At 60.0% G+C, this 55,700-nt stretch carries 59 protein-coding genes (2 of these 59 cut by a window edge); 38 read left to right on the top strand and 21 right to left on the bottom strand.

What is annotated here, in order from left to right; all coding sequences use genetic code 11:
• The 3 genes in view from ABMC88_RS04935 to mdoH are tightly spaced (each overlapping or abutting the next) and all read left to right on the top strand, a layout consistent with a single transcriptional unit that may run on beyond the window.
• Positions 1-46, top strand: partial view of an OpgC family protein gene (locus ABMC88_RS04935; protein WP_349575734.1) — the 3' end only. Its footprint begins 1,160 nt before the window's first position; 46 of the gene's 1,206 nt are visible here — the last part of the coding sequence; its start codon lies beyond the left edge, outside the window; the stop codon is at positions 44-46.
• Entirely contained in the window at positions 46-1,572 is a 1,527-nt protein-coding gene (locus tag ABMC88_RS04930; RefSeq protein ID WP_349575733.1) for an OpgD/OpgG family glucan biosynthesis protein, read from the top strand. The genes ABMC88_RS04935 and ABMC88_RS04930 overlap by 1 nt, the downstream gene beginning before the upstream one ends.
• Positions 1,569-3,446: a glucans biosynthesis glucosyltransferase MdoH gene (gene mdoH, locus ABMC88_RS04925; protein WP_349575732.1), complete on the top strand. Its 1,878-nt coding sequence runs from the start codon at positions 1,569-1,571 to the stop codon at positions 3,444-3,446. Before ABMC88_RS04930 ends, mdoH begins: the two co-directional genes overlap by 4 nt.
• An 81-nt stretch (positions 3,447-3,527) precedes the next feature.
• Here mdoH and ABMC88_RS04920 read toward each other — a convergent pair whose 3' ends face one another.
• Entirely contained in the window at positions 3,528-5,225 is a 1,698-nt protein-coding gene (locus tag ABMC88_RS04920) for a capsule biosynthesis protein (RefSeq protein WP_349575731.1), read from the bottom strand.
• Positions 5,203-5,862, bottom strand: a complete 660-nt coding sequence (locus ABMC88_RS04915) for an ABC transporter ATP-binding protein (protein ID WP_349575730.1) — start codon at positions 5,860-5,862, stop codon at positions 5,203-5,205. Before ABMC88_RS04915 ends, ABMC88_RS04920 begins: the two co-directional genes overlap by 23 nt.
• Before the next feature lie 210 nt (positions 5,863-6,072).
• On the opposite strand from ABMC88_RS04915, the gene ABMC88_RS04910 reads away from it, so the two are divergent.
• The 7 genes from ABMC88_RS04910 (at position 6,073) to ABMC88_RS04880 (ending at position 10,891) form a co-directional block, all read left to right on the top strand.
• Complete coding sequence (locus ABMC88_RS04910; protein WP_349575729.1) at positions 6,073-6,654, top strand: uracil-DNA glycosylase family protein; 582 nt, start codon at positions 6,073-6,075, stop codon at positions 6,652-6,654.
• Between the two features lie 2 nt (positions 6,655-6,656).
• Positions 6,657-7,442, top strand: a complete 786-nt coding sequence (locus ABMC88_RS04905) for an SseB family protein (RefSeq protein WP_349575728.1) — start codon at positions 6,657-6,659, stop codon at positions 7,440-7,442.
• A gap of 129 nt (positions 7,443-7,571) precedes the next feature.
• The gene (locus tag ABMC88_RS04900; RefSeq protein WP_349575727.1) at positions 7,572-8,096 is read left to right on the top strand and encodes a YHS domain-containing (seleno)protein; all 525 of its coding nucleotides are present in this window, start codon (positions 7,572-7,574) and stop codon (positions 8,094-8,096) included.
• Positions 8,097-8,099: 3 nt separating this feature from the next.
• Entirely contained in the window at positions 8,100-8,561 is a 462-nt protein-coding gene (locus ABMC88_RS04895) for a rhodanese-like domain-containing protein (protein WP_349575726.1), read from the top strand.
• 39 nt (positions 8,562-8,600) lie between these two features.
• Complete coding sequence (rimO, locus tag ABMC88_RS04890; RefSeq protein ID WP_349575725.1) at positions 8,601-9,986, top strand: 30S ribosomal protein S12 methylthiotransferase RimO; 1,386 nt, start codon at positions 8,601-8,603, stop codon at positions 9,984-9,986.
• Between the two features lie 131 nt (positions 9,987-10,117).
• The gene (locus ABMC88_RS04885; protein ID WP_349575724.1) at positions 10,118-10,474 is read left to right on the top strand and encodes a hypothetical protein; all 357 of its coding nucleotides are present in this window, start codon (positions 10,118-10,120) and stop codon (positions 10,472-10,474) included.
• Positions 10,475-10,513: 39 nt separating this feature from the next.
• Positions 10,514-10,891: a thiol-disulfide oxidoreductase DCC family protein gene (locus tag ABMC88_RS04880; protein WP_349575723.1), complete on the top strand. Its 378-nt coding sequence runs from the start codon at positions 10,514-10,516 to the stop codon at positions 10,889-10,891.
• A gap of 53 nt (positions 10,892-10,944) precedes the next feature.
• Here the strand turns inward: ABMC88_RS04880 and ABMC88_RS04875 are convergent, their stop codons facing one another.
• Entirely contained in the window at positions 10,945-11,295 is a 351-nt protein-coding gene (locus ABMC88_RS04875) for a YigZ family protein (RefSeq protein ID WP_349575722.1), read from the bottom strand.
• A gap of 139 nt (positions 11,296-11,434) precedes the next feature.
• On the opposite strand from ABMC88_RS04875, the gene ABMC88_RS04870 reads away from it, so the two are divergent.
• On the top strand, positions 11,435-11,701 hold the full coding sequence (locus tag ABMC88_RS04870; RefSeq protein ID WP_349575721.1) for a CBU_0592 family membrane protein: 267 nt from the start codon (positions 11,435-11,437) through the stop codon (positions 11,699-11,701).
• Positions 11,702-11,705: 4 nt separating this feature from the next.
• On the opposite strand, the gene ABMC88_RS04865 is transcribed toward ABMC88_RS04870, so the two are convergent.
• Complete coding sequence (locus tag ABMC88_RS04865; RefSeq protein WP_349576130.1) at positions 11,706-12,413, bottom strand: M48 family metallopeptidase; 708 nt, start codon at positions 12,411-12,413, stop codon at positions 11,706-11,708.
• 151 nt (positions 12,414-12,564) lie between these two features.
• Here ABMC88_RS04865 and ABMC88_RS04860 point away from each other — a divergent pair, with 151 nt between their 5' ends.
• The 12 genes from ABMC88_RS04860 to ABMC88_RS04805 all read left to right on the top strand — a co-directional run bounded on the left by ABMC88_RS04860 (position 12,565) and on the right by ABMC88_RS04805 (position 22,799).
• A complete protein-coding gene (locus tag ABMC88_RS04860) occupies positions 12,565-12,795 on the top strand; it encodes a DUF8831 family protein (protein ID WP_349575720.1) in 231 nt (76 codons plus the stop codon).
• A gap of 33 nt (positions 12,796-12,828) precedes the next feature.
• Positions 12,829-13,707 (top strand): branched-chain amino acid aminotransferase, encoded by an 879-nt coding sequence (locus tag ABMC88_RS04855; protein WP_349575719.1) that lies wholly within the window; start codon positions 12,829-12,831, stop codon positions 13,705-13,707.
• A gap of 153 nt (positions 13,708-13,860) precedes the next feature.
• Positions 13,861-14,316: a universal stress protein gene (locus ABMC88_RS04850; RefSeq protein ID WP_349575718.1), complete on the top strand. Its 456-nt coding sequence runs from the start codon at positions 13,861-13,863 to the stop codon at positions 14,314-14,316.
• 97 nt (positions 14,317-14,413) lie between these two features.
• Positions 14,414-14,974, top strand: coding sequence for a NifU family protein (locus tag ABMC88_RS04845; RefSeq protein ID WP_349575717.1), 561 nt, complete (start codon positions 14,414-14,416; stop codon positions 14,972-14,974).
• Between the two features lie 43 nt (positions 14,975-15,017).
• Positions 15,018-15,671, top strand: coding sequence for a tRNA (adenosine(37)-N6)-threonylcarbamoyltransferase complex dimerization subunit type 1 TsaB (tsaB, locus tag ABMC88_RS04840; RefSeq protein ID WP_349575716.1), 654 nt, complete (start codon positions 15,018-15,020; stop codon positions 15,669-15,671).
• Complete coding sequence (locus ABMC88_RS04835; protein ID WP_349575715.1) at positions 15,668-16,084, top strand: GNAT family N-acetyltransferase; 417 nt, start codon at positions 15,668-15,670, stop codon at positions 16,082-16,084. Before tsaB ends, ABMC88_RS04835 begins: the two co-directional genes overlap by 4 nt.
• A gap of 173 nt (positions 16,085-16,257) precedes the next feature.
• Positions 16,258-17,256, top strand: coding sequence for a BMP family lipoprotein (locus ABMC88_RS04830; RefSeq protein ID WP_349575714.1), 999 nt, complete (start codon positions 16,258-16,260; stop codon positions 17,254-17,256).
• 94 nt (positions 17,257-17,350) lie between these two features.
• Positions 17,351-18,874, top strand: a complete 1,524-nt coding sequence (locus ABMC88_RS04825) for an ABC transporter ATP-binding protein (RefSeq protein ID WP_349575713.1) — start codon at positions 17,351-17,353, stop codon at positions 18,872-18,874.
• Between the two features lie 100 nt (positions 18,875-18,974).
• Complete coding sequence (locus tag ABMC88_RS04820) at positions 18,975-20,069, top strand: ABC transporter permease (protein WP_349575712.1); 1,095 nt, start codon at positions 18,975-18,977, stop codon at positions 20,067-20,069.
• A gap of 3 nt (positions 20,070-20,072) precedes the next feature.
• Positions 20,073-21,044 carry an ABC transporter permease gene (locus ABMC88_RS04815; RefSeq protein WP_349575711.1) on the top strand — a complete coding sequence of 324 codons (972 nt, stop codon included), beginning with the start codon at positions 20,073-20,075 and terminating at the stop codon, positions 21,042-21,044.
• 76 nt (positions 21,045-21,120) lie between these two features.
• Positions 21,121-22,035: a sulfite exporter TauE/SafE family protein gene (locus ABMC88_RS04810; protein ID WP_349575710.1), complete on the top strand. Its 915-nt coding sequence runs from the start codon at positions 21,121-21,123 to the stop codon at positions 22,033-22,035.
• Entirely contained in the window at positions 22,035-22,799 is a 765-nt protein-coding gene (locus ABMC88_RS04805) for a TIGR02186 family protein (protein ID WP_349575709.1), read from the top strand. Before ABMC88_RS04810 ends, ABMC88_RS04805 begins: the two co-directional genes overlap by 1 nt.
• Positions 22,800-22,802: 3 nt before the next feature.
• Here ABMC88_RS04805 and ABMC88_RS04800 read toward each other — a convergent pair whose 3' ends face one another.
• From ABMC88_RS04800 to ABMC88_RS04780, 5 genes are all read right to left on the bottom strand, one after another.
• Positions 22,803-24,335 (bottom strand): ATP-dependent DNA helicase, encoded by a 1,533-nt coding sequence (locus ABMC88_RS04800; RefSeq protein ID WP_349575708.1) that lies wholly within the window; start codon positions 24,333-24,335, stop codon positions 22,803-22,805.
• A 42-nt stretch (positions 24,336-24,377) separates the two neighbouring features.
• Entirely contained in the window at positions 24,378-25,013 is a 636-nt protein-coding gene (locus ABMC88_RS04795) for an acyl-homoserine-lactone synthase (protein ID WP_349575707.1), read from the bottom strand.
• 129 nt (positions 25,014-25,142) lie between these two features.
• Positions 25,143-25,856, bottom strand: coding sequence for a helix-turn-helix transcriptional regulator (locus ABMC88_RS04790; protein WP_349575706.1), 714 nt, complete (start codon positions 25,854-25,856; stop codon positions 25,143-25,145).
• 379 nt (positions 25,857-26,235) lie between these two features.
• A complete protein-coding gene (gene ccrA, locus ABMC88_RS04785) occupies positions 26,236-27,516 on the bottom strand; it encodes a crotonyl-CoA carboxylase/reductase (RefSeq protein ID WP_349575705.1) in 1,281 nt (426 codons plus the stop codon).
• 111 nt (positions 27,517-27,627) lie between these two features.
• Positions 27,628-29,037, bottom strand: a complete 1,410-nt coding sequence (locus ABMC88_RS04780; protein ID WP_349575704.1) for a 1-acyl-sn-glycerol-3-phosphate acyltransferase — start codon at positions 29,035-29,037, stop codon at positions 27,628-27,630.
• A 202-nt stretch (positions 29,038-29,239) separates the two neighbouring features.
• Between ABMC88_RS04780 and ABMC88_RS04775 the strand changes: the two genes are divergently transcribed.
• The 3 genes from ABMC88_RS04775 to deoD all read left to right on the top strand — a co-directional run bounded on the left by ABMC88_RS04775 (position 29,240) and on the right by deoD (position 32,895).
• Positions 29,240-31,210, top strand: a complete 1,971-nt coding sequence (locus ABMC88_RS04775) for a methylmalonyl-CoA mutase family protein (protein ID WP_349575703.1) — start codon at positions 29,240-29,242, stop codon at positions 31,208-31,210.
• An 84-nt stretch (positions 31,211-31,294) separates the two neighbouring features.
• Positions 31,295-31,633, top strand: a complete 339-nt coding sequence (locus ABMC88_RS04770; protein ID WP_349575702.1) for an H-NS histone family protein — start codon at positions 31,295-31,297, stop codon at positions 31,631-31,633.
• A 551-nt stretch (positions 31,634-32,184) separates the two neighbouring features.
• Positions 32,185-32,895, top strand: coding sequence for a purine-nucleoside phosphorylase (gene deoD, locus ABMC88_RS04765; RefSeq protein ID WP_349575701.1), 711 nt, complete (start codon positions 32,185-32,187; stop codon positions 32,893-32,895).
• A 48-nt stretch (positions 32,896-32,943) separates the two neighbouring features.
• Here deoD and ABMC88_RS04760 read toward each other — a convergent pair whose 3' ends face one another.
• The 11 genes from ABMC88_RS04760 to mdh all read right to left on the bottom strand — a co-directional run bounded on the left by ABMC88_RS04760 (position 32,944) and on the right by mdh (position 42,615).
• Positions 32,944-33,786, bottom strand: a complete 843-nt coding sequence (locus ABMC88_RS04760; RefSeq protein ID WP_349575700.1) for an urea carboxylase-associated family protein — start codon at positions 33,784-33,786, stop codon at positions 32,944-32,946.
• Entirely contained in the window at positions 33,783-35,426 is a 1,644-nt protein-coding gene (locus tag ABMC88_RS04755) for an FAD-binding dehydrogenase (protein WP_349575699.1), read from the bottom strand. Before ABMC88_RS04755 ends, ABMC88_RS04760 begins: the two co-directional genes overlap by 4 nt.
• A gap of 73 nt (positions 35,427-35,499) precedes the next feature.
• Complete coding sequence (locus ABMC88_RS04750; RefSeq protein WP_349575698.1) at positions 35,500-35,715, bottom strand: hypothetical protein; 216 nt, start codon at positions 35,713-35,715, stop codon at positions 35,500-35,502.
• Complete coding sequence (locus tag ABMC88_RS04745; RefSeq protein ID WP_349575697.1) at positions 35,715-36,503, bottom strand: DUF1963 domain-containing protein; 789 nt, start codon at positions 36,501-36,503, stop codon at positions 35,715-35,717. The genes ABMC88_RS04750 and ABMC88_RS04745 overlap by 1 nt, the downstream gene beginning before the upstream one ends.
• Positions 36,504-36,512: 9 nt before the next feature.
• Complete coding sequence (locus tag ABMC88_RS04740; RefSeq protein ID WP_349575696.1) at positions 36,513-37,292, bottom strand: succinate dehydrogenase iron-sulfur subunit; 780 nt, start codon at positions 37,290-37,292, stop codon at positions 36,513-36,515.
• A 54-nt stretch (positions 37,293-37,346) separates the two neighbouring features.
• Positions 37,347-37,676 carry a hypothetical protein gene (locus ABMC88_RS04735; RefSeq protein ID WP_349575695.1) on the bottom strand — a complete coding sequence of 110 codons (330 nt, stop codon included), beginning with the start codon at positions 37,674-37,676 and terminating at the stop codon, positions 37,347-37,349.
• Positions 37,673-38,569, bottom strand: coding sequence for a hypothetical protein (locus ABMC88_RS04730; protein ID WP_349575694.1), 897 nt, complete (start codon positions 38,567-38,569; stop codon positions 37,673-37,675). The genes ABMC88_RS04735 and ABMC88_RS04730 overlap by 4 nt, the downstream gene beginning before the upstream one ends.
• A 2-nt stretch (positions 38,570-38,571) precedes the next feature.
• Positions 38,572-40,377, bottom strand: a complete 1,806-nt coding sequence (sdhA, locus tag ABMC88_RS04725; RefSeq protein WP_349575693.1) for a succinate dehydrogenase flavoprotein subunit — start codon at positions 40,375-40,377, stop codon at positions 38,572-38,574.
• Between the two features lie 197 nt (positions 40,378-40,574).
• Positions 40,575-40,946, bottom strand: coding sequence for a succinate dehydrogenase, hydrophobic membrane anchor protein (sdhD, locus tag ABMC88_RS04720; protein ID WP_349575692.1), 372 nt, complete (start codon positions 40,944-40,946; stop codon positions 40,575-40,577).
• An 11-nt stretch (positions 40,947-40,957) separates the two neighbouring features.
• Positions 40,958-41,341, bottom strand: coding sequence for a succinate dehydrogenase, cytochrome b556 subunit (gene sdhC / locus ABMC88_RS04715; protein ID WP_349575691.1), 384 nt, complete (start codon positions 41,339-41,341; stop codon positions 40,958-40,960).
• Between the two features lie 311 nt (positions 41,342-41,652).
• Positions 41,653-42,615: a malate dehydrogenase gene (gene mdh, locus ABMC88_RS04710; RefSeq protein WP_349575690.1), complete on the bottom strand. Its 963-nt coding sequence runs from the start codon at positions 42,613-42,615 to the stop codon at positions 41,653-41,655.
• A gap of 392 nt (positions 42,616-43,007) precedes the next feature.
• Between mdh and ABMC88_RS04705 the strand changes: the two genes are divergently transcribed.
• Positions 43,008-43,763, top strand: a complete 756-nt coding sequence (locus ABMC88_RS04705) for a sulfite exporter TauE/SafE family protein (RefSeq protein ID WP_349575689.1) — start codon at positions 43,008-43,010, stop codon at positions 43,761-43,763.
• Here ABMC88_RS04705 and ABMC88_RS04700 read toward each other — a convergent pair.
• Positions 43,760-44,092: a hypothetical protein gene (locus ABMC88_RS04700; RefSeq protein WP_349575688.1), complete on the bottom strand. Its 333-nt coding sequence runs from the start codon at positions 44,090-44,092 to the stop codon at positions 43,760-43,762. The two genes, ABMC88_RS04705 and ABMC88_RS04700, sit on opposite strands and share 4 nt — an antisense overlap.
• 298 nt (positions 44,093-44,390) lie before the next feature.
• On the opposite strand from ABMC88_RS04700, the gene ABMC88_RS04695 reads away from it, so the two are divergent.
• From ABMC88_RS04695 to ABMC88_RS04645, 11 genes are all read left to right on the top strand, one after another.
• The gene (locus tag ABMC88_RS04695) at positions 44,391-45,248 is read left to right on the top strand and encodes an HpcH/HpaI aldolase/citrate lyase family protein (RefSeq protein WP_349575687.1); all 858 of its coding nucleotides are present in this window, start codon (positions 44,391-44,393) and stop codon (positions 45,246-45,248) included.
• Between the two features lie 5 nt (positions 45,249-45,253).
• Positions 45,254-45,808, top strand: a complete 555-nt coding sequence (locus ABMC88_RS04690; protein ID WP_349575686.1) for an NnrU family protein — start codon at positions 45,254-45,256, stop codon at positions 45,806-45,808.
• A gap of 15 nt (positions 45,809-45,823) precedes the next feature.
• A complete protein-coding gene (locus tag ABMC88_RS04685; protein WP_267167720.1) occupies positions 45,824-46,027 on the top strand; it encodes a DUF1737 domain-containing protein in 204 nt (67 codons plus the stop codon).
• Position 46,028: 1 nt separating this feature from the next.
• Entirely contained in the window at positions 46,029-47,081 is a 1,053-nt protein-coding gene (locus ABMC88_RS04680) for a MaoC family dehydratase (protein ID WP_349575685.1), read from the top strand.
• Positions 47,082-47,444: 363 nt separating this feature from the next.
• Positions 47,445-48,638, top strand: coding sequence for an ADP-forming succinate--CoA ligase subunit beta (sucC, locus tag ABMC88_RS04675; protein WP_349575684.1), 1,194 nt, complete (start codon positions 47,445-47,447; stop codon positions 48,636-48,638).
• Between the two features lie 5 nt (positions 48,639-48,643).
• A complete protein-coding gene (locus tag ABMC88_RS04670; RefSeq protein ID WP_349575683.1) occupies positions 48,644-49,162 on the top strand; it encodes a succinyl-CoA synthetase subunit beta in 519 nt (172 codons plus the stop codon).
• Positions 49,159-49,629, top strand: a complete 471-nt coding sequence (locus ABMC88_RS04665) for a hypothetical protein (protein ID WP_349575682.1) — start codon at positions 49,159-49,161, stop codon at positions 49,627-49,629. The genes ABMC88_RS04670 and ABMC88_RS04665 overlap by 4 nt, the downstream gene beginning before the upstream one ends.
• Positions 49,630-49,688: 59 nt before the next feature.
• Positions 49,689-50,576: a succinate--CoA ligase subunit alpha gene (gene sucD, locus ABMC88_RS04660; RefSeq protein WP_349575681.1), complete on the top strand. Its 888-nt coding sequence runs from the start codon at positions 49,689-49,691 to the stop codon at positions 50,574-50,576.
• Between the two features lie 464 nt (positions 50,577-51,040).
• The gene (locus tag ABMC88_RS04655) at positions 51,041-53,995 is read left to right on the top strand and encodes a 2-oxoglutarate dehydrogenase E1 component (protein WP_349575680.1); all 2,955 of its coding nucleotides are present in this window, start codon (positions 51,041-51,043) and stop codon (positions 53,993-53,995) included.
• A 3-nt stretch (positions 53,996-53,998) separates the two neighbouring features.
• Positions 53,999-55,495 carry a 2-oxoglutarate dehydrogenase complex dihydrolipoyllysine-residue succinyltransferase gene (gene odhB / locus ABMC88_RS04650; RefSeq protein ID WP_349575679.1) on the top strand — a complete coding sequence of 499 codons (1,497 nt, stop codon included), beginning with the start codon at positions 53,999-54,001 and terminating at the stop codon, positions 55,493-55,495.
• 11 nt (positions 55,496-55,506) lie between these two features.
• Positions 55,507-55,700: the beginning of a hypothetical protein gene (locus tag ABMC88_RS04645; protein ID WP_349575678.1), read on the top strand. Its footprint extends 253 nt past the window's final position; the window shows 194 of its 447 coding nt (coding positions 1-194); its start codon is at positions 55,507-55,509; its stop codon lies beyond the right edge, outside the window.

The following is a 55,700-nucleotide window of genomic DNA, read 5'->3' as shown; positions in this document are numbered from 1 at the left end:
CGGCGCGGGCTGGTTTAAATCACAACCGTGGAGGAAGACACCCTGATGCTGCGACGCGATGTTCTCAAGGCGCTTGCCGCCCTTGCCCTGATGCCCCGTGCGGCGCAAGCAGCGGATGCTCCGTTGCAAACGGGCGCTGCCACGCCGTTCAATGCCCAAACCGTCATCGCACGCGCCAAAGCGCTGGCACAGTCCGCTTATACGCCGCGCAAGGAAATTCCGCCGCAGTGGCAGGACATCAGCTATGACGATTATCGCAAGATATGGTTCGATACCCGCAATGCCCTGTGGGAGGGCACCGAGGTGCCGCAACGGCTCGATGTGTTTCCGCCCGGACTGTATTACGGCCAAGGGGTCGAGATTAACATCGTGGCCGAGGGCGCGGCACAGCCATTGCTGTTTGATCTGGATGTGTTTGACCGCACCGACAGCTTCCCCGATCTGCCCGAAAGTGACACGCTGGGCTACAGCGGATTGCGCCTGCGGGCCGATCTGCGCGACGATGATCTGTTCACCGAATACGCGGTCTTTCAGGGTGCCAGCTATTTCCGCGGCATCGGCACGGGTGAAACCTACGGCCTGTCGGCGCGGGGGCTCGCGCTCAAAACCGCCGACCCGATGGGCGAGGAATTTCCCGATTTCACCGCCTTCTGGATCGAAACACCGCGGGCGGGTGCCAAATCCGTAACGCTTCATGCGCTGATGGACAGCCCCAGCTGCACAGGTGCCTTCCGTTTTGAAATCACCCACGGTGCAGTGATGAACATGGAGGTCGAGGCCACGATCTTTGCCCGCACCGAGCTGGACCATGTGGGCATCGCGCCGCTCACGTCGATGTTTCTGTTCGACGCCACCGACCGCACGCGGTTCTCGGACTTCCGGCCCAACGTGCATGACAGTGACGGGCTGTTGATCCACAATGGCGCGGGCGAGGTGATCTGGCGGGCCATGGCCAACCCCGCCACGCTGCAAATCAGCGCCTTCAGCGATACAAACCCCAAGGGCTTTGGCCTGATGCAACGCAAGCGGGCGTTTGACGACTTTAACGATCTTGAGGCCCTGTACCACAACCGCCCTAGTGTCTGGATCACTCCGCGTGGCGACTGGGGTAAGGGTGCGGTCACATTGGTCGAAATCCCCGCAGACCTCGAGATTTACGACAACATCGTGGCCTACTGGCGCCCCGCGACACCTGTTGCAGCGGGGGGCAGCCACTCGATGCGCTATAACTTGCAATGGGGCGCGGACCCTGCGCCCGCCACGCCTGCGCTGGTGCGGGTGCATCACACGGCCATGGGCGGACGGCCCGAAGGCGGATTGGTGATGGTGATTGATTTTGAGGATGGCGCGGCGCTGCCCGATGATCTGGACGGGATCGACGTGTATCTTCGCGCAAGCTTTGGCACGACAACCCCGCCGATCCTGCAACGCAATCCAGCGACAGGTGGGCCACGCGTTGCCTTTACCTTTGACCCGCAAGACGCCACCGTTGCGGAATTCCGCGTGCAGTTGCGCCGCGCCGATGATCCGCTCAGCGAAGTCTGGCTGTACCGTTGGACACCCTCAGCATGACCAATCCCCCCCTTCATCACGCCATGCCACCGCGCAGTCCGCTGGACGCGCCCGAGCAGATCCTGGACCAGCGCCCCGCCCCCCGCGCACAGGCAGGCACATCCGGGCGGGGGTGGCGCATTGCCACTTTTGCTCCGGCGGTAATCGGGACGGCTTTGCTGATGTACGGGCTATATGGCTGGCTTGCCCAAAGCGGGATGAGCGGGATGGAATGGGCCTTGCTGAGCATGATCGGCGCGACCTTTGTCTGGGTCACCCTGTCCGTCAGTACCGTAGGTGTGGCCATTGCGGGTCTTCTGGCCCGTGACCGTGCGGATGCGCAGCAGAACATGGATATAGAGGACATCGACGTGGCGCTGCTGGTCCCGATCTATAACGAAGTACCGCATAACGTCTTTGGAAATGCCGCCGCGATGCTGCACGATCTGGCCGCCCGCGAAGGGCCGCACCGTTACAGCCTGTTTGTCCTGTCCGATACCCGCGATGAGGCGATTGCCGCGCTGGAATGGCAGGCGTATCTGGACCTGTCGGCCCACGCCCCCGAAGGGTTCGACGTCTTTTACCGCCGCCGTGCCGCCAATACGGACAAAAAGCTGGGCAATATCGCCGACTGGACCCGTGGATGGGGCGCCGCATATGAAGGGATGGTGGTGCTGGATGCCGACAGCCTGATGACAGGCCGCGCGATTGAGCGGATGACTTCGGAGTTGTCCCGCGACCCGCAGGCGGGGTTGATCCAGACCTTCCCGATGTTGATCGGCGCACATACCGTGTTTGCGCGATTGCAGCAATTCTCGAACATTGCGTATGGCTGGTTGCTGGCCGAAGGGTTGGCAACGTGGGCACGCTCGGAAGGGAATTACTGGGGGCATAATGCGATCATCCGCACGCGGGCCTTTGCCAGTGCGGCGATGCTGCCGCATCTACGCGGGCGTGGCGGGCGCAAGGACCTGATCCTGAGCCATGATTTCGTTGAGGCGGGGCTGCTGCGCCGTGCCGGTTGGGGCGTGCGGTTCCTACCGCGTGTGACAGGCAGTTTTGAAGAAACCCCTGCCACGCTGATCGACTATGTGATTCGTGACAGGCGGTGGTGCCGTGGCAATCTGCAACATCTTTCCCTGCTGGGGACAAAGGGATTGCACCCTGTGTCGCGGTTTCATCTGTTTCACGGGGCGGTGTCCTATCTGCTCAGCCCTGCGTGGTTTTTCCTGCTGGTGATCTGGGCGTTGCTGGGCAAGGATTCAGAGACGAACGTCATCCGCTATTTCAACGAGACAAACCCCCTGTTCCCCGACTGGCCCCCCGCGATGAGCCATATCGACAGCGCGGTGTTTCTGGTCATCATGTACGCCATGCTGCTGACGCCCAAAATTGCAGGGGCCGCGATTATTGCCGCCACGCCGCGGGCAGCGCGGGTATTTGGCGGCGCGGGGCCGTTTCTGGGCAGTTTTCTGGTCGAGGTGGCTCTGTCCGTGGCCTATGCGCCGATCATGATGATCCAGCAAAGCAAGGCCGTGCTGCGTGCGCTCACCACACGGTCGGACGCGTGGGCGCCGCAACAGCGCGATGCAACGCGGCACAGTTTGCGCACGCTGGTTGCCTTTCATTGGGTAGAGATGTTGGTGGGGGCGCTGCTGCTGAGCGGTCTTGTGTCGGGGCTTGTCTCTGTCTGGTTGCTGCCGATTATGGCGAGCCTTGTGTTGGCGGTGCCGCTGTCGGCGCTGTCGGGCGTGGCCATTTCGAAAAACGCACCTGCAACGCTGCGGCTGGACAACCCCAACACCCTGCGCAATCCTGCGATTGTGCGACGCGCCATGGCGGAACGCGCCCGCCTAGAGGCGGCATTGAATGTGAGCAAACTTCCAGCGGAATAGAGCGCGCTCTTCGCTACGCGGTCGCGCGCTCATCGCTGGGAAGAACATGGCCCGCTGAACAGTCCAGCGGGCCGTGTTGGTTTATGAGGTGACCTGTTCGCGCAGAATTGACGCGGTGAGCGAGAGCATCAGGTAGATGCCGCCAAAAATCAGGAACGCGAGGATCGTATTCTCGAACTTGCGCGGATAGCTGGGCTCTTCGCTGGGCACGGGGCGCACGGCGATGGTCAGATAGCGGACCTGACGGCTGGCCTCGGTGCGGGCCTGTTCCAGACCGGTTTGCGCCAGTTGCAGGTTGGTGTCCGCGTTCACCAGATCGGCCTGGGCCAATTGCAGGCTGACGGCCTGTTGCGCAAGCGAGTTGGTGCCTTCGGTTGCGTTGTTCATGCGGTCGTTCAACTGCGCCAACGCGCCCTCCAAACGGCGCACATCGCCTTGCGCACCTTCAACCTTGGCGCGGTTGGGGCGAGCGTTGTCCAAAAGGGCGGCCAGCTCCAGCTGCTTTTCAATCAACAACGTCTCATAGTTGGTGATCTGGGTGCGGATCGCGGCAATCACCGCTTCGGGATCCACACCGTTTTCGACCTGAAGCTCGATCAGGCGCTGCTGGGCATCGCGGCGCGCAGCCACGGCCTTGTCATAGCCGATTTCAGCATCGACCATACCGCTGTCGCGCTTGTCCTGTGACAAGCTGTTCACCCGCTCTTCGGCGTATTTCAGCAGACGTTCCGAGAAGGTCGTGGCGACCTGCGGATCGGCGGCGATCACCTCCATGCGGATCACACCTTCGGTCGGGTCATAGCCGATTTTGATGTTCTTCTTATAGAGCTTATAGGCCTCTTCATTCGTCGGATCCTCGCTGAGGCGCTGGATCGGATCGACGTTTTCATCGGAAAAGTGGTCCTTGAACCCGGCATCTTCATCAAGGCGCAACATCGCGTCCTTGGATTGCAGATAGGCTTGGGTCGCGATGCTGTCGGCAGAGTTCGCAAACTGCGTGGGCAGCAGACCGCCAAAGGGGCTGGGACCGCCGCCGCCCTCATTCTGGATAATCAGGAACTGGCTGTCGGTGGCATACATCGGTGTGGCTACTTTGTAGAAATAATAGCCCGCAAAGAACGTGGGGATCAGCACGAAAAACGCCAGCCGCACGATGAGCAAGCCCATCTTTTTGCGGCGGCGGCGTGTGATGTCTTTCTGGATGTCCGAGATTTCACGCGTACGGCGCTCCATCGGGCTGACCTCGGTCGAGGGCAGATTCTGCCCGCCGGCAGGGATGGTTTGCGGCAGTTGCACACGGCCCGCACCTGCCCCGCCTGCTTGCGCGGGCAATTCGGCCAATGCATTGCCGGGTCCGCCCTCGTGCTGGGCGCCGCCCGCTTGCGGGACCACAAGTTCCAGCATGTTAGAGCGCTGGAACGGATCGATCCCCTTGGCCCGCAGCAAACGCACCGCGTCAAAGTCGGATGTCGCAGGCAGCCCGTGCTTTTGTGCCACACGCCGCGCCATGCGCAACTGACGCCCTGTCAGCCCCTCTTGGCGGATCGCGTCCATGTCCTGTTCACCGCTGACCTCGGCGGCGGATTCGACCGCGCCACTGCGGGGCTGCGCCTGTGGCTGGCGCTGGGGCTCTGGCGCTTTGGCACGGCGGGGTTCGGGATGTGGCACAGCGGCACCATCCGCTTCGCTTGGTGCTTGCGGTTTGGGTGTCTCGACCTCGGTTGTCGCACTTGGACTGCGCTTGATGCGGAATTTTCTAGCTTTGGGTTTCGTAGTCATACATCCGTTTCGCTTCTTCCAAGCTGTCAAAAACGTTAAGCTGCCCGTTCACGAGAACTGCGGCAGAGCGTGCGAATTTTTCGAGCGTTTCCGCCTGGTGGGACACGATCACAATGGTCGTCGTCTTCAGGCGTTCTTGCAGGATTTGGCCTGCTTTCTTGTTAAATTCAACATCCGTCGTCGAGGGCATACCTTCGTCGATCAGATATATATCAAAATCCAGCGCCAGCATCAGCGCAAAGGAGAACCGCGCCCGCATCCCCGCGGAATAGGTGCCGATGGGTTGGTCGAAATATTCGCCCAAGCCACACAACCAGCGGCAAAAACTCTCGACATAGTCGGGGTCCAACCCGTAGAGCCGCGCGATATAGCGGGCGTTCTCCATCGCGGAGACTTTGCTGACCACCCCGCCCATAAACCCCAGCGGAAAGGAAATATTGCAGCCGCGGACGATCTCGCCTTCGTCGGGCTTTTCCAGCCCCGCCATCATGTTGATCAACGTCGTTTTACCCGTGCCGTTGGGCGCAAGAATGCCCAAAGACTTGCCCAATTCGACACGGAAAGACGCACGGTCAAGAATGACCTTATGCTGCTTGCCTGTCCAAAAGGACTTGGAAACGTTACGAAATTCCAGCATTACGCGCCTGCTCCGGTTCGGCTTGCGGGGTTGATTTATGCCCTCTCTTACGGAGGGTATAGCCTCATCTATCTGAGAAATTAGGCTATATTATGTCGCAATCGGAAACAAATGTACAACTGGCAAACATGGCCTTGCGGGCCATGCAGACAAGGGCCGCCTGCGCATTCCCCCCTTGGCAGGGCGCACAATACATCTAACTTGGCTTAAATGACTGATGTTCGAGATGAAATACGCGCCTGTACCACCTGCGCCGAACGGTTTGCACAAACGGCCAGCGCCCACCGTCCCAACCCGATTGTGTGGTTCCAACCCGGTGCGCGGCTTTTGATCGCTTCCCAAGCGCCGGGTATGAAAGTGCACAAGGCGAATACCCCGTTCTGGGACGCGTCCGGGGTGCGCCTGCGGGCGTGGCTGGGGCTGGATGAGGACGCATTCTATGATCGCTCTTGCGTGGCGATTATTCCCATGGCCTTCTGTTTTCCGGGATATGACGCCAAAGGCAGTGACCTGCCCCCGCCCCCGATTTGTGCGCGTATGTGGCGCAAACCCGCGCTTGCCTCGGTGCCTGATGTGGCGCTGACCGTGCTGATCGGCGGGCACGCAATGCGCTATCATCTGCCGGATTTCACCACCGTCACCGACACAGTGCGCGCATGGGACACATTGCCCGATGGCGTCTTTGCCTTGCCACATCCCTCGTGGCGCAATACGGGATGGCTGAAGAAAAACCCGTGGTTCGAGGCCGAGGTTATCCCCCGCCTGCAAGCCGCCGTGCAACAGGTGATGTAGATATGGACGCAACCCCGCTTGATACCGCCCACGCCGCCATGATGGCCGCCCCCGAAGATGACACCGCCCGCCTGCGGTTTTACGAACGGATGGCCGACATCGAGCTGCACCTGCTGCTGGAAGCCGAACCCGACGGTGACCAGATCAGCCCGCAGGTATTGGAGCGCGACGGCGAACAGTACCTTCTGGCCTTTGACCGCGCCCAGCGCCTTGCCCAATACGCAGGTGACACGGCCGCTTATGTCGCGCTGTCGGGGCGCAACGTGGCCGCGATGCTTGAGGGGCAGCCGCTCGGCATCGCGCTCAACCTTGATGTGGCGCCCTCTGCCATTCTGCTGCCTGACACTGCGATCGCATGGTTGCGCGACACGCTGACCAACGAGGCCGCGCAGGTCGAGGCCAAGATCGAGGCCGTGCGCCCCCCCAAGGGCCTTCCCGAAGCCTTGATCGAAGCGATTGACGCAAAGCTGGCCACTGCCACTGGCATGGCCGCAAACGCGTGGTTGGTGGGTGTAGAATATGCGGGGGGCGGCCGCGGGCATCTGCTGGTGTTCATTGACGCTATTCCGCGCGCACGCGACGCGCTCGTGCGGGCCGCCTCCGAGGCGCTGACCTTTTCAGGGATCGAAGCGGGCGCGATGGATGTCGGCTTTTTCAACCACACCGATCCGATTGTTACAAAACTGATGCGCGTGGGCCTGCGGTTCGACCTGCCGCAGATGGAGACGTTACAGAAAACCCCGCGTATGCCCGGTGGCGACCCGTCAGAGCCGCCGAATCTGAAATAATTCCTACCGCGATGCGCACGCATCCTCACACCCCCGCGAGGTAACGCAGTTGCGAGATGCAATCCGGCCAGCCGCTGCCTAACTTGGATGCACAGGCCAACAGCGCCGCCACATTCAGGAGGATCCATCATGAACCGTTTCACCCTTACCATCGCCGCCGCAGCCACCGCGCTCAGCTTTGCCAGTGCCGCCTTTGCGGGCGAGCAATTCGTGGACGAGACAGGCTTTGCCGTCTCGGGCTATGACGTCGTGTCCTATTTCTCACTTGAGCAGAGCCCTGTCGGTACGCCACAGCCCGCCCCGCTGGAAGGCGACAAATCCATCACTGCCGAATACAATGGCGCGACCTTTGCCTTTGCGTCGCAGGCCAACCGCGATGCATTCGTCGCAGAGCCCGCGAAATATGTGCCGCAATATGATGGCCATTGCGCCTACGGCGTTGCCAAGGGCGGCAAGGTTCCCGGCAACCCGACATTGTGGCGCATTGTTGATGACAAACTTTACCTGAACATCACACAAAACGTTGTGGGCTTTTGGGAAGAAGACATTCCGGGCAACCTGAACCTCTCGACCGATAACTGGCCCAGCCTTGATCCCCAACCCGCCTCTGACCGCACGATCCCGCAGTGGTCATCGGCCGCGCCCAAGGGATAGCCTTTGCAGAACACAAAAATATCCCGCCGCAGTTTTCTGTGGCGGGGCACTGCCCTCGGCACCTTCGCGGTGGGCGGCGTGACAGCGGCGCGCTGGTTCAACGTAGCGGGCAGCATTGAGGGCAGCGCGCTGAGCGTGGCACAGGCCCATTCCACCGCGATTGCGGGCGACATCACCCTGATCGACATCCGCCGCCCCGATGAATGGGCGCGGACAGGTGTGGGCCAAGGCGCTGTACCCATTGACATGCGCGACCCTGCCTTTGTCCGCAAATTACTGGCCACAGCGCCGGGCCGCGATGCGCCGATCGCGCTGATCTGTGCGCGGGGGGTGCGGTCGCGTGCGTTGGCGGCACGGCTGAAGGGCGCAGGATTTACCCGTGTTATTGATGTGCCCGAAGGGATGCTCGGCTCTGGTGCGGGGCCGGGGTGGCTGGCCGCTGGTTTGCCCGTTGTCAAATCCTGAGAGATTGCCCAGCACCGCGCCCTCCGCTATAGCGGCGTTATGAGCACAAATCCCCCCAACCTCCGTCCCGATCTGGCCCCCAAGGTCAAAATTGCACAGCCCACGCGCAGCGGCCAGCCGACCATCGGCATGGTCAGCCTTGGCTGTCCCAAAGCCTTGGTCGATAGCGAACGCATCCTGACCCGCCTGCGCGCCGAAGGCTATGCGATTTCGCCCGACTATTCAGGTGCGGATGCGGTGATTGTGAACACCTGCGGATTTCTGGACAGTGCCAAGGCCGAAAGCCTTGATGCCATCGGCGAGGCGCTGACCGAAAATGGCCGCGTGATCGTTACAGGCTGCTTGGGCGCCGAGCCTGACTACATCCGCGAACACCACCCCAAAATCCTCGCTGTGACGGGGCCACACCAATACGAGCAGGTCCTGGACGCCGTGCATACCGCCGTGCCGCCCTCGCCCGATCCGTTCATTGATCTGTTGCCCGCGTCTGGCGTATCGCTGACACCGCGGCACTACAGCTATCTCAAAATTTCGGAGGGGTGTAACCACAAGTGCAAATTCTGCATCATCCCCGACATGCGCGGCCGCCTGCAATCGCGCCCTGCCCATGCGGTGATGCGCGAGGCGGAAAAACTGGTCGAGAACGGCGTGAAAGAGCTGCTGGTGATCAGTCAGGATACCTCGGCCTACGGCGTGGACATCAAACACGCCGAGGAACGCGGGCACCGTGCGCATATCACCGATCTGGCGCGTGATCTCGGCTCGCTCGGGGCTTGGGTGCGGCTGCATTATGTCTATCCCTACCCGCATGTGCGACAGCTGATCCCGCTGATGGACGTCGTTTCAGAGTCGGGGGGCCTGATCCTGCCCTACCTTGATATTCCGTTCCAACACGCGCACCCTGATGTGCTGAAACGCATGGCCCGCCCTGCGGCGGCGTCAAAGACATTGGACGAGATCGCCGCGTGGCGTGCCACCTGCCCCGACATTACCCTGCGCTCGACCTTCATCGTCGGCTACCCCGGTGAGACAGAGGAAGAGTTCCAGACCCTTCTGGACTGGATGGACGAGGCGCAATTGGACCGCGTTGGCTGCTTTCAATACGAAAACGTCGAAGGGGCGCGGTCAAACGCGCTGCCGGATCATGTAGACGCGGATGTAAAGCAAGACCGCTGGAACCGCTTTATGGAAAAGGCGCAGGCCATTTCAGAGGCCAAGCTGGAAGCCAAAGTCGGCACCCGCATCGACGTGATCATCGACGAGATCGACGCCGACGCCGCCACCTGCCGCACCAAAGCCGACGCGCCAGAGATCGACGGCAACCTGTTCATCGACGAAGGTTTTGCAGACCTGACAGTGGGCGACATCGTCACGGTCGAGGTCGAGGAAGCGGGCGAATACGATCTGTGGGGGCGGGTTGTCTGAGCGGGTAAATGGCCTGACATTTTCCGCCAACATCACCTGACCGCCGCGCCTGATATGAAGGATTAATAGCGAATCCTTGCAATGTTCTCTTTGCGTTCTATATTGACAGTATAGAACAGAGAGGGAACGCCATGTCTTATCAGCCCAGCTTGCCCGACCTCTTCGAGGCGGCGATGCCACACGTCCAGACCGAAATGCCACTGGCAGAGCCAGTGCCAGCCACGCAAAAGCAGGTCGATTATGCCAAATCACTGGCCGAAAAGACCAAGTCAAAACTGCCCGTAGGTTTTGCCGCGGATCGTGCGCGCTTGTCGCGCTGGATTGACGCGCATAAACCCGCGCCCAGCGCCTTTAACGAGTATCCTTCGTCCAAGCAGGTAGGCTTTGCCGAACGGATCGCCCGCAAACGGCGCACCGAAGTGCCGCCTGAATGCTTTCGGGACCGTACCCTGATGTCGCGGTGGATCGACAGCAACATGCCGCGCTAGGGACTGGCGAATGCGGATTGTGCAGCTAGGTAACACGCCATGAGCAATGAAACCGAAGTCCTGTACAATGCCGCCTGCCCCGTGTGTAAGCGCGAGATCGACCACTACGCCAAGCTGAGCGAAAAGCACGGCCTGCCCATCGGCTATCACGATTTGGGCAATGCGGCGCAGTTGGCGCAATGGGGCATGACCGAAAAAGACGCCGCAAAGCGTCTGCACGTGCGCAAGGACGGGCAGACTTACCGCGGTATTCCCGCGTTTATTGTGCTGTGGCAGGACATACCGCAGATGCGCTGGCTGGCGCGGGTCGTCAGCCTGCCGGGTGTTCACTGGGTCGCATGCAAACTCTATGACTTTGTACTGGCGCCAATTTTGTATCGTTGGCATTTGTGGCGGATGGCACGGGCGCAGGAGTAGCGGCCCGTCTATCTCCTGCGTGGTTGGCGCAGCGGCAAAGCCGCGCCTTTGATCTACAGAGACTCCAGATAGCTGCGCACGCAGGTTTGTACATGGCGAAAGCGGTCTCCGCCCAGATGTTTGCCGCCGTACCAGCGGGTGACGACGATCAGGTGGTCGTGCAGGTCCTCACGCTCAAGCATACGGATGATCACCATGCCCGCCCCGCTTTCTCCATCGTCGGCTTTGATCGCGCCGCCCTCTGACAGGATGACGGCCCACGTATTATGGGTGGCCTTGGCGTATGATTTATCGCGCTTGAGCTGTTTGACGGCTGCGTCCACCTCGGCGCGGCTGCGCACCGCACATCCCGACACCGCATATTTGCTGCCGCGATCGTTCAGGATCTGTCCGAGTTTTTGCATGGTCAGGATACCCTTACTTTGCGCCACGCCAACAGCGGTATAGATTCACGGCCATGCAGGCAATTTCAGCCTGCCCACGACCCGCAATTAACAAAGACCCTATTCACGAACGACCCTATTTCACGCCGGAGACGACACAATGAGCTTTTACACGGACCCAACGGCCTTGGCCGAAATGATCGGTATTGTCGGATTTTGCCTTTATGTCTGCAACTACGCGATGCTGACGCTACGCGCCATATCGGGCCATTCCTTCGCCTATCTTGCGCTAAACCTTGTGGCGGCCAGTTGCGTCTTGATTGGCCTCACCGCCAGCTTCAATCTGGCGTCTGCGATGATCCAGATTTTCTGGATCACCATGTCGCTGATCGGGCTGGCGCTGCATTCAAAGCGCGGCAGCGACTAGTTCGTCACAGGCCCGCCACGGTGCGCCGCACAATCTCGAGCCGTGCCGCATTGGGGGGATGCGTGCCCAAAAATTTATCACCCGGATCGGGAATACGGGCAAAGAACTGTGCCCCGCGCAGCGGATCAAAGCCCGCCCGTTTGGTGATAACAGTGCCAAGGGCATCTGCCTCAAGCTCGAATTCTTTGGAATAGGTGCGTGCCCCGACCTGCGCGCCCAACCGCTGCGCCGAGCGGACCGCCGTCGCGTCCCCCCCGCTGAGCGTGGCAAGCCCCGCAAAAATCACTGCACCCGCCACGGCATTTTGCTGCTGGCGGGCGATATGGCCTTCGATGTGGTGGGCGGCTTCATGCCCCATGACAAAGGCCAGCTCATCTATGTTGCGGGCATCCGAAATCAGCGCCAGCGTAAAGGCGATGATGGGCCGACCCTGACGGTCAACCGTTTGGTAGGCGTTGGCAGGCTGGCCCGGCCGGTCATCAACGACGATATTGAAATCACAGTTCATGTTCTGCGTGCGTGCGCGGCATTCCCTCTCGGCCACAGGCTCTACCGTTTCGACCACGCGCACAAAGTTGCGGGCGTTGGTGCGGGCAGAGGGGATCGAGGTTTGCTGCGGCTTGGACTGTGTTACGGGGCCGGTGGCCGTTGTCGGCACGGCTTCGCAGGCGCTCAGCCCCGCGACCAGTCCCAAAACACCAAGAATACGCATTATCATAGGGGTGCTTTCCTTAAACCAGTCACCTTGTCACCGGGTAGAGTTTAGCACGCATTGCGGGCGGCGCCAGTCCGTTTGCCATCCAAGGGCGCAGAAGCGCTTTATCTGCGCTTGCGTGCGGGGGATGTTCGGGTACTCTGCGGGTATGTTTACGATTGAGCACGAATTTGACGCCACGGTAATCACCCTTGTCGATGAGGGCGAGAGCCCCCTGCGCGAAGATGTGACCCTACAAGCCTTTGCCAGTGAGATCACGCTGGAGCAGTGGGATGCCCGCACGGATCGTGTGTGTAAAATCACGCTCTCTCCGAACCAACTGCGCGATCTTGCCGCCGCGTTGAACCTGCCCGAGGGCATCTACCACAGCGCGCCCTAAGCGCCGCGCAACCACCTACAGGACAACAGCATTATGGCCACCGGCACCAATATCCATACCTATTTCGAAGGCACTTGGCACAAGGGTGACCTGAGCGTGATGAAAGCCGCCGATCACGGGGCGTGGTTGGGCACAACGGTGTTCGACGGCGCACGCCTGTTTGACGGGCTTGCCCCCGATGTGGAGGCGCATTGCGCACGGATCAACCGCTCGGCTGCGGCGCTGATGATTACGCCCACGGTAGATGCCGATCGCATGGTCGAGATCGTGCGCGAGGGGTTGGCGTTTTATCCCAAGGGGGCCGCTGTCTACATTCGTCCGATGTATTGGGCACTGGCCGGGGACGATCTGGGCATTATTCCGCTGAAGGACGCGACAGGGTTTGCGATTTCACTGGAGGAAATCCCGATGGCCCCGCCCGAGGCTGCCTCGACCCTGACGCGCACGCGGTTCCGCCGCCCGGTTTTGGAGGATAACGTGGTGAACGCCAAAGCGGGGTGCCTGTACCCCAACAACGCCCGCATGATGGCCGAGGCCCGCAGCAAGGGTTTTGGCAACGCGCTGGTGGCGGATGCGATCGGCAACGTGGCCGAGACGGCCTCGGCCAATGTGTTTATGGTGAAGGATGGCGAGGTGTTTACACCGGTGCCAAACGGCACATTCCTTGCGGGGATCACGCGGGCGCGGCACATGGACAACATGCGCAATGAGGGCATGAAAGTGAATGAAGCGGTGCTGAGCTTTGACGATTTTCACGCCGCGGATGAGGTGTTCTTGTCGGGCAATATGATGAAAGTCACGCCGATTAGCGCCTTTGACGATACAACCTACCGCGTCGGTGGAAACGGCAACCCCGTCACCCAGCGCGTGCGCGAAATGTATTGGGACTGGGCCGCCTCACAAAAAGCGTGACGCCAGCCGCAGGCGCCAAATTTTTAAGTAAAAATTTGCCCCAGAATTTCCATGAAATTCTGCCCACCGCCCAAATCGGGCGTATCGTTGCATAAAAGCCAATTGCAAGCAGCCCGCGCAATCGCCATGATCCCCCGATGTAGGGAGAAAATCATGCGCAAGTTTCTTGTGATCCTCGATGACAGCCGCGAGTGCCTGAACGCCATGCGCTTTGCCGCGATGCGTGCCTCGAATACGGGCGGCGGCGTTGCCGTTCTGGCCGTCATCCCCCCCGAGGAATTCAACCACTGGATTGGCGTCAGTGACATCATGCGCGAAGAAGCCCGCGAGCGGATCGAGGTCCACTATGAGGTGTTCGCCAAATGGATGCGCGACCGCCAGAATGTCGAGCCTGAGCTGATTATTCGCGAAGGCCAACCCGTGGACGAAATCATGTCCCACATCAAGGAAGACGGCGAAATCGGCGTTCTGGTGCTGGGTGCGGGGACCGACGGCAAAGGGCCCGGCCCCTTGGTGACGCAGCTGAGCCGGAATTCGGGTAACTTGCCTGTGCCCATCACCATCGTGCCCGGCGATATGACAAAAGAGCGGCTCGAAGCGATTACCTGACGCGCTGAGTTTAGATTAGAATGATTCCAAGTACCTTGACATGCGGCCCCCTCGTCCGCATATCTAGAACAACCCCGATCACAAAGGCTGCTGTGCGATGTTTATCCAAACCGAATCTACCCCGAACCCTGCAACGCTGAAATTCCTGCCCGGTCAAACCGTGCTGGAAATGGGGACAGCCGATTTCCCAAGCGCCGACACCGCCTCGACATCGCCGCTGGCGACCCGCCTGTTTGGCATTGATGGCGTGACTGGCGTATTCTTTGGCACCGATTTCGTGACCGTTACCAAAGCCGACGCGGTCGAGTGGGATCACCTCAAACCCGGCCTTCTGGGCGCGATTATGGAACATTTCCAATCCGGCCAACCCGTCATGGGCGACGACCACACCGCCTCTTCGGGCCATGCCGAGCATGACGGCGAAGACGGCGCTGTTGTGGGCCAGATCAAAGAGCTGCTCGACAGCCGCGTGCGCCCTGCTGTGGCCCAGGATGGCGGCGACATCACCTTCCACGGCTTTGACCGCGGCGTTGTCTATCTGCACATGCAAGGCGCTTGTGCGGGCTGCCCTTCGTCTACGTTGACGCTGAAGATGGGCATCGAAAACCTGTTGCGCCACTACATTCCCGAAGTGACCGAAGTCCGCCCCGTCGCCTGATATGGCCGACTGGAAGGATCGCACACAAAACCCAAAGGTCCTGGTGTTTGACACATCAGGGCCTTTTGTCTGTGCGGGCAGCGCGTTTGATGGCTATTCTGGCGGGTCAGTGCGCGACATGCCAAAGGGGCAAGCCGAAAACCTGTTTCCGATAATCGAGCAGGTGCTGGAGGCACGCAATTGGACCCTCGCGGAGATCGACGCGGTCGGCGTTGCCACGGGTCCGGGGAATTTCACCGGCATCCGTATTTCTGTCTCGGCGGCGCGGGGGCTGGGCCTTGCTTTGGGTGTGCCTGTCTTCGGGATCACCCAGTTCGAGCTGGCGTACGGCCAAACGCCCGTCCCTGCGGGCACATTGGTAAGCGTACCAGCGCCCCGCGACCTTGCATATATCGAAGGCTTCGGAACCAACGGGTGCGCCGGCCAACCGCAAATCATTGACCCCGCTCATCCGCCCAAGGCGTTGCAATTGTCCTTCGGCATGTCCGTTCATGGCCACCGCGCAGCGGAAATTGCCACGCATTCTGAGGCCTCGGCCCACCCGTCGAACTACACACCCGATCCCGCCCGCATGGCTGATATTGCAGTGGCGAAGTATCTAGCGGCCACGCAGTTCCCGCCGCCCCCCGCGCCCAACTACGTCAAACCGCCCGACGCGGCCCCCGCACGCGACATGCCACCGCTGATCGTGCCATGACACCCGCCCGCATGGCACAAATCCATGCCGCCGCTTTTGTGCATGAACGCGGCTGGACCGAGGCCGAATTCGCGGACCTGATCCAAACCCGCTTTGTCCGCGTTTATACCCATGACACAGGCTTTGCCCTGACCCGCACGCTGGCAGGCGAATCCGAGCTGCTGACCCTTGCCGTTGATCCGACGGCCCAGCGCAGGGGCACCGCAAGGGCGCTGATGCGCGACTGGCTGGAAGATATCGCGTCCGAGTCGCAAACCGCGTTCTTGGAGGTTGCGGCGGATAACGATGCGGCCCTTGGCCTATACGACCAGTTCGGATTTGAACGCAGCGGCCTGCGGCGCGGATATTACGCCCGCGCAGAGGCACCTGCGGTTGATGCGCTGCTCATGGCGCGGGCGCTGACGCAGGGTTAACGCAGTTTGATCGCCGTTTGGCCTGCAGAATCGGGTTGACCCCGCCCGCGTAGACTCCGACAATTTACACCAGCGTCGCGCAAGCGCGCGATACTGGGCGATACGGGCACCGTAACTGCTGCAACCATGCAACTGCTGCGACCCCGCCCCAAAACAAACTCTGGGAGAGACCTATGACCCTCATGACAAAATTCCTCGGCGCTGCCGCTGCGACCGCATTGAGTGCTGGCGCCGCATTGGCCGAACCTGCGCTGATCTTCGATCTGGGCGGCAAGTTCGATAAATCCTTCAACGAAGCGGCCTTTAACGGCGCGCAGCGCTGGACGGAAGAAACAGGCGGCACATTCCGCGAGATCGAATTGCAATCCGAAGCCCAGCGCGAGCAGGCCCTGCGCCGCTTTGCCGATGCGGGTGCCAACCCGATCATCACCATGGGTTTCGCCATGGCCGACCCGCTGTCCACTGTTGCCCCTGACTATCCAGACACAAAATTCGTCGCCATCGACGTCACGTGGCTGGATGCGCCGAACATCCGCCAGATCGGCTTTGCCGAGCATGAAGGCTCGTATCTTGTGGGTATGTTGGCCGGTCTGGCCACAAAATCCGACACCGTCAGCTTTATCGGCGGCATGGATATTCCGCTGATCCGCCACTTTGGCTGCGGTTATGCGCAGGGCGTGGCAGCCGCCAACCCCGATGCAAAAGTGATCGCCAACATGACAGGCACCACCCCTGCCGCATGGAACGACCCGGTAAAGGGCTCCGAGCTGACAACCGCACAGATCAGCCAAGGCTCTGACGTGGTGTTTGCTGCTGCTGGCGGCACAGGCGTCGGCGTTCTGCAAACTGCCGCCGACAGCGACATCCTGTCGATCGGCGTGGACAGCAACCAGAACTACCTGCACCCGGGCAAAGTCCTGACATCCATGCTCAAACGCGTTGACGTAGCCGTCTATGACGCGCTCAAAGCAGGCGAAGCCGTTGAGACCGGCGTCTTCACGCTGGGTCTGGCCGAAGAAGGCGTTGGCTATGCGCTGGATGACAACAACAGCGCGCTGATCACCGACGAGATGAAAGCATCCGTAAATGAAGCCCGCGAAAAGATCATCGCAGGTGACATCGAGGTCGTCTCGTACTACGCAAACGACAGCTGCCCCGCGCTGGACTTCTAAGCACGACGGCTAAACATCTTCGGGGCCGCGTTGACATCTCAGCGCGGCCCCGTTTCATTAAGATATTGCTTTTGCCAACGGCAGGACCCAGCCCATGACCACCGCCCCCGCCATCGAACTCAAAGGCATCTCAAAGGCCTTTGGCCCCGTGCAGGCCAACAAAGACATCTCGATCCGCGTGATGCCGGGAACCATCCACGGCATCATCGGCGAAAACGGCGCGGGCAAATCCACGTTGATGAGCATCCTTTACGGCTTTTACAAAGCCGATAAGGGCGAGATTTTCATCAAAGGCAAAAAGACACAGATCCCCGACAGCCAAGCCGCGATTGCGGCAGGTATCGGCATGGTGTTCCAGCACTTCAAACTGGTCGAGAATTTCACCGTCCTCGAAAATATCATTCTGGGCGCAGAAGACGGCCGCTGGCTCAAACCCTCCATCGCCAAGGCGCGGCGCACCCTGCTGGAACTGGCCGAGGATTACGGCCTCAACGTAGAGCCAGACGCGCTGATTCAGGACATCGGCGTCGGCATGCAGCAGCGGGTGGAAATCCTCAAGGCGCTCTACCGACAGGCCGATATTCTTATTCTGGACGAACCTACAGGCGTGCTCACCCCAGCCGAAGCAGACCAGCTGTTCCGCATCCTTGACCGCCTGCGCGCCGAGGGCAAGACGATCATCCTGATCACTCACAAACTGCGCGAGATCATGGACACCACCGACACCGTCAGCGTGATGCGGCGCGGCGAGATGACAGCGACCGTGAAAACCTCAGAGACATCTCCCGCCGAACTGGCCGAGCTGATGGTGGGCCGCAAGGTCTTGCTGCGCGTCGATAAAATGCCCGCCCAACCCAAGGAAGTCATCCTTGACATCCAGGACCTGCGCGTGCGCGACGACAAGAACGTCGAGCGTCTCAAAGGCATCAACCTTCAGGTCCGCGCAGGCGAGGTCTTGGGGATTGCGGGTGTCGCAGGCAACGGCCAGTCCGAACTGCTGGAGGTCTTGGGCGGCTATGCCGACGGCACGGGGCAGGTCACCGTGAACGGCGAACCGCTTGATCTGACGGGCAAGCTCTCTGACGGGCAAACGCGGCGTGCACGCGGCATCGCCCACGTCCCCGAGGACCGCCAGCGCGAAGGGCTCATTATGGAGTTCGCCGCATGGGAAAACGTGGCCTTCGGCTACCACCACGACCCCGACTACCAAAAGGGCGCGCTGATGGATAACACAGCCATTCGCGCCGATACGGAAGGCAAGATGGCCCGCTTTGACGTGCGCCCGCCCGACCCGAAACTGGCCGCCAAGAACTTCTCGGGTGGTAACCAGCAAAAGATCGTGCTCGCGCGTGAGATCGAGCGTAACCCGGACCTGCTGCTGATCGGCCAACCCACCCGCGGCGTGGACATCGGCGCGATTGAATTTATCCATGAACAAATCATCGCCCTGCGTGACAAGGGCAAAGCCGTACTGCTGGTCAGCGTTGAGCTGGACGAGATCATGGCCCTCAGCGACCGCATCGCCGTGATGTTCGACGGCCACATTATGGGCGAACGGCTCCCTTCCGAGACAGACGAAAAAGAACTCGGCCTGCTTATGGCGGGGATCACAGAATGACCCTGCCGCCTATTTTTTCTGGCCGTAAATCCTCAGGGGGAGTCCCGCAGGGACGGGGGCAGCGCCCCCACTGCCCGCTAATAAACACAGGAGCCCCGATATGGATGTGATGCCAAAATGGGCCGAGATCACCCTTGTGCCGCTCATCTCGCTATTGCTCGCAGGCATCCTGTCCGCGCTGGTCATCCTCGCGATTGGCGAAGACCCCGTTGCGGCGGCCAAGCTGATGGTGACGGGCGCGTTGGGGTCCAGCTATGGCTGGGGCTATACGCTGTATTACGCCACGAATTTCATGTTCACAGGGCTGGCCGTTGCCATCGCCTTTCATGCGCGTCTGTTCAACATCGGCGGTGAGGGGCAAGCAGCCCTTGGCGGTCTGGGCGTCGCCCTTGCTTGTCTTTATATCCCGTGGCCGCATTGGTCGCTGGCACTGGTTGGCGCGGCCGTGGCGGCCGCATTGTTTGGGGCGGCATGGGCCGCGATCCCTGCGTGGTTGCAAGCAAAGCGCGGCAGCCACGTCGTCATCACCACGATCATGTTCAACTTTATCGCGGCCTCCTTGCTTAACTACGTGCTGGTCAATGTGCTGCGCCCCAAGGGATCGATGGACCCTGCCTCGGCCCGTTTCGTTGAGACCGTGCATCTGCCCACCCTCCACGAAATGCTGGCCCCTTTCGGCATCGCGTTCTCCAAATCCTCGCCCGCAAACGTCTCTCTTTTGGTGGCTGTCGCGGCCTGTGTGCTCCTTTGGGTGCTGATCTGGCGCACGCGGCTGGGCTATGAAATCCGCTCTTTCGGGAATTCGGAATCGGCGGCGAAATATGCAGGCATGCCACCTGTGAAAATCATCATGGTGACGATGATGATCTCGGGCGCGTTGGCGGGGATGATGGCGATCAACAACGTCATGGGCGAGGCCGAGCGGCTGGTCCTTAATTCGGTTGAAGGAGCGGGGTTCATCGGGATTGCCGTCGCCTTGATGGGGCGGTCGCATCCCTTGGGCGTGTTTATCGCCGCGATCCTGTTCGGGTTCCTCTATCAGGGGGGGGCCGAGCTGGCGCTTTGGACGTCGATCCCGCGCGAACTCATCGTCGTAATTCAAGCACTGGTGATCCTGTTCACCGGCGCACTTGATAACATGGTGCGGATGCCGCTTGAGCGGATCTTCCTTGCCCTGCGCAAAAAGGGAGCCTGAGCCATGGATATGTATATCACCCTGATCCAGCTGCTGGATTCCACCGTGCGCCTTGCTACGCCGCTGCTTCTGGCGTGCCTTGCGGGGCTGTACTCGGAACGGGCGGGTATTTTCGACATCGGGCTAGAGGGTAAGATGCTGGCCGCGGCCTTCTTCTCTGCCGCGATCGCTGCCATGACGGGCAGCGTTTGGGTCGGGCTGTTGGCGGGCATCGCCGCGTCCTTGGTGCTCAGCGCCATTCACGGCATCGCGTCAATCACCTTTCGCGGAAACCAGCTGATTTCGGGCGTGGCGATCAACTTTCTGGCGGCCGGCCTCACCGTACTGGTCGCGCAGGCGTGGTTCAAACAGGGGGGGCGCACGCCATCTCTGTTCGGCAATGGTCGGTTTGAGCCGATCACCCTGCCCTTTGCCGAGACGCTGCGCGATGTGCCGTTCATCGGCCCGCTCTATCACGAGCTGATTTCGGGTCATTCGATCCTAGTCTATGTGGCCTTTGCCGCCGTGCCGTTTACATGGTGGCTGCTGTTCCGCACGCGGTTCGGTTTGCGGCTGCGGGCGGTGGGTGAAAACCCTGCGGCGGTGGACACGGCGGGTGTCTCGGTTGTGGGGCTGCGCTTTGCCGCCGTTGGCATCTGCGGCATCTTGTGCGGCATTGCGGGCGCGTATCTAAGCACGGCGTTGCAGGCGGGATTTGTCAAAGACATGGCGGCGGGGCGCGGGTTCATCGCGCTCGCGGCGCTGATCTTTGCCAAATGGCGCCCGTGGCATGCGTTGTATGCGACACTGCTGTTCGGCCTCTTCGGCGCGTTAGAAACGCGGCCCGATGTGATTACCTCGATCACGGGGATGAAGGTTCAGGGGCAATTGCTGGCCGCGCTGCCTTACGTCATGACAGTGATCATCCTTGCGGGGTTTGTCGGCAAAGCCATTCCGCCGCGTGCAGGTGGTGAGCCGTATGTGAAGGAAAGATAAGTCCAGATGCAGGCTTTGCTTAAGCCCTTTGGGATAGACGATTGATTTTGATGCAAGCGGGGCCTAAGGACGATACATGCAAATCTACCTACCCATAGCCGAAGTATCGGTTAACGCGTTCCTCCTGCTGGGCCTCGGTGGGATTGTGGGTATTTTGTCGGGCATGTTCGGGGTCGGCGGCGGCTTTTTGATGACGCCGCTGTTGTTTTTTATCGGCATCCCGCCCGCTGTTGCGGTTGCAACCGAAGCGAACCAGATTGTTGCCTCTTCCTTCTCGGGCGTGCTTGCGCATTTTAAGCGAAAGACGGTGGACCTCAGGATGGGGACCGTGCTTCTGATTGGCGGGCTTGTTGGCGCGGGCCTTGGGGTGATGGTTTTCAACTATCTCAAGGCGCAGGGTCAGGTCGATCTGCTGGTCAAACTGTGCTATGTTGTTTTCCTCGGCGTTATTGGCGGCCTGATGTTTTTCGAGAGTTTGCGCGCCATCCGCAACGTAAAGAGGGGCAAAGCGCCCGCGCGCAAGAAACACAACTGGATCCACGGGCTGCCGTTCAAGATGCGGTTCCGCGTCTCGGGGCTTTATATCTCGGTCATTCCGCCGCTGGTGGTTGGGGTTGCTGTGGGTATTCTGGCGGCGATCATGGGCGTTGGCGGTGGTTTTATCATGGTGCCTGCGATGATCTATCTGCTGGGCATGCCGACCAAAGTGGTTGTGGGCACCTCGCTGTTCCAGATCATTTTTGTGACGGCATTTACGACCATGCTGCACGCGACCACGAACTACACGGTTGATATTGTGCTGGCGGTTTTGCTGCTGGTGGGCGGTGTTGTCGGCGCCCAGATCGGTACCCGCATCGGCGTCAAAATGAAGGCCGAGCAATTGCGCATTCTACTGGCGATGATGGTGCTGGCGGTCTGCGGCAAACTGGCGCTTGAGCTGCTCTTGCAACCGTCCGAGCTTTACTCACTCGGCGCGGCAGGCGGTCACTGATGCGGGCCTTGCTGTTTGCCTTTGCCTTGGTTACTGGTACCTTGCCCCTGCAGGCCAGAGAGGAAATCGTGCTGGGCCTCAGCAGCGATACGGTTTCGATCAACACCAACTTCGACGGCTCTGAAATTCTGGTGTTCGGGGCGGTCAAACGCGATGCCCCCTACCCGTCCGACCCGCGCTTGCAGGTCATTGTCACCGTCGCTGGCCCGTCCGAGCCTGTGACCGTGCGGCGCAAGGAAAAGCGGTTCGGCATTTGGGTCAACACAGACGCGGTCGAGATCGACAGCGCGCCCAGCTTTTATGCCGTCTCGACCAGCACGCTTTTGGGCCTGTCGCTGAGCGAGACCGAAGACGTGCGCCACGGCATATCTATCCCCCGTGCGATCCGGTCAGTCGATGCCCCCCATGAGATCACCAACAGCGAGACGTTCACCCAAGCGCTGATCCGGATCAAATCACGCGACGACCAATACCAGCTGAACGAAGGCACGGTCAGCGTGGATGAACAAACGCTGTTCCGTACGTCTATTGCCCTGCCCGCGGCCCTGACCGAAGGCGACTACCAGACGCGGATTTTCCTCACGCGCGGGGGCGAGGTAATCTCGAAATACGAGACGAGCATTTATGTGCGCAAAGTCGGTCTTGAACGTTGGTTGTTCGCGCTCAGCCGCGAACGGGCGTTCCTTTATGGGCTGATGTCGCTGGCCATTGCCATCGCTGCGGGCTGGGGCGCGTCTGCTGTGTTCAGCATGTTCCGCCGCTGATCCTCAGACGTCGTCTTCGGGCGCATCAAGGGTAAGCGGTGCAGGTGCGGCGGCACGCAAATCATCCACCATCAACCCGTGCGAAGGCTTCGCCAGACGGTTGCGCACCACCCAGATCAGGCGGTCTTGTGCGCGGGTGATCGCCACATAGGCCAGACGCTTCCACAAGGGCTGCCCCGCCTCCATCCGACCCATACGGGCGGCGGCATATAGGTCGGGCGCAAAAACCTGCACCGTGTCCCACTGGCTGCCCTGCGCCTTGTGGATCGTCACGGCAGCCCCGTGCAGGAAGGTGGCCCCCATGCGGGCGGCGAAGGGGATGAAGGGTTCTTCCTCGTCTGGTTTCTCGATTTTGACGATGCTCGCCGCACTCACTTGAGGGTCCTCGGCGCCCATGACGTGCAAGCGCGAAAACCCCGGCTTGCGCCCTGCCCCAAGATAGACGACTTGCGCGCCTTTGATCAGGCCACGCGCCTCTAGGTCAAGCCGCTTTTTGCGGTGTTTGAGCGGCAGTTCGATTCCGTCACAAATCAGCGGCTCCCCCTCGACTAGCGCGTCTTCGGGTGCGCCATGCACGCGGCGGAAGGCATTGATCAGGCGGATGCGCGTGGCGTTGCGCCAGACCAACACGGGGCTGCGCGCCATCAAATCCACCTCGACCCGCTGGCCCCAGACGACACGTTCATCGCGCTTGCTTGCGTCTTCGACCATCCGCTCGAACTGCTCGAACCCGATGTCAGGATCAGCCAGCGCATGGGCCAGATCAAGGATCGGGTTATCGGCCTCTTGCCGGAAAATCCGGTTGAGGTTCATGACACGTTTCTCAGGCAGTTTTTCAAACACCATCGTGCCGGACTGGCCCACGGGGGCCAGCTGCGCCGGATCGCCGAATAGAAGAAGCGTTGGGAAAATCTCTTTTAGATCAGCGAATTGTTTGTCATCCAGCATTGAGGATTCGTCAACAAAGCCCACGTCCAACGGGTCTTCGCGCCGCTTCCAGCCCGTAATGAAATCACTTCCCCGCAGCCCCGCCGCAGCAAGCGCGCCAGGAATGGATTTGTTGCCCTCATAAAAAGCGGCAGCGCGGTCGAGCGCTATGTCGGTCAGCCCCTCGACCTCTGGGCGTTCGCCCGTTCCCGTCAACCATTCCGCGATGCGTTCGTATTCGGGGTCGTAGACGGGCGTATAAAGGATGCGGTGAATCGTGGTGGCAGGCACGCCGCGCAGGCGCAGCACGCTTGCCGCCTTGTTCGTCGGTGCAAGAATGGCGAGGGTGCGTTTATCCTTGCGCTTCTTGCTCTCGTAATCGCCCGAGACGATGTCGACGCCCGCTTTTTCCAGCGCCTTATACAGCTCGGCCAGCAACAGCGTTTTGCCCGACCCCGCCTTTCCCGTAACGGCCATCACCTGCGCTGTGCTGCCTTTCGGCGGCATCAGCAGGTCATCCTCCAGACTGATGCCTGCGGATTTCAGCATGGTCGAGACGGCGTCAAATGCGCTGGCCTGATCGTCGGAATAGGTAACGGCTGTGTTCATGCGCCGACACTATGCCCACAGGCGCACAGGTGCCAGAGCCGTTCAGCCTGTTGCGGCGAATTCCAGCACTCCATCGGTGCCAAATGCGCGTTGAAACCACGCACGGCTCAGGTTCGGGGCAATGCCCGCACGCGCCGCCACACGCGCCTGCGCGGTCTCGTCAAACTCCCACAAGCCGACACTGATCGCATCGCGGCCTGTGCCGGTGGTGCCCAACACCTCGGGAGAGGAGCCAACACGCGTGTAGATCCGCACCATCCGCGCATCAAAAACGCCCACAAAATGCTTCACGCCGAAGCCGTTCATCAATTCGCCACCGCCCAACATCAGGGCCGCGGCCACATGCGGGCCTTGGCCCGGGGCCATGCAGAACCGCGTACATTCCCAAATCAACGGGCTGCGAACGGGGGCGTCGATCAGATTGCCGAAGTGATCATTCACCATCACCGGACCTGTTGTCGGCAAAAAGCGGGTAGAGCCGCCATGCCCGCCCTCGGGCGTTTCCCAAATGACGTAGAGCGGGTTGAGATCATCGTATTCATCCCGCTCGTGACCACGGGCATCTACAGAAACATCCCACCCCAGACGGGTGTGAAACTGCTCTGCGCGGTGGGTAAACATCTCATCCGCGAGGCGGGGATATTGGGCAAGCTGGTCGGCGTAAAGGTATCGTAGCATTTGGCGTCTCCCATGGGCATTTTCATAATGCTTCCATGCTTACCGATGCTGCGATTAACCACGTCTCAACGCAACGCGCGTTTAGTTTCAGTTTGATCCGCGTTTCTCTTAATTTTTAAAGAAATGGCATCAAACCACGATCAACCCACGGCTCATGGCGCGGGCGACTGCGTGGGTGGTATTCAGCGCGCCCAGCTTGAAACGCGCGCTCTCAATATAAACGCGCAGGGTGTGCTCCGAGATCGAAAGCGAGTTGGCGACCTGTGCGCGGCTGTACCCGATGGCCAGCAACGTCATCGCGTCCACCTCCCGCGGGGAAAGCGCCTGCGGTTGCTCGGGCTTGCGGTCCGGCTCGAACTCCAGCGCTTTTTCGTTAAAGTAATGCGCAATCAAGATCAGCTCACGGCGGTGCTTTTGCGTAAAAACGGACCAAGTGTCGTCGTCACAGCTGTGATTCACGGTAAACAGCGCAAACTGCCCGTTCGGGCCGCGGATCGGAATAGAGAACCCCTGATTGCCGACGCCATATCCGCTTGCGACCTGCAAAAATTCGCGGGCCGCTTTGGAAGACCAGTCCAGGCGCTTCCAGTCAACGGGGTGAAAGCGTTGAAAACACCCCAGAACAACAGGGTCAATGCGCAGATATTTCTCTTCTAGATACTTTTCTTGCCATTCAACTGAATAGGTCCCGCATCCATATTGGTCCCCCCGCGAGTCGACCCAATGGTAAACCAGATGGTCGACGGCGTAATAGTCCCGCAACGCCTCAGAGACGCCTTGCATGCGTTCAAAGGTGTCTGCTTCCTCCAGCGAAGACAGAATCTGTTCCAGTTCGTTCTGCATCCCCAACATGTCCGCCTTTTGCAGACCTCTCAACCCTTGCAGCGAACTCTGCCGTGGCAACATGGGCAGCATCATCCAGATGCTCTGCCAAAAGCGGCAGGTCATTAGCCTGGGCAAAACTACGCAAATCGGCGAGCACGTCTAATACCCAATCATTTCGCATCCCGATATTCTCTCCTAAGTAGTTAACAATGTCTTAACACGAGCATAACATCTGTTACCCCCTTGTTCCTATTCACGAGTTTCCCCTCCCCAGAAATAGGGAGGGCTGCATTTGCAAGCTATTGATCGCATTAAACCGGTTTCAATAGCGTAAACGCCCCGCGAATCAGCAGGTGATTCGCGAGGCGCTAGAGTTGTATTCGCTTTTAAGGGGCCGTTATTTACCCGCTTCGAGCGCGTCTTCCAATGTCCGCAAACCGGTTTTGGGCGACTGCACCAATACCGACATATTGCCGGGCTTATGCTCGTTCCGCAGCATTTTCATATGCGCTTCGGGCAGGTCATTCCACGCAAAGACTTCGGACATGCACGGGTCCAGACGACGTTCGATCATCAGCTTGTTTGCAGCCGACGCCTGCTTGAGGTGGGCAAAGTGGGAGCCCTGCAAACGCTTCTGGTGCATCCACATGTAACGGACGTCAAATGTGCAGTTGAACCCGGAGGTACCCGCACAGATCACAACCATACCGCCCTTCTTCACAACAAGGCTGGAAACAGGGAACGTGCTTTCGCCGGGGTGTTCGAACACCATGTCGACGCTGACACCTTTACCTGTGATATCCCAGATCGCCTTGCCGAACTTACGCGCGGCTTTCAGCCAAGTGTTATACTCGGGCGTGTTCACTGTGGGCAGCTGGCCCCAGCAATCAAAGTCTTTGCGGTTCAGCACGCCTTTGGCGCCCAGCCCCATTACAAAGTCACGCTTGCTCTCGTCCGAGATGACGCCGATCGCGTTGGCCCCTGCCGTGTTGATCAACTGGATCGCGTAAGAGCCAAGCCCCCCCGACGCGCCCCAGACCAATACGTTCTGGCCGGGCTTCAGGTCGTGTGGCTCATGCCCGAACAACATGCGGTAGGCTGTGGCGAGGGTCAGCGTGTAGCACGCGCTCTCTTCCCACGTCAGGTGCTTGGGGCGCGGCATCAACTGCTGGCTTTGCACCCGCGTAAACTGCGAGAACGAGCCATCGGGCGTCTCGTAGCCCCAGATGCGCTGCGTGGGCGAGAACATGGGATCGCCGCCGTTGCATTCCTCGTCGTCGCCATCGTCCTGGTTGCAATGCACAACGACTTCGTCGCCGACTTTCCAACGGGTCACACGGTCGCCCACGGCCCAGACGATACCCGCGGCATCAGAACCCGCGATGTGGTAGGGCATCTTGTGGCCATCGAACGGGCTGATCGGCGTGCCAAGAGCGGCCCAAACACCGTTATAGTTCACGCCAGCCGCCATCACGAGGACCAGCACATCCTGGCTGTCCAGCTCTGGCACGTCCACGACTTCTTCCAGCATGGCTGTGTTCGGCTCACCGTGGCGTTCGCGGCGGATGGCCCACGCGTACATCTGTTTCGGCACATGACCCATCGGGGGCATTTCGCCCATCTCGTACAGGTCTTTCTCTGGTGCATCATATTGCGCAATTGGTGTATCTAGAGCCATGTCGCCTCCGGCAAAAAATAAGGATGCCGCACTGCAGTAGAGCGGCGTACAGAGGAGTGGTTAAGGCTGTCCGCGAAACATTGCAACCTCTGACGGGCGTATTTTGTAATTTTATGACCCAGCAGATGCAGAAAAATACTTTGCACTCGCAGCATCGACAGAATTTCCATCCTTTGGCAGATAGTGCGCGATCGAATTGGCATAAAAGACCACCGCCGTGTGTTGGTCGGCACTGATCCGCCAGACACCGTCATGGTGCATTACCAGCCCGTGCTGCTCCATCTGGGCGCAGGCATATTGCACTTCGGTCGCCAGATCCTCCGCCTCGATCTCGATACTGCCCGCAGGCAGCCGTGCGATAAGGGCGCGGACCGAGGCGATCAGCTGCTCTTCGGTCTGCGCGCCCTCACCAATCAAAGCGGCGGCAACCAGCGGCACGCCCAACACGGGCATCACCGCCTCGATCCGCTGCATCAGTTGCTCTGACAAACCATCGACGTTTTCGACCTTGCCAAACTCTCGCAGGCTCAGCGGGGTGCCAAAGGCGACCGCCGCCGTGCCAAAGCGTGTGTCCTTGCCGCGCAGGCGTTGCCAGAACTTACGCAAAATAAAGGCCACCACAACAGAGACACGCGCCCCGAACCGCCGATCACCCCGCGCATGGGCCGCCATCAGCACGCGGTCTTCCAACACACGGTCATAGTTGATCGCCACAGGGACAAAGACGATGTCGCGCTCCCCTTCAGGGTCGAACCCGTCAACCAGATAGCTAAGCAACCCGACCTTTGGCGGCTGCAACCGCCCCGTAAGGCTGAGCCCCCCTTCGGGGTAAAACGCTTGCGTGTCGCCGCCATGGGTCGCCATCTGCACATAGCGCGACAGCACCTTGCGATACAGCGACCCACGCGAGCGGCGGCGTATAAAATACGCGCCCCAAAGCCGGATCAGCGCCGACAGCGGCCAAACCCGCGCCCACTCCCCCACCGCATAGCTGAGCGTTGAGGTCTTGGACGCCAGATACGTCACCAACACGTAATCCATGTTGCTGCGGTGGTTCATTACGAAGACCGCCGTGGCGTTCTCGGGGATATTGGCAAGAACGGCATCGTTCTGGGGCGCTGTGCGGATGCGGTAGACGGCCTCGGCCAAAATCTTGGCCAGCCGCATGGCGAAGCTGAAATAGGCAAAGGCGGAAAAGCTGGGCACGATCTCGCGGGCGTATTCCTGTGCCTTCTGGAAGGCGACGTTTTCAGGCACATTGTTCTTTTCGGCATAGAGAGCGATTTCGCGGCTTACCTCGGGGTCATAAATCAGCCGCTGGATCATGTCGTACCGCCGCGCCAGCTTGAACGGCTGGATCGGGCGTTTGAGCCGCTTGTTCAGCCGCGCCACCGCCCGTTCGAACCGCCGCCGGAAGAACCAGCGCACCGAGGGCAACAAAAAGTGGCTCAGCGCTGTGACAGCTGCAAACAGCAAGATCAGCACAAACAGCCACAGCGGAAGGGTAACGGTCTGGTTCATACGCGGACACCCTTGCAGGGCCACCCTTGCTTGCGCAACACTGAATTAACCTTTTGGCGAATCGCACAGGCAATACGCGCATCTGCGCGGCTTGCGCATCTAATCCATCACGCCGCAACGCAGCGAATTGACACTTGCCGAAAGTTTCTTATATCTAGCCAGTGACGCAAGAATATTGCCAAACCGCTTAAAGAGGTCCGCCATGACAGACGCCCCGAAAAAAGACCGCCCTTGGTTGATCCGCACCTATGCGGGCCACTCTACCGCCGAGGCATCGAATGCGCTGTACAAGGGCAATCTGGCGAAGGGCCAGACGGGTCTGTCCGTGGCTTTCGATCTGCCGACACAAACGGGCTATGACAGTGACCACATCCTTAGCCGTGGCGAAGTGGGCAAGGTGGGCGTTCCTGTCGGGCACCTTGGTGACATGCGAACGTTGTTCGACGAGATCCCGCTGGAACAGATGAACACCTCGATGACGATCAACGCGACTGCGCCTTGGCTCTTGTCGCTCTATATTGCTGTGGCCGAGGAGCAGGGCGCGGATGTGTCCAAGCTGCAAGGCACGGTGCAGAATGATCTGATAAAGGAATATCTGTCACGCGGGACGTACATCTGCCCCCCTGCCCCGTCGCTCAAGATGATCGCGGATGTGGCCGAGTATTGCTATACATCCGTGCCGAAATGGAACCCGATGAACGTCTGTTCCTACCATCTGCAAGAAGCCGGTGCCACGCCCGAGCAGGAGCTGTCCTTTGCGCTGGCCACAGCCACTGCCGTGCTGGACCAACTGCGCCCGCGTGTTGCCGAGGAAGACTTCCCCGCGCTTGTGGGCCGTATCTCCTTCTTTGTGAACGCGGGCATCCGCTTCGTGACCGAGATGTGCAAAATGCGCGCCTTTGTCGATCTGTGGGATGAAATCTGCGAGGAACGCTATGGCGTGACCGACCCGAAATACCGCCGCTTCCGCTATGGCGTGCAGGTGAACAGCCTTGGCCTGACCGAACAACAGCCCGAAAACAACGTCTACCGCATCCTGATCGAGATGTTGGCCGTGACGCTGAGCAAAAAGGCCCGCGCCCGCGCCGTGCAGTTGCCCGCGTGGAACGAAGCCTTGGGCCTGCCGCGCCCGTGGGACCAGCAGTGGTCGATGCGGATGCAACAAATCCTCGCTTATGAAACCGACCTGTTGGAATTCGACGACCTGTTCGACGGGAACCCCGCCGTGGATGCCAAAGTCGAAGAGCTGAAAGCAGGCGCACGTGCCGAGCTGGCGCATATCGACAGCATGGGCGGCGCCATCGACGGGATCGAGTATATGAAGTCGCGCCTTGTGGACAGCAACGCCGACCGTCTGGGCCGTATCGAGGCGGGTGAAACCGTCGTTGTCGGCGTAAACAAATGGCAAAAGGGGGAGCCTTCGCCCCTGATGACCGGCGATGGCGGCATCATGGTCGTGGACCCCGCCGTAGAGGCCCAGCAGGTCGCCCGACTGAATGAATGGCGGGCCCAGCGCAACGAGGGCGAGGTTCAAGCCGCCCTTAAAGACCTGCGCGCCGCCGCAGCAGAAGGGCGCAACATAATGCCCGCCTCAATCGTGGCCGCCAAAGCGGGTGTGACAACGGGCGAATGGGCCGAGCAGATGCGTGCCGTACACGGTGAATACCGCGGGCCTACGGGCGTGGGATCGGGACGTTCGAACAAGACAGAGGGTCTGGATGATTTGCGCATGTCCGTTGACGCGGTCAGCGACCGCCTTGGCCGCCGCCTGAAGTTCCTTGTGGGCAAACCCGGCCTCGATGGTCACTCAAACGGGGCCGAACAGATCGCCGTGCGGGCCCGCGACTGCGGGATGGACATCGCTTATGAAGGCATCCGCCTGACCCCCTCCGAGATCGTCGCCGCGGCCCTTGAAGACGAAGCGCATGTTGTCGGCCTGTCGATCCTGTCGGGGTCGCACATTCCGCTGGTCGAGGATTTGATGGGCCAGATGCGCGATGCGGGTCTGGGGCATATCCCCGTAATTGTCGGCGGGATTATTCCCGACGATGATGCAGAACGGCTTCGCGCAATGGGTGTGGCACGGGTCTATACGCCAAAAGATTTTGAATTGAACATCATTATGGCGGACATCGTAACATTGGCTGATCCCGCTGCGGTGGCAGCCGAGTAAACCAATAGCCATTTGAATAAAGTATATTTGGATCGTGAAATGAGGTAAGATTCCCCCCATTAAAACTGGGGAGTTTTATCGAAAATGACTGATCTGAAATCAATGAATCGCAAAGAGCTTGAACGGCTTTTGGTGGATGTAAAAAAAGCACTACAGGCTGCGGCGGCACGCGACCGCCGCAACGCCCGCAAAGCAGCAGAACGCGCTGCGGCCGAATACGGCTTTTCCCTCAACGAGTTAGATGAGGGTAACGATGCGAAGCCGAAAAAAGCCAAAGGCACGAAAAAGGCAAAGAAACCATCTGTTGCGAAATACGCGGACCCGTCCGATGCATCGCGCACCTGGACGGGCAAGGGCCGTCAACCAAATTGGTTTCGTGCGGTAGTTGCAAAAGGAATCGATCCCGCCACGCTCGAAATTTAATCTGCTTTCCATTCACGCGGGAGCAGTGGCAAAAAACCGCTACTCCCGCGTGAACTGTTAAACGGCGAGTGCCGCGCGACCAAAAATAAATTTCCAGCGACTGCCGTCTTTCATGACGATTGTACCGCCCCCGGCGCGGGGCGTTTCATAGGTTGCGGTCCCAATTCCTGTCATCCCGTTCGAGCAATTCACAGGGAAAGTGACAGTCCCTGACTGCGATCCGGGTCGGTAGCGGCCCTGGCACGAGGTGGCTCCGTTGGTTGCCTGAAACCAGCCGCCTTCCAGAAATGTTGCTGTGGCGGAGCCCTTAAATACTGAATTCCCCGGTCCGACGACGGCGACGGGATGGCTTACATCACAGGCAGCCAACAGGGCCAGTGCCGCAGCGGCACAGATACTCATTATACGCATTTCAATTCCCTTTCGAATTGTGATGCGGCAAACAAACCCCATCCCTTTTCAATAGACGAGTATGGGAAACCTCCATTGGAACTTGCCCCCGCTGCACAGGGTAGGCATCAATAGAGCGACCCCAGACAGGAGACAGACAAATGACAGTCCATATTGGCGCCCGCCCCGACCAGATCGCCCAAACCGTATTGATGCCCGGTGACCCCTACCGCGCCCGCTGGGCTGCCGAGACGTTTCTGGAGGGGGCTGAATTGGTCAACGAAGTGCGTGGGATGCTGGGGTTTACCGGCACATGGCGCGGCCACCGTGTGACGATCCAGGGGTCGGGCATGGGGATGCCCTCCCTGTCTATCTATGCCAACGAATTGATCACCACCTATGACGCGCAGACCCTGATCCGGATCGGGTCATGCGGCGGGATGCAGCCGCATGTTGGTATTCGGGACGTGATTATTGCGATGACAGCCAGCACAATCACCTCTCCTTCGTCGGGTATTATGCGGGAATTGAATTACGCGCCCTGCGCCGATTGGGGATTGCTGAGGGCAGCGGTTGCCGCGGCAGAGGCCAAAGGGTCCAAGACCCATGTCGGCGGCATCTATAGCTCGGATGTGTTCTACGCCGAGCGGCCTGATCTGGACGAGCAGATGGTGCGCCACGGTATTCTGGCCGTCGAGATGGAGGCCGCCGAGCTGTACACGCTGGCTGCCCGCCACGGGCGGCGTGCGCTGGCCGTTTTGACGGTGTCAGATCACTTGCAGACCGGCGAGGCGCTGCCCTCGGAAGACCGTGAGCGGAGCTTTGGGGAGATGGTCGAGATTGCGCTGGAAGCGGCCTTTCACGAAGGTTGAGCGCGCTGCGCGTGCGGGATTGAGTTTAAGGGCAAAATAAAGAAGCGGTTAGCGACCGTGCGTGCGATTATAGGCATTTGGCGCGTTGAGAGGGTGGTCCTTTAGGATTTCAGGATCGGGGGCAAATGTCTCGATCAGAAGGGGGTGGCATTGGGCGCGGTCCGAGGAGTGGACGGTGCTGCAATCGCCGCCCGGGCAGGCGCTGAGGGCGCCGATGAGGTCGATCTCGGCGAAAAATTGCAGGGTGTCGCCGGGGCGGACGGGGCTGGCTTTCATGAAGTATTGGCCTGTGTCGCGGGTGAAGCCTGTGCACATGAAGACGTTGAGGACATCGTGGATGTGCGGCTCTGCCTGAGCTAATGGGGTGCCGAGGTGGTCGGCAAGCGCACGGGTGAGGTTGGAGTGGCAGCAGTGGTGGTAGTGATCGCCTGACAGCAGATTGTGTGTGTAGGGGTCGCAGCGGGTACCGATCACGTCGTGGACCGAGCCGCCGTAAGCGTCCTTGCCATACCATTCAAGGCTGTCGTGGGTGATGGTGGCCATGGGGCGCAGGGTTGGAAAGCTTGACCACATGCGTTGGCCGCGGGTGATGTGGGTGCCGTGCAGGGCGCGGGTTTTGCCGCTGTAGAAACGCTCGCTCAGGTCGTTTGCGTTCCATAGATTGAGATCGCCGACTTGGGAGCCTTCGACGCTGGTGATGGAGAAGAAGTGGCCTGCGGGGACGGTGAAGGTCGCGGCCTCGCGGGGCGGGACGATGACTTCGCCTGTTTTGGTGAGGGAGGCGCGAGCGCGGTCCAACAGCGCCATATCGGGGGCGGGCAATGTCTCTACCGGATAGCAGATGACGGGTTCGATATCGCGGCGCTTTTGCGCATCGGTAGGGATGGTCATGCGTTTTGTCCTACTGTGCGGCCTGAAAAGAGGCACCCGCCGAGGAAGGTCCCTTCAAGCGCGTTATAGCCATGATAGCCGCCGCCGCCAAAGCCTGATGCTTCGCCTGCCGCATAAAGGCCGCTGAGGACTTCGCCCTCGGGCGTCAGCACGCGGCCCTGGATGTCGGTGTGCAGACCGCCCAGCGATTTGCGGGTGATCACGTTGAGACGGACAGCGATGAGCGGGCCGTTTGCTGCGTCGAGGATCGCGTGAGGTTTGGCGGTGCGGATGAGCTTGTCGCCCTTATAGCTGCGCGCACCGCGAATGGCGGTGATCTGCGCGTCCTTGCAAAACGGGTTGTCCAGTTGCAGATCGCGGGCGCGGATTTGGGCGCGGATGTGATCAAGCTTGACCGGCGCGTCGGGGGTGAGCGCGTTCATGCGGGTGACCAGCGTTTCCAGATCGTCGGCCACGATGAAATCCGCGCCTTTTTCCTTGAAGGCCTCGACTGCGGGGGTTGCCCCTTTGCCCAGTCTTGCGCTTAGAACCTCGCGCCAGCCGCCCTCTGTCAGGTCTGCGTTTTGCTCGGAGCCTGACAAGGCGAACTCTTTTTCAATGATTTTCTGGGTGAGGATGAACCAGCTGTGTTCGCCTGCGCTGAGGATGCGGCGCAGGGTGCCGAGCGTGTCGAAGCCGGGCATAAAGGGCGCCTCCATCCGGTCGCCTTTGGCATCGAACCACATGGAGGACGGGCCGGGCAGCACGCGGATGCCGTGGTTGGGCCAGATCGGATCGTAGTTTTGCAAGCCCTCGCAATAATGCCACATGCGGTCTTCGTTGATGAGGCCCGCGCCCGCTTTTGCGGCGATGCCGTGCATGCGGCCATCGACGTAGTCAGGTACGCCTGCGACCATGGTTTTGGGCGCTTTGCCAAGACGGGCGGGCCAGTGTTTGCGCACCATGGCGTGATTGCCGCCGATGCCGCCTGTGGTGATGACAACCGCTTCGGCGCGGTGCTCGAAACTGCCTGTGACCTTGCGCGAGGTGGATTTGCCGCGTGCGGCGGTGGTGTCCTCAAGGATGTCGCCGCTGACACCTTTGACAGAGCCACCCTCCACGATCAGCGCATTGGCGCGGTGGCGGAACCCCATTTTCAGCCGACCGTCAGCGGCATAACCCACCATCAGATCAGCGAAGGGTTTGACCACACCTGTGCCCGTTCCCCATGTGATGTGGAACCGCGGGACCGAGTTGCCGTGCCCGCCAGCAAGCTCCCCGCCCCGCTCGGCCCAGCCGACAACGGGGAACCAGCGCATGCCAAGGCCGTGTAGCCAGCTGCGCATATCCCCTGCGGCGAACTCCACGAACTTCTCGGCCCAGAGGCGCGGGTTTGCATCCTCATCGCGGTCGAATTGGGCAGAGCCTTGCCAATCGCTCCACGCCAGCTCCGCGCTGTCTTTGATGCCAAGGCGGCGCTGTTCGGGGCTGTCGACAAGGAACAGACCGCCAAGGGACCAGAATGCCTGCCCGCCCAAGGATTGCGGGCCTTCCTGGTCCAGCATCAGCACGCGGCGGCCGCGCTGGATCGCCTCATGCGCGGCGGTCATGCCTGCCAGTCCTGCACCGATGATGATGATGTCGGGTGAAAAATCGCCCATGTGTCGGTATCCCTTGTGGCTATGCCAAAAGGCTACACGCGGGTCCGTGCCCCTGTCGAGAGTTGACGCCTCGTCACAGCGGTGAGTTGCCCAGACCCTTTTTGCAGGTTTGCGGCGGGCCCTTGGTGGCGGTGAACGCCTCGGCCCCGCAGGAAACACAGCGGTACATCCGCAACGCGCCCTTGTCGCCGGTGCGGTCCTCGCGCCAGCGGCAGCTGCGGATGTCGCGGTTGCGCCATGCCAGATAGGCGACAACGCCGATGATGATGGGGGCAAAAAGCAAGATCATCAGGTGAACTGGACGTCGATGGCCCACATATGCGGCCGCTCGCGTGAGCGTGCGATGAAGGCACAACCATCGCCCCAACCGTGCCAGCCCGCCTTTGGCTCATTTTCGATTTGCAGGACATAGTCCCATGTATCGTCTGATTTGGTGTAGTCCCACCAAGGCTCGGACTGGACAGTACTGGGCCAGCCGCCCAGCTTGGTTTGGTAGACGCCCCGCGCCCATTCAAAAGCGTAGACATCATTGGCCAGAGTATCGATGACTGCGCCTGCGTTATCGTGGTTCGGGTAATCAGGGGTGACCGCGCCCCATTCACCACCCCGCGCAGACAGCGTGCTTTTGTGATCCGGCGCTTGGGGGATCGTAAGGCCACTTAGCAGCGGATAGCTACGCAGCGCCCACGTCGCACCCGCGTCCGGATCGGATGTATCAATAATCTGCGTTGGTGCGCGGGATGTTTCAGGCGAGATGAATATCGTAAGCAACGCAAGATCGCTCAACCCTTTGGGGACCATCGGCGCGGCTTTTAGGTTGATCTGGCACAGGGGCCACATGGGCACACCGTTGCATTCGGGCCATGCTTCGCCCCGTTGCGCAAGCCGGACAGCCCCGAACATCGTCTCGAACGGATCAATACTTGCGGGTTTACGAAACACCAACGGCGCGCAGCTGCGGCGCATCCGTTTTTCAAGCGCCGCCTCATCCATTGGACCTGCGGGCACAAGCGGCGGCGGCGCGACCTGTGGAAAGGACGCGCCGCTGCTCTTTTTCTTCTTAAACCAGCCAAACATCAGTCGGGCTTAGACGGTCCGCTCAACCATCAGCTTTTTGATCTGGCTGATCGCCAGCGCAGGGTTCAGGCCCTTGGGGCATGTCTTGGCGCAGTTCATGATCGTGTGGCAGCGGTAGAGTTTGAAGGGATCCTCAAGATCGTCCAAACGCTCGCCCGTGCCCTCGTCGCGGCTGTCGATGATCCAGCGGTAGGCGTGCAGCAAGGCGGCGGGCCCAAGGTAGCGGTCGCCGTTCCACCAGTAGCTGGGGCATGAGGTCGAGCAGCAGGCACACATGATGCACTCATACAAACCGTCAAGCTTTTCACGATCGTCAATCGACTGCTTCCACTCTTTCGCGGGGGCAGGTGTATCTGTCTCCAGCCACGGTTTGATCGAGGCGTGCTGCGCGTAAAAATGTGTGAGGTCGGGGATCAGATCCTTGACCACAGGCATGTGTGGCAGAGGGTAGATTTTCACCACGCCTTTGACCTCCGCCATGCCGTAGGTACAGGCCAGCGTGTTGATCCCGTCGATGTTCATCGCGCAGGACCCGCAGATGCCTTCGCGGCACGAGCGGCGGAAGGTCAGGGTCGGGTCGACCTCGTTCTTGATCTTGATGATCGCGTCCAGGATCATCGGGCCGCAATCGTCGAGATCGACGAAATACGTGTCTACCGACGGGTTTTTGCCATCATCAGGGTTCCAACGGTAAATGTGGAACTCCTTGATATTGGTGGCACCTTCGGGTTTGGGCCACGTCTTGCCGCTGGTCATGCGGGAGTTTTTGGGGAGCGTCAGTTGTACCATGATGCTGTTCCTTTGGTCGGTAGGGCGCGCAGAATTTGCGCGGCGAAGTTCAAATTAAAATGCGTTCACCGCACGCTGGCGCAAACAATCCTGAGTGACGGGGCGGGCCAGAACGGCACGCACAACGGCGACGGTGTCATCATCAACGCCCACAACCGTGGCTTTGGCCAATTCGCGCACCTCAACGGCGGCGGCGTTGTCGATGATGCAGCCAGTGAATGTCTCGATCAGGGGCTTTGGCACCTGCGGGAAATGGATCGCGACGACTTCGGTCACGGCGGATGCCGCGGCTTTGCGGCCTGTTTTATCGGCGGCGTCCTGTACTTCGGTGCAGGCGGTCAGGGCCAGTGCGGCGGCGGCAAGGGGGATGAATGCTCGGATCATGTGTGGGCCTCTCTGGGCGGTAGGGTCATGTGCAGTTTCGCGCGTTCGGCCAGCGTGGCCATCCGATCTGCATCTTGTTCGAAATGGGGAAGGATACGTTGCATGAACCGCAAATCATGGGCAGCTGTCCACAAAAGCACCTGATATTCCGCGTCATTCGCCATGGCCGCATCGCGGGCCACACTGTCAAGATCAGCGGCAGAGGCGACCTTTTTCTGGAACGACGAGCCACCGCCATACCGCTGCACCTTGCCACGGCCCAGATCGCGCTGCGGCAGGTTCAGCTGTGCCAGAATGCGGGCGCGGTAGTCTTCGGACAGCATCCAGTCGTCATAGCATATGGGGATCACGCCCTCAGCTGCGGCGACACGGTCCAGCCCTTGCGCATAGGTCGCAAAAGCCAGCGTCATGATGCGCATACGGTCGGTCGCACCGAAACCTTCGTTCTTTTTAATCTTCGCCAAAAGCGATGCGGACCAGTTCAGAAAGCTGCGGTAAATGATGACCTGCTGCGTGAAATCACCGTCGGCGAAGCTGTTGCTTGCTTTTTGCGGCTGGCCTGCGGGTTGCGGCATCCGGTCTTCGTAGGAGACGACAACCATCGGCGCATGGCCGCCCTGTGCGATCCGGTCCGGATCTGCCACATCGATATGCGGCTGCTTTTCACCCGCTGCGTTATACACATCAAGCGAGCCGTAAGCCCGCAGCGGGTCTTTGCCAAATTTGCAGTTGTTATAAAAGATCGCACCGCTGGCCGCGTCAGGCATGTTCCGCAAGAGCCAGTCGATAATCGCGTGGTTGCCAGAGCGGCGCATGCCGAACACCTGTAGCGCGCAGGTGGGGGAATACCCCGCCCGCGCCCAAGGTGTCGCAATCTGCGCCGCCACTGTCATGCTTAGTAAACCCGCGCTTTCGGCGCGATTTTCTTCAGGTCAATCCCGCCCTCGTTATGGCTGGTCAGCGGCGTGGTGTGTACGCCACGGAAGCCGAGGCTGGCCTCGTTGCCCTCAAACCAGATGAGCGAGTGCTTGCGCCAGTTCTCGTCATCGCGGTCCGGGTAATCCTCATGCGCGTGGGCGCCACGGCTTTCCTTGCGTGCGGCGGCTGCGGTGATGGTGGCCACCGCATTTGGCATCAGGTTGGTCAGCTCCAGCGTTTCCATCAAGTCCGAGTTCCAGACAAGCGAGGTATCGGTGACTTTGACGTCTGACATTTTGGCGCTCACGCCTTTCATCTTCTCCTCGCCCTCGGCCAGCGTTTTGTCGGTGCGGAACACCGCCGCGTCGGCCTGCATGGTTTGCTGCATCTCAAGGCGCAGCTCGGCCGTGGGCACGTGACCCTTGGCATAACGCAATCCGTCAAAGCGCGAGAACGCCGCCTCGACCGAACGTTTGTTCGGCGTTGGGACAGGTGTTTTCGGGTCCACGATCTCGGCGGCGCGAATGGCCGCGGCGCGGCCAAAGACCACGAGGTCGATCAGCGAGTTCGAGCCCAGACGGTTCGCACCATGCACAGAAGCACAGCCCGCCTCGCCCACAGCCATCAAACCGGGGGAGACATTGTCAGGGTTGTCTTTGGTCGGTGCCAGCACCTCACCCCAATAGTTCGTAGGAATACCGCCCATGTTGTAGTGCACGGTGGGCAGTACAGGGATCGGCTCTTTGGTCAGGTCAACGCCGGCAAAGATGCGGGCGGATTCGGAGATACCCGGCAACCGCAGGTCCAGCGTTTCTGGAGGCAGGTGGTTGAGGTGCAGGTGGATGTGGTCGCCCTTATCGCCCACACCGCGTCCTTCACGGATTTCCATCGTCATACAGCGGGAAACAACATCGCGGGACGCGAGGTCTTTGTAGGTCGGCGCGTAACGCTCCATAAACCGCTCACCTTCGGAGTTGGTGAGGTAGCCACCTTCGCCGCGCGCGCCTTCGGTGATCAGGCAGCCCGCGCCGTAAATGCCGGTGGGGTGGAACTGCACGAATTCCATGTCTTGCAGCGGCAGGCCCGCACGGGCCGTCATGCCACCGCCGTCACCTGTGCAGGTGTGGGCGGAAGTCGCAGAGAAATACGCACGGCCATAGCCGCCCGTGGCCAGCACGACCATCTTGGCGCTGAACAGGTGCATTGTGCCGTCATCGAGCTTCCAGCACAGCACGCCCTCGCAGACGCCGTCGTCGGACATGATCAGGTCAATGGCGAAATATTCGATGTAGAATTCCGCGTTATGCTTGAGCGATTGACCGTAAAGCGTGTGCAGAATCGCGTGGCCGGTACGGTCAGCGGCGGCACAGGTGCGCTGCACGGGGGGGCCTTCGCCGAATTCGGTGGTGTGGCCGCCAAACGGGCGCTGGTAAATCTTGCCTTCTTCGGTGCGCGAGAATGGAACGCCGTAATGCTCAAGCTCGTACACCGCTTTGGGGGCTTCGCGGGCGAGGTATTCCATCGCATCCGTGTCGCCCAACCAGTCAGATCCCTTGACGGTGTCATACATGTGCCACTGCCAGTTGTCGGGGCCCATGTTCGACAGGCTGGCCGCGATGCCGCCTTGTGCTGCAACCGTGTGCGAACGCGTCGGGAAGACCTTGGAAATACAGGCCGTCTTCAGCCCCTGCTCGGCCATGCCGAGTGTCGCGCGAAGGCCCGCGCCCCCTGCCCCTACAACTACAACGTCGTATTCGTGGGTTTCATATTCATAAGCAGCCATGTCGTGCCCTCTCGATGTTTGGGGTCTGTGCGCGCACTCCGCGCAGCCGATCCCGTAAATGTCGCCGACGCTTTGCGTCGAAAGTGGAATTCCCTAAATGGCGGAACGACCCGCCCTTTCGTCTATACTTAGCATGGGCGGCGGTTCAGCAAAGGTTAAACCGCCACGCCATATGTCGCACCCCGACAAGGCGCGGATCAAAGCGCGAGACGCGCAATCGCAAAGATGCCGATGGCCGCCGCGCCGTAGCTGATGCAGGTCATCGCGATGATGGCGATCTTTTGCGCCAGCCCGTGCACGTAATCCTCCAGCAGGGTCCGCACGCCATCATTGAAGTGCTTGAAGCTCACCAGAATTGTCAGGGCCGCGATGATCGCGGGGAAGGGCCGCGCATAGTAGGCCACGATGTCCTCATAGCTGCCGCCAAGGGCCGCCCCGAAGGTAAAGACAAAAAGCGGCAGCAGGATCAGCAAAGCGACCGAGCTGAGTGTCATGGACCAGTGGTGCGCACTGCCCGATTTGGCAGAGCCAAGGCCGGCGGCGCGTTTGCGGTCTGTCATAAATGCCATGTGTTCGCTCCTTAAACCGCGATGACGGTGATGAGGGTCAGGAGGACCGAGCCGCCGATGCAGGCCCAACCAAGTTTTTCGGCCGTGGGAATGTCCATCATGACGGCGTTATCCCAGATCAGGTGACGCACGCCTGCCAGCGTGTGATACCACAAGCCCAGCACAGAGAAGAACATAACCAGATCGCCAAACCAGCTGGTCAGCAGACCATCCACGATTGCAAAGTAGGCAGGACCACTTGCCGCCGCCAGGAACCACCAAACGACCAGCAGCGCAGTGATCAGCATTGCGTTGCCCGTGATACGGGTGAGGATCGAGGTCATTGATGTCAGCTGTGGACGATAAATCGTCAAATGCGGCGAGAGAGGGCGGTTGCCCCGGTTCACATCGGCCATGAGAGGCTCCTTTTTGCATACTTGGAGCTAGTACTATCAAATTTTGCGCCCGTGTCACCTATGCAGACGGCAATTCGCAGGGCTGTTTGCGCTAATTGGGATATAAATTGTCGCAGCCCGCCAGTTTTGTGATCACACGATACTTGACTGTGATCACAAATAAAGGAAGGCGCATCAATAAATGAGAACGGCGGCAGAAAATTACAAAATTTTCTGGGACAGGCTTTGAGACAAAGCCTGCGCTTCCGGTCTGAAATAGAAAAGGGCGTGCCCGAACATGCACGCCCCTAAATTGTGGTATATGGTCGAGCTTACGACAGCGAGCCGTCGATGCCTTTGCACGCCTCGACCAGACCCTTCACTGCGGTGACGGAGTTGTCGAACATGGCTTGCTCGTCTTTATCCATTGAAATCTCGACGACTTTCTCAACGCCGCCTGCGCCGATCACTGTCGGTACGCCAACGTAAAAGCCGTTCAGACCGTAGGCACCATCAACGTAAGCCGCGCATGGCAGCACGCGCTTTTGGTCACGCAGGTAGGCTTCGGCCATCTCGATCGCCGAAGTTGCAGGGGCGTAAAACGCGGAACCTGTTTTCAGCAGGCCGACAATCTCGGCGCCGCCGTCACGGGTGCGCTGCACGATAGCGTCTAGTTTCTCTTGCGTGGTCCAGCCCATTTTTACCATATCCGGCAAAGGGATGCCTGCAACGGTCGAATACCGCACCAGCGGCACCATCGTGTCACCGTGGCCGCCCAGCACGAAGGCCGTCACGTCGCGCATGGAGACGTTGAACTCTTCCGCAAGGAAATGACGGAAGCGCGCCGAATCGAGAACGCCAGCCATGCCGCAGACTTTTTCATGTGGCAGACCCGAGAATTCGCGCAGAGCCCAGACCATCGCGTCGAGCGGGTTGGTGATGCAGATCACGAATGCGTTTGGCGCGTGGGCAGCAATGCCTTCGCCAACGGATTTCATAACCTTGAGGTTGATGCCCAGCAGGTCATCACGGCTCATCCCTGGTTTGCGGGCAACACCGGCAGTCACGATGCACACGTCTGCGCCAGCAATGTCTGCGTAATCCGAGGTGCCGGACATGGCCACATCAAACCCTTCGGAAGGGCCGGATTCAGCGATGTCGAGTGCTTTGCCCTGTGGCAGGCCGTCGGCGATGTCGAACATAACGACGTCGCCCAATTCTTTGACAGCGGCGAGGTGGGCCAATGTGCCACCGATGTTACCCGCGCCGATCAGCGCAATTTTGGCTCGTGCCATTTTGGAGTACTCCATAAGGTTGCGTTCGGCGCGGGCTTAAACCCATCTGCCCAACCATGCAAGTTGGAGTTCTGTTCACTTGAATGCACAATTAATGTGCTTTTGCGCCTAGTCGTTATCGAACGCATTGAATCTGGGCGCATCGTCCAGGGCGACTTCCTAAGGGTTCATGGCAAAATATTTATCGCTATGCGTGTCTTTGACAACGTCTGGGCCGCTTATCTCCGCCGTGACCTTGCTGTTCACACTGCGCCAGAATCTTCCTTGCGCATCATGGCATGCAGGTGCTCCTGACACAGGCCTTCGATCGGGCAAAACCGAAAGGGGGCATTGGATACCCCTGACACCTAGCCTAAAAAGCAAAATTAGTCCTACCTTTTCAAGAGGCGAACATGCTCAATCTCGACCTTTGGTTCTTTGCGGTGGCTGGCCCTGCGGTCTTGTTTGCGGGCATTTCAAAAAGCGGGTTTGGCTCGGGCGCGGCTTTTGCCTCGGCTTCGGTGCTGGCGTTGGTTGTTGATCCGGGGCTGGCGCTTGGGGTTATGTTGCCCCTCTTGATGCTGGTCGATGTGGCTTCGCTGCGGCCCTATTGGGGGCGCTGGCATCGGCGCGAGGCGCTGTTGATTATCGCGGGTGCGCTGCCGGGGGTCGCGCTGGGGGCTGCGCTCTACCGCGTGGCATCGCCCGATGTGCTGCGGCTGCTGATCGGGACCCTGTCGGTTGGATTCGTGGCGTGGCAAATCAGCATAAAACAGGGCTGGCTGCGGATCGGGACGCGCCAAATGCCCGACGGTGCTGGCGTGATTGCGGGTGTGGCTGTGGGTTTTACCAGCTTTGTCAGCCATGCGGGCGGACCGCCTGCCGCCGTTTTCCTGCTGTCGCGCCAGTTGGGCAAGACAGGATATCAGGCGACTTCTGTCCTTATCTTCTGGGCTGTGAACATAGCCAAATTTATCCCCTATGCGTTTCTAGGGATGTTCACGCTTGAGACGGCGAAGGCCAATCTGATGCTTGCCCCATTTGCGCTGGCAGGCACATGGCTGGGCGTGCGTGCGCACCGGATCGTACCCGAGCGTGCGTTCTTTGCGCTCACCTATGTCTTGCTGACAGTGACGGGCGCAAAGTTGATTTATGACGGGCTGACCTAGGCGTCATTGCCTGCGGCTGGCAGCGCTTCGGCGACCTGCTCATACGATTGCCCCGACGCGACGAGACAGCTAAGGCCGGTTGCTTGCGTCACCAGTATCGTCCAGCTGCCCGTTTCGTCGCTGGCGAAAACCTCGACCATCGCGTTGTTTGATCCGATGCCGACAGATTGGCGCGTTTCGCCATAACCAGTGGCCAAACGCTCAACCACGGTGTCGCGGGGGCCGCAGTTACGCGTGCCTTGTGCGCTGGCTTGTGAGGTAGATGCGATAAACATCGCCGCCGCAGCCGTCAGTGCGGCAAGGTGAAGAATTTTTGCAGTTCGTGTCATATCAGTGCCCTTTCCAGTGGTGAGGCGGGCGCAGGCAACTGCCCCCGATTATCATATCCAGCTACAGCAGCCCCACCGCGGCACGGCCCGATGTGGCCGCTGCGATCTTTTGAAGACATCTGCAACTTCGCCTTCAACCTGCCCTAAGATGCCTGAAAACGGAGTTAACGCTACGTCCGCCCCACGGTGTTGCGCGGTTTGTGCTGCGCTGCGGCACAATTACGCTTGATACTTTGGTCAAAAAATGCCCCTTTTGCGCGCAACATTATTGCGCACCAAATCAACAGGAGCTTGTCCCATGCCATCCATCGCCCGTCCGTTGCGGTCCGTCCTCTATATACCCGGCTCCAAACCCCGCGCATTGGACAAGGCCCGCGGCCTGCCCGCCGATGCGATCATCTTTGATCTGGAAGACGCTGTAATCCCCGAGGAAAAAGTCGCCGCCCGTGCCACATTGGCAGAGGCGCTGGAGACGGGCGGATACGGCGCACGGATGAAGATCATCCGCATCAACGGGCTGGATACCGAATGGGGGGCCGATGACGCACAAGCCGCCGCCGCCATGGGCGCGGATGCTATTTTACTTCCCAAAGTGAACACCCCCGCCGATCTGGACGCGCTGGCCGCGATCACGGGCGATACGCCGCTTTGGGCCATGATGGAGACTCCGCTGGGCATGTTGGGTGCGGCAGACATCGCCGCCCACCCAAAACTGCAAGGCATGGTCATGGGCACCAACGATCTGGCCAAAGATCTGCAAACCCGTTTCCGCGCTGACCGACTGCCGATGATGGCGGGCCTTGGTCTGTGTGTGCTGGCAGGCAAGGCCCATGGCGTGGCGTTGATCGACGGCGTCTATAACGCGTTCAAAGACGACGAAGGCCTGAAGGTCGAATGTGATCAGGGCCGCGATATGGGTTTTGACGGCAAAACGCTGATCCACCCCGCGCAGCTGGACGTGGCCAATGCCGCGTTTTCTCCTTCGGAGGCCGAGGTTGAACTGGCTCAACGCCAGATCGCGGCCTTTGAGGAATGCGAGGCCACAGGCCAAGGCGTTGCCGTTGTCGATGGTAAGATCGTCGAGAATTTGCATGTTGCAACCGCCCGAGAAACCTTGGCTAAACTGGACGCGATCAATGCCATGAACGCGGAGTAACGCATATGACCCTTCTTATCCTCGGCCTTGGACTGTGGGCCGCTGCCCATTATTTCAAACGCCTGATGCCTGACCAACGGGTTGCTTTGGGCAAACCGGGCAAGGGGATAATAGCGGTTGCGATACTGGCCTCGCTGGCGCTGATGATCGTCGGCTACCGCATGGCCGCGTTTGTTCCCGTCTGGACGCCGCCCGGCTTCTTTACGGGCATCAACAATCTGGCGATGCTGTTTGCCCTGTGGGTCTATGGCTCGTCCGCGGCCAAAGGCGCCAAGGCATGGCCCGCTTATAAAACCCGCCACCCGCAGCTGTTGGCCGTGAAAATCTGGGCGCTGGCGCATTTGCTGGTCAACGGCGATCTTGCCTCGATCATCCTGTTTGGCGGCATGTTGGCGTGGGCCGTTGGCTCTGTGATCCTGATCAACCGGGCAGAGCCCGCGTGGACGCCCCCCGCCCCCGCCGAGCGTCCGACCTACATCCGCCTTGCGGTCATCACGGTTGTGATGCTTGTCATCATCACCGGCATTCACGCAGCCCTTGGCGTCAATCCCTTCACCTAAAATCCGGATATCAAAATGAAGCTCTACCGTTTCCTGTCAGAGGAAGACACCTCTGCCTTCTGCCACAAAGTCACCGATGCCCTGAACAAGGGTTGGGAGCTTTATGGCTCGCCCACCCAGACATGGGACCACGCGGCAGGCGTGATGCGCTGTGGCCAGTCTGTCGTGAAAGAGGTCGAAGGCACCTATACCCCCGACACAAAACTGGGAGCGCACTAAGATGTCCGACACAACCACAACAGCCCCCAAGACCAACGCAGGCAACTTCTTTGAAGACTACAGCGTCGGGCAAATCCTGACCCACGCCGTGCCGCGCACCGTCAAAATGGGCGAGCGCGCGCTGTACCACGCGCTCTATCCTGCGCGTCATGCGCTGTATTCGTCCGATCAGTTCGCACAGGACTGCGGCCTGCCGTTCAGCCCGCTGGACGATATGATCGCGTTCCATGTGGTGTTCGGCAAATCCGTGCCCGATGTCTCGCTCAATGCGGTGGCAAATCTGGGCTATGCCCAAGGACGCTGGCTGCTGCCCGTCTGGCCCGGTGATACGCTGCGCAGCCAGTCCGAGGTGATCGGGCTGAAGCAGAACTCGAACGGGAAAACCGGCGTGGTCTATGTGCGCACAACGGGCCTGAACCAACACGGCGAGACGGTGATGGAATACGTCCGCTGGGTCATGGTGCGCAAACGCGACGCCTCGGCCCCCGCGCCGGAAACTGTGGTCCCCGACCTGCCCGCCGCGATCGAGGCGGCCGATCTGGTGATCCCCGAGGGCCTTGATTTCACCAACTACAACTTCGATCTGGCAGGAGAACCGCACCGCCTTGCCGACTATGCCATCGGCGAAAAGATCGACCACGTCGACGGCGTGACCATCGAAGAAGCCGAACATATGATGGCCACCCGTCTTTGGCAGAACACGGCCAAAGTGCATTTTGACACCTCCGCCCGCCCCGACGGGTCGCGGCTGATCTATGGCGGTCATGTGATATCGATGGCGCGTGCGCTGTCGTTCAACGGGCTGGCCAATGCGCAAATGATTGTGGGCCTGAACGGCGGCGCCCATGCCAACCCCTGCCTTGCAGGCGACACGGTGCGCGCATGGTCCGAAGTGCTGGACAAGGCCGAGACCTCCGCACCGGGCGTCGGCGCGATCCGCTTGCGACTGGTCGCGACCAAAGGCGGCGCGCCGTTTGAACTGCGCGGCGAGGATGGCAAATACCGCCCCGAGGTCCTGCTTGATCTCGATTATTGGGCGCTGATCCCAACCTAAGAAAGCCTGCGGCGCTTGGGATCCCTGCGCCGCAGCCCCCCCCAAGGTAAAACGCCGCCAAAACTGCGGATCGAATCCTTTGCCACGGTGCGTGCAATTGACCATCGGCAGGGCCACATCACCCTAATATACAGCGCATTTACGCTATATTTTCGCGAAATCACGCTGACATTCAGACCGATTCCCCATATTTTCAGCAAGAATTCGCTTCTCCCCCGGATTTTGTGATCACACTGTTTTGCCGTGTGATCACAAATGTCACTTTAGGGTAGATTTATTTTTTTCCTCTGCGAATGCTGTTCATGAAACATTACTTATCTCGCGTATACCGCGTCGGGATCAAACCAAAACGGGACCGTGTTTATGAACATCCACGAATATCAGGCCAAAGCCCTTTTGCGCAGCTATGGCGCGCCAGTATCCGACGGGCGCGTCGTGCTCAAAGCCGAAGACGCAAAATCAGCAGCCGCTGAAATGGACGGCCCAATGTGGGTGGTCAAGGCGCAGATCCACGCAGGTGGTCGCGGCAAAGGTAAATTCAAAGAAGCAGACGCTGGCGAAGCCGGCGGTGTGCGTTTGACAAAATCTGTGGCCGAAGCCGCAGAAGAAGCCAAGAAAATGCTGGGTCGCACATTGGTGACGCACCAGACCGGCCCCGCCGGCAAGCAAGTGAACCGCGTCTACATCGAAGACGGCTCTGGCATCGAAACAGAATTGTACCTCGCCCTGCTGGTTGACCGCGAAACATCGCGCGTTGGTTTTGTCTGCTCCACCGAGGGTGGCATGGACATCGAAGAGGTGGCCGAGAACACGCCAGAGAAGATCATCAACTTCTCCGTTGATCCCGCAACTGGTTTCCAAGCGTTCCACGGCCGCCGCGTTGCATTCGCGCTGGGTCTGGAAGGCAAAGCAGTTAAGCAGTGCGTGAGCCTGATGGGTCTGCTGTACAAAGCCTTCATCGAACGTGACATGGAGATGCTGGAAATCAATCCGCTGATCGTTACCGACTCGGGCGATCTGAAAGTTCTCGACGCCAAAGTCTCCTTTGACGGCAACGCCATGTACCGTCAGGCCGAAGTGGCCGAGCTGCGCGACGAAACTGAAGAAGACCCCAAAGAACTCGAAGCCTCCAAATACGACCTCAACTACATCGCGCTCGACGGCGAGATCGGCTGCATGGTCAACGGTGCGGGCCTTGCGATGGCGACGATGGACATCATCAAGCTTTACGGCGCCGAGCCTGCGAACTTCCTTGATGTGGGTGGCGGCGCGACAAAAGAGAAAGTCACCGAAGCGTTCAAGATCATCACCTCTGACCCGCAGGTCAAAGGCATTTTGGTGAACATCTTTGGCGGCATCATGCGCTGCGATGTCATCGCCGAGGGCGTTGTTGCCGCGGTGAAAGAAGTAGGTTTGCAGGTGCCACTGGTTGTGCGTCTTGAAGGGACCAATGTTGAAGAGGGCAAAGCCATCATCAACAACTCGGACGTGGACGTGATTGCTGCGGACGATCTGAAAGACGGCGCACAGAAAATCGTGAAAGCCGTCAAAGGCTGATCGTGGTGATTGCAGCTTGCGCCACAACCCTCTGCCTGACCGCCTCTTTGGCGGCGGGCAGTGCTGTGGCGCAGGATGCAGATGCTGTGGGCCGTGCCTTTGCGGATCATTGTTTTAGCCCGCACCTGACGGCTGAGACTGCGCAAGCGCGGATTGGTCCTTCGGGCGCACGGGTCGATTTCTACGACCTGCGTCCGTTTTCGGATGCGGCTCCATCGCCTGTTGTCGGGCGTCCCATGACGGCTGGCACGGATCGCCGCTGCGAAGTGGCGTTTGACGGTCATGCCCCTGTCAAAGCTCTAAACTGGCTCAGGACGGGGATTGAGCAGGAAGGTCTGCTGCACAAAGAAGCAGACGTGCCCGAGGGGTTCGCCCCCCAAGATGGGATGTCTTTCATCGCCGCGGCACAGCTCAACCCCAACCGGATCGCAGTGATTCAGGTCGGCGTGCGCGGGCCTGCGGACGCGCCCGAGACTTTCATCAACGTAGAGCGGCTTACCCCGCTCAATGAGGTATCGAAATGACCCACATGACCGCCTTCATTTCTGCACGGCGTGCGGCGCTGGTGCTGTGCATTGCGGCCCTTGCCGCGTGCAGCGCGGAAGGGACCGACAAAACCGGCGTGCGGACAGGCTCCCAAACCGTCCACCCCGGAGCCGAAGCGGCACCCAAACGCACATACCTGAGCCCCAACAGATTGTCGCCTGCGGTGGCTGCCAAAAAGGCAAACGCCTTGTTTGACCGCTATTGTTTGTCAGGCAAGTCCAACGCAAGCATCGCAAACACCCTGCGCGGATCCAGCAAATTCCGTGACGCAAAAGTCATCCGTGCGGGCGATGCCACCTTTACTTTCTATCCGCTTGCGGACGGCACACGGGGTGGCATCACCCTTGTGAAAAACAGCATCGGCGGTCTGCGCTGTAGCGTCGGCATCGAGAATGTCGGCCCGAATCTTTACGAAAACGGCAGGATCACCCGCCCCAAAGTTTGAACCCATCGCACGCAAGTGTGGCGTCATGTGACGCAAATACAAAAGAAAAGAGGACCATCATGGCCGTACTAGTCGACGAAAACACCAAAGTCATCTGTCAGGGGCTTACCGGCTCGCAAGGCACATTCCACACCGAGCAAGCAATTGCTTACGGCACCAAGATGGTCGGCGGCGTGACCCCCGGCAAGGGCGGCCAGACGCACCTTGACCTGCCCGTCTTCAACTCGGTCCACGAGGCGCGCCACGTGACCGAGGCGAACGCTTCTGTCATCTACGTCCCGCCCCCCTTCGCCGCCGACTCCATTCTTGAGGCGATCGACGCAGAGATGGAACTGATCATCTGCATTACCGAAGGCATTCCCGTACTGGACATGATGCGCGTTGAGCGCGCCCTGAACGGCTCCAAATCCCGCCTGATCGGCCCCAACTGCCCTGGCGTGATCACGCCAGACGCGTGCAAGATCGGCATCATGCCCGGCCACATCCACAAACGCGGCTCTTGCGGTGTTGTGTCCCGCTCTGGCACGCTGACCTATGAGGCGGTCAAACAGACCACCGATCTGGGCCTTGGCCAATCCTCTGCCGTAGGCATCGGCGGCGACCCCATCAAAGGGACCGAGCATATCGACGTGCTGGAGATGTTCCTTGCTGATGACGAGACAACCTCGATCATCATGATCGGTGAAATCGGCGGCACCGCCGAAGAAGAAGCCGCCCAGTTCCTCGCGGATGAAAAGAAAAAAGGTCGCTGGAAGCCCACCGCAGGCTTCATCGCAGGCCGCACCGCCCCTCCCGGCCGCCGCATGGGCCACGCAGGCGCGATTGTCGCGGGCGGCAAAGGCGACGCAGAGAGCAAGATCGAAGCCATGCGCGAAGCTGGTATTGTTGTGGCTGACAGCCCTGCGACACTGGGTGAAGCCGTGCAAGAAGCGATTGCAAAGGGCTAATCTTGGTTGAAGTCTGGAGATATGCGCAATGTGCACTCCCCGACCGAGGGTGGGGGAGAATTCTCCGCCCGTGGGCGCGCTCGGGGAATGCACGGCCTATCGTCCGTGTGGCGCGAAAAATTGAGCCCAGCTCTGGTACTTTCCCATGACCCGACTAGTGTTATTGATGCCCGCTTTGGTTCTCATCGCATATTATACGTTTGCGCATTGGATAAGATTTCCAGAGCGCAGCGTTCAATCAGCTCAGTATACGCCAAGCGGTCTGCGCGTGCTTCTTGTCGACTTTCCTGGCGACCCCAATATCGTATCTTACGATCCACGCGTTCTGAGCGATGCAGATATCCAAACATTTGCGAACATGCATTGCCAGTATTCCGAAATTCGAATCGAAAAGTTAGAGCCCACTTGGCTCAGCCAACTGCGTGGCGAACAGCGCGCGCGCTTCATTTGCTGAGGACACTCACATGACCGACCATCCCGCCAACGACCAATTCCACGCCTCCTCCTTTATGCAAGGCCACAATGCCGAGTATCTGGAGCAGATGTATGCGCGCTACGCCAATGACCCCAACGCGGTTGACGAAAGCTGGCAGGAGTTCTTCAAAGCGCTTGGCGACGATAATGGCGCTGCGCAGGCCGAAGCCGCTGGCCCCTCATGGGCGCGCAGCGACTGGCCGCCCATGCCGGGCGATGATCTGACAAACGCGCTCACGGGCGAATGGCCCGCCGAGGCGAAGGCCGCCGGCGGCAAGATCGCCGAAAAGGCAAAGGCGCAAAACGTCGAGTTGTCGGACGATCAGGTGCAGCGTGCCGTGCTGGATAGTATCCGTGCGCTGATGATCATCCGTGCTTACCGCATCCGTGGTCACCTTGCTGCCGATCTGGACCCGCTGGGCATGCGCGAGATGGACAACCACCCCGAGCTGGACCCCGCCTCTTACGGGTTTCAGGGCGCGGATATGGACCGTCCGATTTTCATCGACAACGTGCTGGGCCTGCAAATCGCAACCATGCGCCAGATCACCGACATCCTCAAAGCCACCTATTGCGGCACCTTCGCGCTGCAATATATGCACATCTCCAACCCTGAAGAGGCCGCATGGCTCAAGGAGCGGATCGAGGGGTACGGCAAGGAAATCCAGTTCACCAAGCAAGGCCAGAAGGCGATTCTGAACAAGCTGGTCGAAGCGGAGGGCTTTGAGAAGTTCCTGCACGTCAAATACATGGGCACCAAGCGTTTCGGCCTTGATGGCGGCGAAAGCCTGATCCCCGCGATGGAGCAAATTATCAAACGCGGCGGCAGCCTTGGTGTGCGCGAAATCGTGATCGGGATGCCCCACCGTGGGCGTCTCTCGGTGCTGGCCAATGTCATGCAAAAACCCTACCGCGCCATTTTCAACGAATTTCAGGGCGGTAGCTTCAAGCCTGAAGACGTCGATGGCTCGGGCGATGTGAAATACCACCTCGGGGCGTCCAGCGACCGCGAATTTGACGGCAACACCGTACACCTGTCGCTGACGGCCAACCCCTCGCACCTTGAAGCGGTGAACCCCGTTGTCATCGGCAAGGTCCGCGCCAAGCAGGACCAGTTGGGCGACACAGACCGCACCGCGGTCATGCCCATCCTGCTGCACGGCGATGCCGCCTTTGCGGGTCAGGGCGTTGTGGCCGAATGTTTTGCGCTGTCAGGTCTGCGCGGTCACAAGACCGGCGGCACGATGCACATCGTGGTCAATAACCAGATCGGCTTTACCACCGCGCCGCACTTCTCACGCTCGTCCCCCTATCCCACCGACAACGCGCTGGTGGTCGAGGCGCCGATTTTCCACGTCAACGGCGACGATCCCGAGGCCGTGGTCCACGCCGCGCGCGTTGCCACAGAATTCCGCCAGAAGTTCCACAAGGACGTGGTGATCGACCTGATCTGTTACCGCCGCTTTGGCCATAACGAGGGGGACGAACCGATGTTCACAAACCCCGTTATGTATAAAAAGATCAAAAAGCAGAAAACGACCCTCACGCTTTATACCGACCGTCTGGTCAAGGACGGGCTGATCCCCGAAGGCGAAGTCGAGGACATGAAGGCCGAATTTCAGGCCCGCATGAACACCGAATTCGAAGCCGGCAAAGAATTCCGCCCCAACAAGGCCGACTGGCTGGATGGCAAGTGGTCCCACCTTGATAAACGCGGCGAGAAGTATCAGCGCGGCGCAACCGCGATCAAGCCCGAGACGCTGGCCGATGTCGGTGCCGCAATCAGCACCGTGCCTGAAGGCTACCCGCTGCATAAAACCGTTGGCCGTCTGATGGATGCCAAGGCCAAGATGCTCAGCAGCGGCGAAGGATTTGACTGGGCCACGGCCGAGGCGCTGGCCTTTGGCTCACTGCTCACCGAAGGGTACAAGGTCCGCCTTGCGGGGCAAGACTCTGCACGCGGCACCTTCTCCCAACGCCACTCGGCCCTGATCAATCAGGAGACCGAGGACCGGTATTACCCGCTCAACCACATCCGCGAAGGTCAGGCCGAGTATGAGGTCATCGACTCGATGTTGTCCGAATACGCCGTGCTGGGTTTTGAATATGGCTACTCACTGGCAGAGCCGAACGCACTGACCCTGTGGGAAGCGCAATTCGGCGATTTCGCCAACGGTGCGCAGATCATGTTCGACCAGTTCATCAGCTCTGGCGAAAGCAAATGGCTGCGCATGTCGGGCCTCGTGTGTCTGATGCCGCACGGCTATGAGGGCCAAGGCCCCGAACACTCCTCTGCACGTCTGGAAAGGTTCCTGACCATGTGCGGCGGCGACAACTGGATCGTGGCCAACTGCACCACGCCCGCCAACTACTTTCACATCCTGCGCCGCCAGCTGCACCGCAGCTACCGCAAGCCGCTGATGTTGATGACCCCGAAATCCCTGCTGCGTCACAAGCTTGCCGTCAGCAAGGCCGAGGAATTCACCACAGGCTCCAGCTTCCACCGCGTGCTGTGGGATGACGCGCAGCAAGGCAACTCCGACACCACGCTGGTCGCGGATGACAAGATCAAGCGCGTTGTGATGTGTTCGGGCAAGGTCTACTATGACCTGCTGGAAGAACGCGACGCACGCGGCATCGACGATGTCTACCTGATGCGGTTCGAGCAGTTCTACCCCTTCCCCGCGCAATCCGCAGTGAAGGAGCTGGAGCGGTTTAAAAACGCCGAAATGGTCTGGTGCCAGGAAGAGCCCAAGAACCAGGGCGCGTGGAGCTTTATCGAGCCAAACCTCGAATGGGTTCTGGGCCGTATCGACGCCAAACACGGCCGCCCCGAATATGCGGGCCGCGCGACCGCCGCGTCACCCGCCACGGGCCTCGCGTCACAACACAAAGCACAACAAACGGCGCTCGTGAACGACGCGCTGACAATCAAAGGATCCTGACCCATGAGCAATGAAGTCCGCGTGCCCACATTGGGTGAATCTGTTACCGAAGCCACTGTGGCGACATGGTTCAAGAAACCCGGCGATACTGTCGCCGTCGATGAAATGCTGTGCGAGCTGGAGACCGACAAGGTCACCGTCGAAGTGCCCAGCCCCGTTGCAGGCACGCTCAGCGAGATCGTCGCCGCCGAAGGCGAGACTGTTGGCGTAGATGCCCTACTTGCCATGGTGTCCGAAGGTGGTGCTGCCGAAGCACCCGCCGCCGCAGCCGAAGCCAAGCCCGCCAAGGCGGATGATGCAGGTGCCGCCGTTGACGTCATGGTCCCCACCTTGGGCGAAAGCGTGACAGAGGCCACCGTCAGCACATGGTTCAAGAAGGTCGGCGATACCGTCGCGCAGGACGAGATGCTGTGCGAGCTTGAGACCGACAAAGTCTCGGTCGAGGTGCCAAGCCCCGCCGCAGGCACGCTGGCCGAGATCGTTGCCGCCGAAGGTGACACCGTCGATGCCAGCGCGAAACTGGCCGTTATCTCTTCCGGTTCTGGCGCCGCAGCCAGCGCCCCTGCCGCAGCCCCTGCCCCCGCAGCGGCCGCACCCGCAGGCGGCAAGGACGTCGAAGACGCCCCATCGGCCAAAAAAGCGATGGCCGAGGCAGGCCTTACCCGTGATCAGGTTACGGGAACGGGCCGCGATGGCCGCGTGATGAAGGATGATGTGGCCAAAGCACTGGCAAGCACTTCCTCTGCCGCACCTGCCCCGACAGCAGCCGCGCCGCGTGCTCCCTCCTCTGCCGACGATGCAAGCCGCGAAGAACGGGTCAAGATGACCCGCCTGCGCCAAACCATCGCCCGCCGCCTTAAGGAAAGCCAGAACACAGCCGCAATGCTGACCACCTACAACGAGGTCGACATGACCGAGGTGATGGCCCTGCGTAGTGAATACAAAGACCTGTTTTTGAAAAAGCACGGCGTGAAACTGGGCTTTATGTCCTTCTTCACCAAGGCCTGCGTCCACGCACTGAACGAAGTGCCCGAAGTCAACGCCGAGATCGACGGCACCGATGTGGTCTACAAGAACTTCGTGCATATGGGCATTGCCGCAGGCACGCCCACGGGCCTTGTGGTGCCCGTCATCCGCGACGCGGACTCCATGAGCTTTGCCGGCATCGAAAAAGCCATCGCCGAAAAAGGTGCGCGCGCCCGTGACGGCAAGCTGAGCATGGCAGAAATGCAGGGCGGCACTTTCACCATCTCTAACGGCGGCGTTTATGGCTCGCTCATGTCTTCGCCCATCCTGAACCCCCCACAGTCGGGCATTCTGGGGATGCACAAAATCCAAGACCGCCCCATGGCGATCAACGGCGAAGTTAACATTCGCCCGATGATGTACCTCGCGCTGTCCTACGATCACCGCATCGTGGACGGCAAGGGCGCCGTGACCTTCCTTGTGCGGGTGAAAGAAGCACTCGAAGATCCCCGCCGCCTGTTGATGGATCTGTAAAGAGGCCAGCAATGCGAACAGATGAGGGGCAGCCGATCAGTCGTCTAGCGGCAGGCCAAAAGCCTCTCATTCTTTCCAAAATTGCAGGAGTGCGCTGCCCAACTTGCAACGCTCTCCAGCCCATCTATCGCATGAACCGCACAAACCCTCATAAAGGATGGAACAAAGTAGCAGCCCACGAATGTAGCTCCTGCAAAAGCTGGTT

This window comes from Sulfitobacter aquimarinus (assembly GCF_040149565.1).
Taxonomy (GTDB): Bacteria; Pseudomonadota; Alphaproteobacteria; order Rhodobacterales; family Rhodobacteraceae; genus Sulfitobacter; species Sulfitobacter aquimarinus.
Note: the sequence above shows the minus strand (reverse complement) of the source record. Positions and strands in the feature narration are given on the sequence as shown.

What these genes read in the sequence shown, in the direction of transcription:
- ABMC88_RS04930 (WP_349575733.1), top strand. Translation starts at nt 46, where the DNA reads ATGCTGCGACGCGATGTTCTCAAGGCGCTTGCCGCCCTTGCCCTGATG.
- mdoH (WP_349575732.1), top strand. Translation starts at nt 1,569, where the DNA reads ATGACCAATCCCCCCCTTCATCACGCCATGCCACCGCGCAGTCCGCTG.
- ABMC88_RS04920 (WP_349575731.1), bottom strand. Translation starts at nt 5,225, where the DNA reads ATGACTACGAAACCCAAAGCTAGAAAATTCCGCATCAAGCGCAGTCCA.
- ABMC88_RS04915 (WP_349575730.1), bottom strand. Translation starts at nt 5,862, where the DNA reads ATGCTGGAATTTCGTAACGTTTCCAAGTCCTTTTGGACAGGCAAGCAG.
- ABMC88_RS04910 (WP_349575729.1), top strand. Translation starts at nt 6,073, where the DNA reads ATGACTGATGTTCGAGATGAAATACGCGCCTGTACCACCTGCGCCGAA.
- ABMC88_RS04905 (WP_349575728.1), top strand. Translation starts at nt 6,657, where the DNA reads ATGGACGCAACCCCGCTTGATACCGCCCACGCCGCCATGATGGCCGCC.
- ABMC88_RS04900 (WP_349575727.1), top strand. Translation starts at nt 7,572, where the DNA reads ATGAACCGTTTCACCCTTACCATCGCCGCCGCAGCCACCGCGCTCAGC.
- rimO (WP_349575725.1), top strand. Translation starts at nt 8,601, where the DNA reads ATGAGCACAAATCCCCCCAACCTCCGTCCCGATCTGGCCCCCAAGGTC.
- ABMC88_RS04885 (WP_349575724.1), top strand. Translation starts at nt 10,118, where the DNA reads ATGTCTTATCAGCCCAGCTTGCCCGACCTCTTCGAGGCGGCGATGCCA.
- ABMC88_RS04880 (WP_349575723.1), top strand. Translation starts at nt 10,514, where the DNA reads ATGAGCAATGAAACCGAAGTCCTGTACAATGCCGCCTGCCCCGTGTGT.
- ABMC88_RS04875 (WP_349575722.1), bottom strand. Translation starts at nt 11,295, where the DNA reads ATGCAAAAACTCGGACAGATCCTGAACGATCGCGGCAGCAAATATGCG.
- ABMC88_RS04870 (WP_349575721.1), top strand. Translation starts at nt 11,435, where the DNA reads ATGAGCTTTTACACGGACCCAACGGCCTTGGCCGAAATGATCGGTATT.
- ABMC88_RS04865 (WP_349576130.1), bottom strand. Translation starts at nt 12,413, where the DNA reads ATGCGTATTCTTGGTGTTTTGGGACTGGTCGCGGGGCTGAGCGCCTGC.
- ABMC88_RS04860 (WP_349575720.1), top strand. Translation starts at nt 12,565, where the DNA reads ATGTTTACGATTGAGCACGAATTTGACGCCACGGTAATCACCCTTGTC.
- ABMC88_RS04855 (WP_349575719.1), top strand. Translation starts at nt 12,829, where the DNA reads ATGGCCACCGGCACCAATATCCATACCTATTTCGAAGGCACTTGGCAC.
- ABMC88_RS04850 (WP_349575718.1), top strand. Translation starts at nt 13,861, where the DNA reads ATGCGCAAGTTTCTTGTGATCCTCGATGACAGCCGCGAGTGCCTGAAC.
- ABMC88_RS04845 (WP_349575717.1), top strand. Translation starts at nt 14,414, where the DNA reads ATGTTTATCCAAACCGAATCTACCCCGAACCCTGCAACGCTGAAATTC.
- ABMC88_RS04835 (WP_349575715.1), top strand. Translation starts at nt 15,668, where the DNA reads ATGACACCCGCCCGCATGGCACAAATCCATGCCGCCGCTTTTGTGCAT.
- ABMC88_RS04830 (WP_349575714.1), top strand. Translation starts at nt 16,258, where the DNA reads ATGACCCTCATGACAAAATTCCTCGGCGCTGCCGCTGCGACCGCATTG.
- ABMC88_RS04825 (WP_349575713.1), top strand. Translation starts at nt 17,351, where the DNA reads ATGACCACCGCCCCCGCCATCGAACTCAAAGGCATCTCAAAGGCCTTT.
- ABMC88_RS04820 (WP_349575712.1), top strand. Translation starts at nt 18,975, where the DNA reads ATGGATGTGATGCCAAAATGGGCCGAGATCACCCTTGTGCCGCTCATC.
- ABMC88_RS04815 (WP_349575711.1), top strand. Translation starts at nt 20,073, where the DNA reads ATGGATATGTATATCACCCTGATCCAGCTGCTGGATTCCACCGTGCGC.
- ABMC88_RS04810 (WP_349575710.1), top strand. Translation starts at nt 21,121, where the DNA reads ATGCAAATCTACCTACCCATAGCCGAAGTATCGGTTAACGCGTTCCTC.
- ABMC88_RS04805 (WP_349575709.1), top strand. Translation starts at nt 22,035, where the DNA reads ATGCGGGCCTTGCTGTTTGCCTTTGCCTTGGTTACTGGTACCTTGCCC.
- ABMC88_RS04800 (WP_349575708.1), bottom strand. Translation starts at nt 24,335, where the DNA reads ATGAACACAGCCGTTACCTATTCCGACGATCAGGCCAGCGCATTTGAC.
- ABMC88_RS04795 (WP_349575707.1), bottom strand. Translation starts at nt 25,013, where the DNA reads ATGCTACGATACCTTTACGCCGACCAGCTTGCCCAATATCCCCGCCTC.
- ABMC88_RS04790 (WP_349575706.1), bottom strand. Translation starts at nt 25,856, where the DNA reads ATGCAGAACGAACTGGAACAGATTCTGTCTTCGCTGGAGGAAGCAGAC.
- ccrA (WP_349575705.1), bottom strand. Translation starts at nt 27,516, where the DNA reads ATGGCTCTAGATACACCAATTGCGCAATATGATGCACCAGAGAAAGAC.
- ABMC88_RS04780 (WP_349575704.1), bottom strand. Translation starts at nt 29,037, where the DNA reads ATGAACCAGACCGTTACCCTTCCGCTGTGGCTGTTTGTGCTGATCTTG.
- ABMC88_RS04775 (WP_349575703.1), top strand. Translation starts at nt 29,240, where the DNA reads ATGACAGACGCCCCGAAAAAAGACCGCCCTTGGTTGATCCGCACCTAT.
- ABMC88_RS04770 (WP_349575702.1), top strand. Translation starts at nt 31,295, where the DNA reads ATGACTGATCTGAAATCAATGAATCGCAAAGAGCTTGAACGGCTTTTG.
- deoD (WP_349575701.1), top strand. Translation starts at nt 32,185, where the DNA reads ATGACAGTCCATATTGGCGCCCGCCCCGACCAGATCGCCCAAACCGTA.
- ABMC88_RS04760 (WP_349575700.1), bottom strand. Translation starts at nt 33,786, where the DNA reads ATGACCATCCCTACCGATGCGCAAAAGCGCCGCGATATCGAACCCGTC.
- ABMC88_RS04755 (WP_349575699.1), bottom strand. Translation starts at nt 35,426, where the DNA reads ATGGGCGATTTTTCACCCGACATCATCATCATCGGTGCAGGACTGGCA.
- ABMC88_RS04750 (WP_349575698.1), bottom strand. Translation starts at nt 35,715, where the DNA reads ATGATCTTGCTTTTTGCCCCCATCATCATCGGCGTTGTCGCCTATCTG.
- ABMC88_RS04745 (WP_349575697.1), bottom strand. Translation starts at nt 36,503, where the DNA reads ATGTTTGGCTGGTTTAAGAAGAAAAAGAGCAGCGGCGCGTCCTTTCCA.
- ABMC88_RS04740 (WP_349575696.1), bottom strand. Translation starts at nt 37,292, where the DNA reads ATGGTACAACTGACGCTCCCCAAAAACTCCCGCATGACCAGCGGCAAG.
- ABMC88_RS04735 (WP_349575695.1), bottom strand. Translation starts at nt 37,676, where the DNA reads ATGATCCGAGCATTCATCCCCCTTGCCGCCGCCGCACTGGCCCTGACC.
- ABMC88_RS04730 (WP_349575694.1), bottom strand. Translation starts at nt 38,569, where the DNA reads ATGACAGTGGCGGCGCAGATTGCGACACCTTGGGCGCGGGCGGGGTAT.
- sdhA (WP_349575693.1), bottom strand. Translation starts at nt 40,377, where the DNA reads ATGGCTGCTTATGAATATGAAACCCACGAATACGACGTTGTAGTTGTA.
- sdhD (WP_349575692.1), bottom strand. Translation starts at nt 40,946, where the DNA reads ATGGCATTTATGACAGACCGCAAACGCGCCGCCGGCCTTGGCTCTGCC.
- sdhC (WP_349575691.1), bottom strand. Translation starts at nt 41,341, where the DNA reads ATGGCCGATGTGAACCGGGGCAACCGCCCTCTCTCGCCGCATTTGACG.
- mdh (WP_349575690.1), bottom strand. Translation starts at nt 42,615, where the DNA reads ATGGCACGAGCCAAAATTGCGCTGATCGGCGCGGGTAACATCGGTGGC.
- ABMC88_RS04705 (WP_349575689.1), top strand. Translation starts at nt 43,008, where the DNA reads ATGCTCAATCTCGACCTTTGGTTCTTTGCGGTGGCTGGCCCTGCGGTC.
- ABMC88_RS04700 (WP_349575688.1), bottom strand. Translation starts at nt 44,092, where the DNA reads ATGACACGAACTGCAAAAATTCTTCACCTTGCCGCACTGACGGCTGCG.
- ABMC88_RS04695 (WP_349575687.1), top strand. Translation starts at nt 44,391, where the DNA reads ATGCCATCCATCGCCCGTCCGTTGCGGTCCGTCCTCTATATACCCGGC.
- ABMC88_RS04690 (WP_349575686.1), top strand. Translation starts at nt 45,254, where the DNA reads ATGACCCTTCTTATCCTCGGCCTTGGACTGTGGGCCGCTGCCCATTAT.
- ABMC88_RS04685 (WP_267167720.1), top strand. Translation starts at nt 45,824, where the DNA reads ATGAAGCTCTACCGTTTCCTGTCAGAGGAAGACACCTCTGCCTTCTGC.
- ABMC88_RS04680 (WP_349575685.1), top strand. Translation starts at nt 46,029, where the DNA reads ATGTCCGACACAACCACAACAGCCCCCAAGACCAACGCAGGCAACTTC.
- sucC (WP_349575684.1), top strand. Translation starts at nt 47,445, where the DNA reads ATGAACATCCACGAATATCAGGCCAAAGCCCTTTTGCGCAGCTATGGC.
- ABMC88_RS04665 (WP_349575682.1), top strand. Translation starts at nt 49,159, where the DNA reads ATGACCCACATGACCGCCTTCATTTCTGCACGGCGTGCGGCGCTGGTG.
- sucD (WP_349575681.1), top strand. Translation starts at nt 49,689, where the DNA reads ATGGCCGTACTAGTCGACGAAAACACCAAAGTCATCTGTCAGGGGCTT.
- ABMC88_RS04655 (WP_349575680.1), top strand. Translation starts at nt 51,041, where the DNA reads ATGACCGACCATCCCGCCAACGACCAATTCCACGCCTCCTCCTTTATG.
- odhB (WP_349575679.1), top strand. Translation starts at nt 53,999, where the DNA reads ATGAGCAATGAAGTCCGCGTGCCCACATTGGGTGAATCTGTTACCGAA.